The following is a 57,671-nucleotide window of genomic DNA, read 5'->3' on the forward strand; positions in this document are numbered from 1 at the left end:
GAAGACTTCAAGCGCTTCGGGGCACTCCGCGGTTTCCTCCATCGAGGCTTATTCGACGCCTGCCCACACGCGCGGCGGCACCGTCACATTCCTGTGGCCGATGGCAGGCATCGAATAACCCTTAACGGCTACGGCCGACCGCATTGCGCAGGAGTCGGCCACAAAGAGACGTTCACCTGTTTGTCTACCGAGACATCTGGACGTCCGGTCCCGGTAAAGAACGGCCACTGACTAGCCGCCCAGATCCGCCACTGCCATCGCCCTGCGTGTGACCAGCTCGCCGAGCGCAACATCGGCAAGCGCAATCCCAAGCGATTTGAAGACCGTTATATCGGCTTGCGAGCGCGTCTCGGCAACGCCATTGGCGATGACATCGCCGAGTTCCGAAACGGTGCTCCAGTCAGCCACGCCCGGCGCCGCCATCAGCAGATCGCCCGCCTCGACATCGGCTGCCTGCACCGCCGTTTCTGCGTTTGAGGCCTCGAAGCATACGCCAGCGTAACGCGCTTGCATTTGCGCACCCGCTTCCTGCACGCCCTCGATGCCGGCCATCAGAACGCGCTTGATGCCCGACTTCTCGACAAGCGTCCGGATGTGGGCTCGGCGAAAATGTGTCGCTGAGCACGGTGCGTATGCGTGCCTCATCCAGGCGGTCAAAGGCATCGACCTCGAAGTCGGGCAGGGCGAACTGGTCACGCTGATCGGCGCGAATGGCGCCGGCAAGACCACGACGATGAAGGCAATCACGCGCCTGAAAGCGTATTCGGCGGGCGATATCGAGTACATGGGCCAGTCGATCAAGGGGCTGCCCGCGCACGAGCTGCTCAAGCGCGGTCTCGCGATGGTGCCGGAAGGGCGCGGCATCTTTGCGCGCATGTCGATCGTCGAGAACATGCAGATGGGCGCGTATATGCGCAACGACAACGACCAGATCGAAAAGGACGTCGACCGTATGTTCGGCTTCTTCCCGCGCCTGAAAGAGCGTGCATCGCAGTATGCGGGCACGCTGTCGGGCGGCGAATCGCGGCTACGTGATGGACTCGGGTCTCGTCACGATGTCGGGTGACGCGAAGCAGATGCTTGATGATCCGAAGGTGCGCGTGGCGTATCTGGGCGAGTGAATCAGCGATACGAGCGAGCCGGTAAGTGCCGGGCATGTTTTTCGGTATCGCTGACGGTATCAATCCTGCGTGACCTTTAGGCGCTGCGTGGCCGACTGAGCCATAGCGTCTCCACAAGAAAGCGTTGCTAATGGAATTTAATCGCCACAACACGAGCGGTATACGTGATCAACCTAAACCGCATATAGATCAATAAAAATTTCTCGCTAGCGCAGTTTGTGACCACCCTTGGCGGAATTTGCGAACCCCAACACCCGCGGCTCCTCGCCCAAGCTCTCGTTAAGCGATTTGAATAAGCACCACGCATGCGCTTGCGAGCTAGCGCCTCTCTGTCACTCATTAAGCAAGTTCGGTCCATCCATATTTGAGGATTAAGCCAAAAAGCATTATTTCGCCGAAAGACTTAACGTTAGTCGCCATGAAACGGTTTTCAGGTGTTTCCGTTTGTAACTGAGTTGGCTGCCGTCCCGCCCGCCGGAGTAAGGTCGTTCAAATCATTAATCAGACGAATGCGCAATGGAGTTTCTGGACGTTGCGCAAGGTCGCAAAGCCTACGCGGCGCGTTGCCGCCGAATCCGGCCGAGTACGCCGCGCAGTACGCACTATCCATTCAGGTTTTAAATCCTTTGAAAAGAGTGTCATGAGCTATCCCATCAAGAATATCGTCATCGTGGGCGGCGGCACCGCGGGCTGGATGGCCGCCTCGTACCTCGTCCGGGCGCTCCAGCAGCAGGCGAACATTACGCTCGTCGAGTCTGAGGCGATCCCCCGGATCGGCGTGGGCGAGGCGACCATCCCGAGTTTGCAGAAGGTCTTCTTCGACTTCCTCGGGATACCGGAGCGGGAGTGGATGCCCCAGGTGAACGGCGCATTCAAGGCCGCCATCAAGTTCGTAAACTGGAGGAAGTCTCCCGACGGCTCGGGCGACGATTACTTCTACCATTTGTTCGGCAACGTGCCGAATTGCGACGGCGTGCCGCTTACCCACTACTGGCTGCGCAAGCACGAACAGGGCTTCCAGCAGCCGATGGCGTACGCTTGCTACCCGCAGACCGGGGCGCTCGACGGCAAGCTGGCACCGTGCCTGCCCGACGGCACCCGCCAGATGTCCCACGCGTGGCACTTCGATGCGCACCTGGTGGCCGATTTCTTGAAGCGCTGGGCCATCGAACGCGGGGTGACCCGCGTGGTCGACGAGGTCGTGCAGGTTCACCTGAACGACCGCGGCTTCATCTCCAGCCTCTCCACCAAGGAGGGGCGGACGCTGGAGGCGGATCTGTTCATCGACTGCTCCGGCATGCGGGGGCTCTTGATCAACCAGGCGCTGAAGGAGCCCTTCATTGACATGTCCCACTACCTGCTGTGCGACAGCGCGGTCGCCAGCGCCGTGCCCAACGACGACGCGCGCGAGGGAATCGAGCCGTACACCTCCGCGATCGCCATGAACTCGGGGTGGACCTGGAAGATTCCGATGCTGGGCCGGTTCGGCAGCGGCTACGTCTTCTCGAGCAAGTTCACCTCGCGCGACCAGGCCACCGCCGACTTCCTCGACCTCTGGGGCCTCTCGGACAAGCAGCCGCTCAACCAGATCAAGTTCCGGGTCGGGCGCAACGGGCGGGCGTGGGTCAACAACTGCATCGCTATCGGGCTGTCGTCGTGCTTTTTGGAGCCCCTGGAATAGACGGGAATCTACTTCATCTACGCGGCGCTTTACCAGCTCGTGAAGCACTTCCCCGATACCTCGTTCGACCCGCGGTTGACCGACGCGTTCAACGCCGAGATCGTCCACATGTTCGACGACTGCCGAGATTTCGTCCAGGCGCACTATTTCACCACGTCGCGCGAAGACACGCCGTTCTGGCTCGCGAACCGGCACGACCTGCGGCTCTCGGACGCCATCAAAGAGAAGGTTCAGCGCTACAAGGCGGGGCTGCCGCTGACCACCACGTCGTTCGACGATTCTACGTACTACGAGACGTTCGACTACGAGTTCAAGAACTTCTGGTTGAACGGAAACTACTACTGCATCTTCGCCGGCTTGGGCATGCTGCCCGACCGGTCGCTGCCGCTCTTGCGGCACCGACCGGAGTCGATCGATAAGGCCGAAGCGATGTTCGCCCGCATCCGGCGCGAGGCCGAGCGCCTGCGGACGAGCCTGCCGACGAACTACGACTACCTGCGGTCGCTGCGTGAGGGCGACGCGGGGCGGTCTCGCAGCCAGCGCGGGCCGACGCTCGCGGCGCCGGAAATCCTGTAGTGGAGCGCGCCTTGGACCGGGTATGCGCTTCCGCGGCCGCGCACGCTGCGGTGGCGGCCTGCGATCCGCTGCAGGCGCGGGCGCTCGTTCTGCAGCTGCCGGGCCTGAACCGTAAAAAGGACGTGCCCGGCATCGTTGGCCTGTTGCGCGAGCTCCTCCCGGCGCGCGGCGTGTCCTCCGGCTGGGGCTTCGTCGAAGCCGCCGCCGCGATGCGGGACATCGGATTCTTCCTGGGGTCGCTCAAGCGGCACGGACACGAACCCACGGACGTGGTGCCCGGGCTCGAGCCGGTGCTGCTCGACTTGGCGCGCGCAACCGACCTGCCGCCGCGCGAGACGCTCCTGCATGTGACGGTCTGGAACCCCGCGGCGGCCGACGCGCAGCGGAGCTACACCGGGCTCCGCGACGAAGCGCACCTGCTCGAGAGCGTGCGCATCTCGATGGCGGCCCTCGAGGCGGCCATCGCAGTGGCCGTCGAGCTGTCCGACGTGCCCCTGCGGTCGCCCGCGTTCGCGCAAGGGTGCGACGAGCTAGCGGCCTATCTTCAGAAAATGGTCGAATCGATCGTTTACGCTTACCGCTTCATCTCGGTGCAGGTCTTCTACGACGAGCTCCGCCCCTTCTACGAACCGATTCGAGTCGGCGGCCAGAGCTACCTCGGCCCCGGTGCCGTAGAAATGCCCCTCTTCGTGCTGGAGCACGTCCTGTGGGGCTCGCAATCGGATCACCAAGCTTATCGAGAATTCAAAGAGACGTACCTGCCCTACGTGCTTCCCGAGTTCAGGGCGGTCTACGCTCGGTTCGCTGGGGAGCCTGCGCTCGTCGACCGCGCGCTCGGCGAGGCGCAAGCGGTCGGCGCGCGGAGCGAGCCTGTCGGGGCCGGGCTGGCGGCCCTCGACCGGGTCTTCGAGGTCCTGCTGCGCTTCCGGGCGCCTCACCTCAAATTGGCGGAGCGGGCGTACGAAGCCGGACGAAGCGGCCCCACGATAGGCAGTGGGGGGTACGCGCCCAGCATGCTCGGCGATCTACTCACGCTTACGCGTGCCGCGCGGTCGCGCCTCCGGGCCGCGCTCGACGAGCCCCGACGTCTGACGCGTGCGGCCATGTGTTCCATCTCACAAGGAGAGCTTGCCCCCATGACTCAGAAGAGCCCCGCGAACGGGCACGATAGCAACCACTTCGACGTGATCATCCTCGGCTCGGGCATGTCCGGCACCCAGATGGGGGCCATCCTGGCCAAACAACAGTTTCGCGTGCTGATCATCGAGGAGTCGTCGCACCCGCGGTTCACGATCGGCGAATCGTCGATCCCCGAGACGTCTCTTATGAATCGCATCATCGCCGATCGCTACGGCATACCGGAGCTCGATCACATCACGTCGTTCTACGCGACCCAGCGTTACGTCGCGTCGAGCACGGGCATCAAGCGCAACTTCGGTTTCGTGTTCCACAAGCCCGGCCAGGAGCACGACCCGAAGGAGTTCACACAGTGCGTCATTCCCGAGCTGCCGTGGGGTCCGGAGAGCCATTATTACCGGCAAGACGTCGACGCCTACCTGTTGCAAGCTGCCATTAAGTACGGCTGCACGGTCCGCCAGAAGACGAACGTGACCGAATACCTCGCCGACAAAGACGGCGTCGCGGTGACCACCGCCCAAGGCGATCGGTTCACCGGCCGGTACATGATCGACTGCGGAGGACCCCGCGCGCCGCTCGCGACCAAGTTCAAGCTCCGCGAAGAGCCGTGTCGCTTCAAGACGCACTCGCGCAGCCTTTACACGCACATGCTCGGCGTCAAGCCGTTCGACGACATCTTCAAGGTCAAGGGGCAGCGCTGGCGCTGGCACGAGGGGACCTTGCACCACATGTTCGAGGGCGGCTGGCTCTGGGTGATTCCGTTCAATAACCACCCGCGGTCGACCAACAACCTGGTGAGCGTCGGCCTGCAGCTCGACCCGCGTGTCTACCCGAAAACGGACATCTCCGCGCAGCAGGAATTCGACGAGTTCCTCGCGCGGTTCCCGAGCATCGGGGAGCAGTTCCGGGACGCCGTGCCGGTGCGCGACTGGGTCAAGACCGACCGCCTGCAATTCTCGTCGAGCGCCTGCGTCGGTGACCGCTACTGCCTGATGCTGCACGCGAACGGCTTCATCGACCCGCTCTTCTCCCGGGGGCTCGAGAACACCGCGGTGACGATCCACGCGCTCGCGGCGCGCCTCATCAAGGCGCTGCGCGACGACGACTTCTCCCCCGAGCGCTTCGAGTACATCGAGCGCCTGCAGCAGAAGCTTTTGGATCACAACGACGACTTCGTCAGCTGCTGCTACACGGCGTTCTCGGATTTTCGCCTGTGGGACGCGTTCCACAGGCTGTGGGCGGTCGGCACGATCCTCGGGCAGTTCCGGCTCGTGCAAGCCCACGCGAGGTTCCGCGCGTCGCGTGACGAGGGCGACCTCGATCACCTCGACAACGACCCCCCGTACCTCGGGTACCTGTGCGCGGACATGGAGGGGTACTACCAGTTGTTCAACGACGCCAAAGCCGAGGTCGAGGCTGTGAGCGCCGGGCTCAAGCCGGCCGAGGAGGCCGCGGCGCGGATTCACGCCCTCATCGACGAACGAGACTTCGCCAGGCCGATGTTCGGCTTCGGGTACTGCATCACCGGGGCCAAGCCGCAGCTCAACAACTCGAAGTACAGCCTGCTGCCGGCGATGAAGCTGTTGCACTGGACGCAAACCAGCGCGCCGGCAGAGGTGAAAAAGTACTTCGACTATAACCCGATGTTCGCGCTGCTCAAGGCGTACGTCACGACGCGCATCGGCTTGGCGCTGAAGTAGTCGGCCGACACCAGCACGAAAACGATGAACGACATTCAATTGGATCAAGCGGATCTGGTGGGCACCGAGGAGCATCCCCCGGGGAAGGAACATCCCCAGGGGGCGTACGACGCGACCACGCGCCTGGCGGCGAGCTGGTACGTCGCAATGCGCTCGGACGACCTCAAGGACAAGCCGACGGAGTTGACGCTCTTCGGCCGTCCGTGCGTGGCGTGGCGCAGCGCGACGGGCCGGGCCGTGGTGATGGACCGCCACTGCTCGCACCTCGGCGCGAACCTGGCTGACGGGCGGGTCAAGGACGGGTGCATCCAGTGCCCGTTTCACCACTGGCGGTACGACGAGCAGGGCCAGTGCGTTAACATCCCCGGCCACAGCCCGGAGGTGCGCCGGCTGGAGCCTGTCCCGCGCGGGGCGCACCAGCCGACATTGGTCGCCGCCGAGCGATATGGCTACGTGTGGGTCTGGTATGGCTCCCCGCAGCCGCTGCACCCGCTGCCCGAAATCGCCGCGGCCGACGTCGACAACGGCGACTTTATGCACCTGCACTTCGCGTTCGAGACGACGACGGCGGTCTTGCGGATCGTCGAGAACTTCTACGACGCGCAGCACGCGAACCCCGTGCACGAGCTTCCGATCAAGGCCTTCGAGCTCAAGCTCTTCGACGATTGGCGCCAGTGGCCTGAGGTCGAGTCGCTGGCCCGGGCGGGCGCGTGGTTCGGTGCCGGGATCGACTTCACCGTGGACCGGTACTTCGGGCCCCTCGGCATGTTGTCGCGCGCGCTCGGCCTGAGTATGTCGCAGATGAACCTGCACTTCGATGGCTACCCCGGCGGGTGCGTCATGACCGTCGCCCTGGACGGAGACGTCAAATACAAGCTGCTCCAGTGTGTGACGCCGGTGAGCGACGGCAAAAACGTCATGCACATGCTCATTTCGATCAAGAAGGTGGGCGGTCCCCTGCGCCGCGCGAGAGACTTCGTGCTGTTCGGGTTGCAGACCAGACAGGCCGCGGGGTACGACGTCAAAATCTGGAACGGGATGAAGCCGGACGGCGGCGGCGCGTACAGCCGGTACGACAAGCTCGTGCTCAAGTACCGCGCGTTCTACCGAGGTTGGGTCGACCGCGTCGCCGAGGGGACCGCTCGATCGCGCAGCCGCGAGTGAGCGGCGATGCGTGAGCCGGCGGCCCTAGCCGAGCCGGTCTCGGCCGCGTCGTTCCGCCTGGCACTCGCGAACCTGGCGCGCGGCGTCACGGTCATCACGGCGTAGTGCGTCGGTCGCACTTTCCCGAGACATTTCATGACTATTTGGCTGCTGCAACTCGTGCTCGTGATCGGACTCTGCAACGTCTGCGGCCGCGCTGCCGAACGACTCGGCCAGTGTGCGGTCGTCGGCGAGATTGCGGCCGGCCTGCTGCTCGGGCCTTCGCTGTTCGGCAGCATCGCACCTGATTTCTACGATGTGCTGTTCGGCCCGCGTGCGCCGTCGGGGATGGCGCAACTCGGCGAGGTCGGTCTGGTGTTGCTGATGTTTCAGGTCGGTCTGCATATGGACTTCGGCGTCACGCTGCGCGGACGCCGGTGGCGCGTGCCGGTTGCGATTGCGGCGGGCGGCCTGTTCGTGCCGGCAGCGATCGGCATGATCGTGGCGGTCGTGTCGAAGGGGACGCTCGCCAGCGATGCGCCGTCGCTGCGGTACGTGCTGTTTTGCGGCGTTGCGCTCGCGGTATCGGCGGTGCCGGTCATGGCGCGCATTGTCGATGACCTGAGGCTCGGCGCGATGGCGGGCGCGAGGCATGCGATGTCTGCCGCGATGCTTACCGACGCGCTCGGCTGGATGCTGCTTGCGGTAATCGCATCGTTGTCGAGGGGGCCGGGCTGGGCATTCGCGCGCATGCTCGTCAGCATGCTCGTCTATCTGGCACTGAGCGCGCTGCTGGTGCGCTTCGTGGTTCGCCCGACGCTCGAGCGGCTCGCATCGACGGCGCATGCCGCGCGCGACCGGCTGGCAGTCATGTTCTGCTTCGTGATGGCGTCGGCTCTGGCGACCTCGATGATCGGGTTCCACAGTGCATTCGGCGCGCTTGCCGCGGCGCTGTTCGTGCGGCGTGTGCCGGGTGTCGCGAAGGATTGGCACGATAGCATCGAGGGCTTCGTCAAGCTGGTGCTGATGCCGGTGTTCTTTGCCCATGCGGGGCTGCACGCGTCGATAGGGACGATCGACGACTCGACTTCGTGGTTGTGGTTCGGCGTGTTTTTCGCGGGCGGGTTCGTCGGCAAGTTCGGGGGCAGCTATCTGGGTGCGCGCGCCACCGGGCTTGCGCCGCACGACGCGATGCTGGTGGGCTCGCTGATGAATACGCGCGGATTGATGGAGCTGATCGTGCTATCGATCGGTCTGCAGATGCAGATTCTTCCGGCGCGTGTTTACACGATTCTCGTCGTGTTCGCGCTGGTGACGACAGCGCTGACCGCGCCGCTCGTCAGATTTATGCTGCGCATGCAATCGCGCTCGACGCGGGCGATTTCGGTCGCCGGCAAGTGAGGCGGTGCCGGACGCGAGAACGTCCGGCGAGACGCGTGCGCGGGGGCCAAAGAGGGGGCGCGTGCGTTCTCGATCTTCGTCAGGCCGCTGCGGCAGCGGCGCTTCCGCCGAACGTCGCAAAAGTGGCTTCCTGTGCGTCGCAATCGACCGGCGAGACCGAGTTCGCCCTTTGTGCATCCGGGCTGAACATGAACCCGGAATGGCGAATCGCCGCGGAGTGTGCGGCACCCCCGACAGCCCGACTGTCCCGCCGGTCTCCTCTTCCGCCGCACGGTGCTAGCATGTCCGCTGTATCCGGTGGAAAGGACAAGGAGGCGGCCATGGATGGCTTCATGCGGCATCAAATGGAAGGCGTCTCGGTCGACATTCAGATCGTGCCCGCAAAGCCTCGTGGCTTCGCCGCTCGCTTCAGAGTCTCGGGCGACGTCGGCGACGAAGCCGATTGGCCGATCGTTCATGTCGCCCAGGGCCCCTTCGCTACCATGCAGCAGGCGGAAGAGGCCGCGAAATCAGCGGCGTTGCAGCATATCCTCGAGCGCGGCTCGCCCCCTCGTTGAGCCACCTGGAAAACGAGCGCTATGCGCCGCGGCGAGCACGGTTTGCCGGGCCAGGGACGTGTTTTTGCACATGAATCGTCCGGCCCGGTAAAATGCTCGGCTGATCCATTCACTCGCGGCGGCGAAAGCGCAAGGATTTCCCGAACATGACCGATTTTCGTTTTACCTCGCGGTTCGCCGCTGTGGTTTTGGCCGGCGGCCTCGTTGCCGGTTGCAGTACGTCGTCGCCCACCAAGGTCGACTACAAGAGCGATTCCAAATCGAAAGAAGTCTCGCTCGCCATTCCACCGAACTTCCTCGACGAAGCCGCTGATCAGCGTTCCCTGCCGCCGCAAAGCGGCGAAGCGTCGCTCTCCGGTCTGGCGCAGGTGCAAAAAGTGGCGCCGTCTGAAAATGCCGTCATGCCGCCGGTCAAAGGCATGCACATTCAGCGGGACGGCACGGAAAGCTGGCTCGTGATCGACAACCGTTCGCCCGACGAAGTCTGGCCGCGCATCCGTCGTTTCTGGCAGGAGCAAGGCTTCCTCCTCGTGGTCGATCAGCGCGACAAGCACGTGCTCGAAACCGACTGGAACGAAACGCGTCCGCAAATCAACCAAGGCCTCATTCGCAATACGTTGTCGAAGGCGATGGGCAATGCGTATGTCGCGGCCGAGCGCAACAAATACCGCACGCGCCTCGAAGCGGCGCCGAGCGGCGGCACCTATGTGTTCATCAGCCAGAAGGGCATGCGCGAAGCGCTCGAAGGGCCGAATAGCGACACGACCAAGTGGGAAGCGAAGCCTAACGACCCGGCCCTGGAGCTCGAGTATCTGAAGCGATTGATGGCGGGCCTTGCATTGGCCGACTCGCGCGGCGACACGGCGGGCCCGGTTGCGGCCGACATTGCGCCGGCTCCGGCCAGCGCTGCGACGGCGAAGAAGGGCAAGGCCGATGCCGACGCCGCTGCCGTGGCCGCGCGCAACGCGACCCTTTCGGCCCAGTCGCAAGCGGTACAAACCGCTTCGACCGATGCGCAATACACGTCGACGGAGCTCACGCTGGACGAGCCGTACGAACAGGCGTGGGCGCGCGTGGGACTCGCGCTCGATCGCTCGAACTTCACCGTCAACGACCGTGACCAGAGCGGTGGGCTCTACTACATCAGCTATGTCGATCCCAAGGACAAGTCCTCCGACGAGCAAGGCTTCTGGAGCCAGGTATTCCACGGCCGCAAGGAAAAGGTCGCCAAGCAATATCGGATCAACGTAAAGGCCGTGACCGAGAACCAAACGCGCGTGGCCGTCGTCGACGATAAAGGCGCGATTCAGAGTTCGGGGCCGGCCAAGGAAATCATGTCGCTGCTCGTCGATCAATTGCGCTGACCGCCGCGTTTCCACGCGCTGAGCATCAACACGAACCCGCCGCCCGGCGGGTTTCGTTTTTTGGGGCTTCCCCCGACGCCGTCGGTGTGTTCCGTTGTGATCGCCGGCGTCACGTGACGTTACGCCGTAACGTTTCGTCGCCGCAACGTTTCTCGCCGAATCGATTTTCGTTTTTCTTTCGAAATCAAAGGCCTGAATGCGGCTTTCGAGATGGCACGCAAACTGCTTTTTAAAGCCGGGTAGGGCAAAAATGCAGGGAGGAGAAGAGGGGTGACGCTTTACCAAAAACGAATCCGCTGTCGCTACTCAAGCCGCGTACCGCGTGGTTGCGTGGATCTTTGAGCGGCAATCGGATCTATCGAAGCAGCACCCCGCACAAACATGGCTCGCGTTGCCCGCGAGCTTCGGTGGCCCCGTCGCCTATCCTCGTAAGGCGACGGTTTTACCCGCGTTCCACGGAACGCGGGTATTTTTTCGTGCGCATGCAATGCGTTGTCAGATTCGTTAGGACAACGAATGAATCTGCGGAAGGTCAGTGACTGGCCTGCAGCACATCGAGGATCAGGATGATGGTCCAATCCGCATCGCCGTCGTGATGGTATTGACGCTCGGCAACCACGAACGGCTGCTGCTTACCGGCAGGGCCGAGAAATAAAACGTCGCCTTCCATCGGCAGGCACTCGACCGGCGGCAAAGCCAGAAACGCTTCTTGCGACCCACGCGGCATCAGCTTTTCGATTTTGCGCGATGCCGCTTCGGTCCATTCGATATCCAGTTGGATGTTGCTCATGCTGTCCTCTCCGCGCCCGTGCGCGCGGGTTGTAAAACGATCCGGTGCGCGACTTTAGCATACCGCTCGCACGGGATCGCCGGACCCAAAGAAAAGCCGAAGCCAGCGGGACCGGCTTCGGCTCGTCATGCGAGGGCGGCTCGCGCCGCACGTGTCATGCGGTTATTGGCTTGCGCCGCTGGCGGGCGCCGCTCCCGCTGCGCTTGCCGCCTTCTTCGTCATGTGCTTCTTCATTATTTTCTTGTGATGCGGCTTCTTCATCGGCGTCGCTTCATCCATCGGCATGGTGCTTTGCTGCTGCTCCAAAGCCTGGGCACGTTGCTCGACGTCGGCAGCCTTGGCCGGATCGGTGCTCATCGTGACGCCGCCCTCAGTTTGAGCGTATGCGGCGCCGGCCAGCACCGACAGGGAAATCAAGACAGTCAGGGACGCTTTCTTCATTATTGCCTCCGTGCGAAAAGTGGATGGATAGTGGTCCAAATGCTGCCCGTCTGGCTGGACATTGCAAATTCTAGCCAGCATATGCCTAAGTACGCGATTCGTGTGGAGCAAAAGCGACGATCCGTTACGTCTCGTTACATGTCGGGATCGAGCCCGTCAAAACCAGCCCAACGCACGATAGACGTAGAACTGGATCATACCGATCAGTTCATGCATCGCGAGGTTGGCGGAGACGAGGTTCGACCAACGCGGCAATACACCGCGTTCGGCGACCCGCAAGTCGCACGCCACCGGTTCGGGCGCGAGCGCGAAGCGGCGGAAGTCCATGAGCGCTCGCGGCATATGGTAGGCCGAGGTGACAAGCATCAACGAATCGTAACGTTCGCTGCGCAAAATACGCGCGACCTGCCTCGCGTTTTCATAGGTCGTGCGACTGGCGTTCTCGAGCACGAGGTCGGCGCTCGCGACATGTGCGCGTAGCAGATAGGGCGCATAGTTGTCGGCTTCGGCGGCCGAATGACGCTGCGGATTGCCGCCGCTCACGATCACCCGACATCGCTTTGCTTGCCGCTTGCATTGCCCATACAGCGAGGCTGCGGTCGCGATGCGTAGCAGTGCGGCGGGTTTCGGTACGAGGACGCCATGCTCGTCGTAGCGGGTGCCGGCTCCGAGCAATACGATCACCGGATTCTCGCCGAAATGCGGCGGCCCGTAGTGCGCCGCATCGCGCTGCACGGAGGCCAGCAAAGGGGCGGTGAGCCACCCGGCCGACAGAAGCCAGAACAGCGCCAGGGCGATGGCGGCGATCGCCTTGCGTCTGCGGGGCCACAGCACGAAAACTGCCAAAAAAAGCGCGAATAAAGTGAATATGATCAATTGAGATGCGGTAACGTATGGTTTCGGGGATCGCATCGCCCTTAGCCGGCGATGCATTCAAATGGACCACGGGCGGCCGCCTTTTTTTGCGCGGCAAATCGCCCGATTATAGGCAGTACCTTCGATACGACGGCGCGGGTACATCCTGCTGCCGCCCCGGCTCGGCGGTTCGGCTCTCACCGGTACCGGCTGCCGCACGGCATGCGCCGTCAGTACGACGGCAGCACTTTAAGAAAGAGTCGAGATGACCACGTATTCCAACGAAGCGGTGCTCGAAGCGCTTAGGCGAGTGCAATATCGTCAGGTTCCATGGGCCAGACGCCCCGGAGTGTTCGAATATCTGCGAGGGCTCGGCTTGATGGAAACGGCTCGCCAGCGCACGGTCGCACCGGGAGCAGGTTTTCATGCGCCTGTCGATATCGCGGTGCTCACCGACAAGGGCCGAGCCGAATTCAATCGCCTCGCGCGCGAAGAGCGGGCGCTGGCCTGGACCGACGCGCGCACGAGCGAATACTCCCCAAGCGAAGCCGTCGCACAGTCGAACTGAAGCAGTAACGTCGCGGCGGCGATGTCTGCGGTGGCGAGTTCGCCAGGGCGCTCAAAAAAAACCCGTATCGCGAGGATACGGGTACCGGATATTTCTGCTGCCACGCTGTGCTCATGGCATTCACTCCGACTAGCCGAATGGTCGGTGGTTCCCTTGGTTTCGATTTGAATTGCGTGAATGGCGCGATCTGCGCGAATCAGTGAGGCGGGGGAGTGCGCGGGCGGGTGGCATTTTCGTTCCAACGCGCATTGTTTTCGATGTCGCCGCGCAGGTTTCCGCGCGGCGCCGACGCGCCGGAGGGTGCGTTGGACGGTGGGCCCCGCCAGCCGGCCGCCATTTTGGGTGCGCTCGTGCGTGCCGGGGCGGGCGGAGGGTGCGCGCAAGCGAAGCCCCCATATGCAAGCGCGACGCTGCATAAGAGCAAACCCGCTGCGAAATTCGCTGCCTTCATTCGATGAGCTCTCCCGGCACGGGCATGCCGGCGGCTGTCCGCATGGGCACACAATAGGCTCACGAGCGAAAGCCCGCTGTAAATATTAGTAAATGGATGTTTCGCAAGCCGGCGTCCCGAAATGAGCGCCGCACATTGTCGTTGTCGCGGGAAGGAAGTCGACTGCAGGCATCGCATTGATGCCGGCGCACGGAAGGGCGCCAAACGAGGCGCACATTATCGGTGTGGGCGCCGCAGTGCGATCCGGGTCATTCGCGCGAGCATCGTCTCGATACTCGCGCATCGGTGCGGCCGTCGGCGGCGCGGAATCAGGCCATCTTGACCGGTGCGCGCCACGATTCGGGATTGGTCCAGAACGCGCCGCGCAGGCGGTCCTGGCTGCGCGGGGCCGGCGGCTTGACCGCGGTGGCGCCGATCCGGCCGCGCAGCGAAATCTGGCGGCCGCAGGTGCCCAGACGGTTGACGATTTCGACGAGGGTGCCATCGGCCTGCCACTCATCGAAACGGCGTCTGCAGGTGGGAGGCGACGGATAGCGACCCGGCAGCTTCGACCAGCCCTCGCCTGTCGACAACACCCACAGCACGGCGTTCACGACAGCACGCGCCTCGACGCGCGGGCGTCCGCGTCGCTCGCTCCGTGCAGGTTCCGCACAGAACAGCGCTTCGACCAGCGCCCATTCGTTATCTCTTAAATCGTCGAACACCATATGTCCTCACCTCAGCGAAACTGACTCCGGTGCGCTGCCCCGTGCCGCGCACTCTTGAGACACTCGGATCGAGTGTCGAGCGAGCCGGTTGGCACCGCGAACGGATCATCGAATCGCGCGGCGCCGACCGCAGCGCCGAGCAATGCAGGAAGCGTGCCATTGGGTGGCCAAATGCCTGCAAGCCCCGCCGCGACAGGCCTGAGGGGCCGTTAGTCAGGGGCGTATGAGACGCCAAAATGCCCGTGCCGGAAATAAGGGCAATCACCAATCTAGTGCAACTGCGCGCGCCGCATGTGCGCCCGCGCATGCTTATTGCGGCGCGATAAATGCACGCGACATCGGTTTCGAGGCAGGGACGTAACTGCCGTGCGGCGGGCGCATTGCGCAGATTTCTGAATTTTGCGTGTGCAGCAAGAGAAGGTGGCTGGGCGCGGTCGTGCGGGAGTCCGGCGGTGGTTCACTATTTGGCAGGCATTGCGCTTTTCGCCACGACGCGCGCATTTCGATTCGCTATTTACGCCCTCGGCCTTTTTGCGTAAGATGGCGTTCAGTCACGCGGCGCCTTCTCCGGAAAACCGCTGCTTCGTCCGGCTGGGCTTGGCTCGATCGCTGTTTCGAATCGCCACCCCCCGGTCCGTGCTCCCATCAATATGACCGATCAGAATCGGGCGAGCGCGTCTTCAGTTCCATATCGTCTGTTTGATCCGGTTCGTTGACCACAGGGTCTGACCTAGCTGCATGAATACCCAAGAGGCGAAGATCGTCCTCGAGACTGCTTTGATTTGCGCGCAAGAACCGCTCAAGGTGGGTGACCTGCGCAAGCTGTTCGCTGATGGTGTATCGGCGGATACAGTCCGTGCGTTGCTTGAGGATTTGAGAAACCAATGGTCGGGGCGGGGCGTTGAGCTTGTCTCCCTCGCTACGGGCTGGCGCTTTCAAAGCAAGCCCGCCATGCGGACCTTTCTGGATCGTCTGAATCCGGAGAAGCCGCCAAAGTATTCGCGCGCCGTGCTGGAAACGCTTGCGATCATCGCGTACCGCCAGCCGGTTACGCGTGGCGATATCGAAGAGATTCGCGGGGTCACCGTCAACACGCAGGTGATCAAGCAACTCGAAGACCGCAGCTGGATCGAGGTGATCGGGCATCGCGATGTGCCGGGGCGGCCTGCGCTGTATGCCACTACGAAGCAATTTCTCGACGATCTCGGACTGAAGGCACTCGACGAGTTGCCGCCGCTCGAGGATCCGTCCGCGCAGAGCGCCGCAGACCTGCTCGCGCAGCATTCCATCGAGTTTCCCGAGGATGCCGCGTTGGCCGAAGGCGCGGCACCCGAAGGCGCGGCACCCGAAGGCGCGGCACCCGAAGGCGGCGAGCCGGCGCATGACGCGGCGGTCGCAGCCGTGGCCGAGGCGCCGCCCGATGGCCTGGATCGGCAAGAACATGAAGATGACGATGCGCGCACGTCGCAGGACGAGCGGGCAAACGTTGCACCGACCGTCGAAGACGGCGCGAGCGATGCTGCCAACGGCGAGCGCGCTGGCGAGCAAGGCCGGTACGAGGCTACGTCGAGCGAAAGCGACATCGAGCACGAAGGGCATGAGCGGACCGTTGCGGCTGACACCGCAGAGGCTCATGCGGTCAATGCGGTGCGCGATTACCCGCCGCATCGCAGCGCATCCGCCGACGACGCGGACGCATTCACCGATGACGAACCCGCGTCGCGCAGCGCCTGACGTAACCGAACGCATATAGCGCCCGCAAGGGGCGCGCGATTGACACTTGAGGTTGTTTTGACAAATACCCACGACACCGATTTGTCCGCATCCGGGCATGCCGCACAGGCTGCGGGCCGCGACGAGGCGCCTGCCGCACCGGCAACGGGCGAGTCCGAGCAGGGCGCCCATAGTGCTGAGGCGGGCGACCAGGACCGTCCGCGCCGCGGCTTGCGGCGCGGTCCACGCAGCTTGATCGCACGGCGGCGAGCCGCGGCGAAGACCAAGGGCGAGGCAGGGGCGCAAGCCCAGCCGGGCGCCGAAGGCGCCGAGGGCGAGGCTGCCTCGACGCCCCCTTCCGCTGAAGAGAGTGCCCCTGCCGGGGCGCGTGCGCCGCGCAAAGGTACCCCGAAGGGCGGTCGCAAACAGTCCGCCGGTCGCCGGGAAGAGTCCGGTGGCGCAGCGAAGGACGCCCAAGGCAAGCGCCCCGAATCCGTTCCGGGCGGCCAGGACGATTTGTTCTCCTACGTGACTTCGCCTGCGTTCGATGCGGACAACGGGGCATCGACCGGCGTGCGCGCCCCGATGCTGCGGCGCGGCCGTCCGGAGCCGCAAAAGCGCGTACTGGCGCCCGACGACGACGCGCCGAAGCTGCATAAGGTGCTGGCCGAAGCCGGGATGGGCTCGCGTCGCGAAATGGAAGAACTGATCGTGGCCGGTCGCGTATCGGTCAACGGCGAGCCCGCACACATCGGGCAGCGCATCATGCCGACCGATCAGGTCCGCATCAACGGCAAGCCTGTCAAGCGTCGCGTGCAGACCAAGCCGCCCCGTGTGCTGCTTTATCACAAGCCGACGGGCGAGATCGTCAGTCATGCAGACCCGGAAGGCCGGCCTTCGGTCTTCGATAAGCTGCCTCCGATGAAAACGGCGAAGTGGCTGGCCGTCGGCCGGCTCGACTTCAATACTGAAGGCCTGTTGATGTTGACCACGTCGGGCGACCTGGCGAACCGGTTCATGCATCCGCGCTACAGCGTAGAGCGTGAGTATGCGGTTCGCGTCGTCGGCGAGCTCGCGGAAGGCGCGCGGCAAAAGCTGCTGCATGGTGTCGAACTCGAAGACGGTCCTGCCAATTTCCTGCGTATCCGCGATGGCGGCGGCGAGGGCACCAACCACTGGTACCACGTCGCGCTGGCCGAAGGCCGCAATCGCGAAGTGCGGCGCATGTTCGAGGCGGTCGGGCTCATGGTGAGCCGGCTCATTCGTACACGTCATGGCCCGATTTCCCTGCCGCGCGGTTTGCGACGCGGCCGTTGGGAAGAGCTCGAAGAGAATCAGGTGCGCAGCCTGATGGCGGCGGTCGGCCTCAAGGCGCCAGTCGAAGAGAAGGGCGCGCGGCGTCAGGGTCAGGAGCGGCGCCAGCCGGATCCGATGCAGACGTCGATGGGCTTCATCAACCGCGAGCCGGTGTTGACGGCGCATGGCCGCTTCGATCAGCCGGGGCGTGGCCCTGGCCGTCGCGGCCCCGGCGGCTTCGGTGGCGGCGGTGCCGGCATGGGCGGCTACGGCGAGAATTCGGGAGGCGGTTTCGGCAATCGCGCCGGCGGAAGTCGCGGTGGCGGCGGCCAGAAGGCGCGGCCGCAGCGTGACGTCGACGGCAACCGCGCGCCCTCCGGCGCTGCGGGCAAGCGTCCGTTCGGTGGCAATGCAAATAGCAACCGCACCCCGGGCGGCAATCGCGCCGGCGGCGGCAACCGCGCCGGTGGCAGCGGCGGCGGTGGAGCTGGCGGCGCCGGCGGGGGCGGTCAGCGGCCGGCCCCGCGCGGTCGTTCGCGCGGGCGCTGACAGGCGGCGCACCCGGTCGCCTTTGTATGCGGGACCACGGGTGCGCGCGGCTGCGCAGTCGCCTTGGTCGGATCGGCTGTGCGAAAGCCTCCTGGAGGGCTTTCGCACGCTCGCTGCTTGGCAACCCGCCGTGAAAAATGCTAAACTCACAAAGTCGCTGGGCGTGCGGCTGTTGTTTGTGCGGCTCAGGTGCGAGCACCGGTAAGAGGATGATGGGCGTTTCGCCCATTTTTTTTTGGCGGTCACGGTTCGGCATCTCGGCAAGCAGCACATTTTCGCGCACCGGCATGGCGCGGCGCGCAGCCCCTTGGGTGCATGCGCGTACGCGCGAATACCTTAGAGGGCACTGTGCAACTGACGGAACTGATAGAAACCACGGTCTCTGGCATGGGCTATGAGCTCGTGGACCTCGAGCGCACCGGGCGCGGCATGCTGTGTGTCTATATCGACCAACCCGCCGGCATCGCGATCGAGGATTGCGAAAAAGTCACGCGTCAGCTCCAGCACGTTCTGACGGTTGAGAACATCGACTACGAACGGCTCGAAGTATCGTCGCCGGGGCTCGATCGTCCGCTCAAGAAGTTGGCGGATTTCTTGCGCTTCGCGGGCAGCGAGGCCGTCGTGACATTGAAAAAGCCGTTGAACGGGCGCAAGACGTACCGGGGCATCCTGCATGCGCCTGACGGCGAAACGATCGGTTTGGAATTTGAAGGGAAGGAGGGCGCCGCGATGCTCGATTTCACGCTCGCGGACATGGACCGCGCACGCCTTGTCCCGAAGGTTGACTTTAGGAGCCGCAAACAATGAGTCGCGAAGTACTGATGCTGGTCGATGCACTGGCGCGCGAAAAGAATGTCAATAAAGATGTGGTATTCGCTGCGCTCGAAGCCGCTCTTGCTTCGGCCACCAAGAAGCTCTTCGAAGAAGACGTAGACATCCGCGTGCATATCGATCGCGAATCGGGCGAGCATGAAACGTATCGCCGTTGGCGCGTGGTGCCCGACGAGGCCGGCTTGCAAGAGCCCGATCAGGAAATCCTGCTGTTCGAAGCGCGCGAAGAAAAGCCCGAGATCGAAATCGACGACTACATCGAAGAACCGATCCCTTCGATCGAATTCGGTCGTATCGGCGCGCAGGCGGCCAAGCAGGTCATTTTGCAGAAGGTGCGCGACGCCGAGCGCGAGCAGATCCTCAACGATTTCCTCGAGCGCGGCGAAAAGATCATGACCGGCACGGTCAAGCGTCTGGATAAAGGCAACTTCATCGTCGAATCGGGCCGTGTCGAAGCGCTGCTGCGCCGCGATCAACTGATCCCGAAGGAAAACCTGCGCGTCGGCGACCGTGTGCGCGCCTACATCGCCAAGGTGGACCGCACGGCGCGCGGCCCGCAGATCGAACTCTCGCGCACGGCGCCCGAGTTTCTGATGAAGCTGTTCGAAATGGAAGTGCCCGAGATCGAGCAGGGCCTGCTCGAAATCAAGGCGGCCGCTCGCGATCCCGGCGTGCGCGCGAAGATCGGCGTCGTGGCCTACGACAAGCGTATCGATCCGATCGGCACCTGCGTCGGCATCCGCGGTTCGCGCGTGCAGGCGGTTCGCAACGAGCTTGGTGGCGAGAACGTCGACATCGTGCTATGGTCCGAGGATCCCGCCCAGTTCGTGATCGGCGCGCTCGCGCCGGCTGCGGTTCAGTCGATCGTCGTCGATGAAGAGAAGCATTCGATGGACGTCGTCGTGGACGAAAACGAGCTGGCGGTCGCCATCGGCCGCAGCGGCCAGAACGTGCGTCTCGCCAGCGAGTTGACCGGCTGGCAAATCAACATCATGACGCCCGATGAATCGGCGCAGAAGCAGAACCAGGAGCGTGGGGTTCTGCGCGACCTGTTCATGGCGCGGCTCGATGTCGACGAGGAAGTCGCCGACATTCTCATCGACGAAGGCTTCACGAGCCTCGAAGAGATCGCCTACGTGCCGCTCAACGAGATGCTCGAAATCGAAGCGTTCGATGAGGATACCGTCCACGAGCTGCGCAACCGCGCGCGCGATGCGTTGCTGACGATGGCGATCGCCAACGAGGAAAAGGTCGAGGGAGTCGCGCTCGATCTGAAGAGTCTCGAAGGGATGGACGCCGATCTGCTCTCGAAGCTGGCCGAGCACCAGATCCAGACGCGCGACGAGCTGGCTGAACTGGCCGTCGACGAATTGGTTGAAATGACCGGAATGCAAGAGGATGCCGCGAAGGCGTTGATCATGAAAGCACGTGAACATTGGTTCCAGTGAGTGAATGACCATGGCGCACTGAATAGACAGCGATCTTGCGATCGCATGACCCGATGCTAACCGCAAGGAATCCGTCCTTGCACTAAGAGGAATGAATGGCGAGTAACAACGTAGCCCAATTTGCCGCGGAACTCAAAATGCCAGCCGGGGTGCTGCTCGAACAGCTCCAGGCGGCGGGTGTCCAGAAAGCGAGTGAGGACGATGCTTTGTCCGAATCGGACAAGGCGCGTCTGCTCGACCACTTGCGCAAGTCGCACGGTTCGGCCGATACGGACAAACGCAAGATCACGCTGACTCGGCGGCACACGTCGGAGATCAAGCAATCCGACGCGACGGGCAAGGCTCGCACCATTCAGGTCGAAGTTCGCAAGAAACGTGTATTCGTGAAGCGCGACGAGGCAGGCGAAGTCGCTGGCGCCGAGGCTGCAGGCGAAGCGGTAGCCACCGTCGACGAGAGCGCCGAGTTGCAGCGTCGCGAGGAGGAAGCGCGGCGCGAAGCCGAGCTGCTCGAGAAGCAGGCGCAGGAACTGCGCGAGCGCCAGGAGCGGCTCGAGCGCGAGGAAGCCGAGCGTCAGGCGCGCGAGCGCGCTGCCGAGGCCGAGCGTCTGCGCGCCGAGGAAGAGGCAGCGAAGAAGCATGCCGAAACCGCGGCTCGCGTGGAGGCCGAGCGTACGGCAGTCGAAGATGAGCGTGCTGCCGCCGAGCGCGCCGCTCAACGCGAAGCGGCCAAGAAGGCCGAAGATGCCGCGCGTGAAGCGGCCGACAAGGCGCGCGCCGAGCAGGAAGAGATTCGCAAGCGTCGCGAAGCGGCCGAGGCCGAAGCGCGCGCCATTCGCGAGATGATGAATACGCCGCGTAAGGCGCAGGTGAAAGCGCCCGAGCCGGCGCCGGCCGCGAAGCCGGCGGAAGCCGCCAAGGCGGCTGAAGCGAAGGGCACGCTGCATAAGCCGGTGCGCCCGCCTGGCGAGACGCCGCGTCCCGCCGCCGCGCGCAAGCCGGCAGCAGGTGCGGCGGCGCCGGCTACGGCTCAGCCGTCGTCGGCTGCGCCCGGCGCGGATAAGAAGAAGACAGGCGGCAAGGGCGGCTGGCAAGACGACGCCGCGAAGCGCCGCGGGATCAAGACGCGCGGCGATTCGAGCGGCGGTGTCGATCGCGGCTGGCGCGGCGGCCCGAAGGGGCGCGGCAAGCATCAGGATTCGGCTACGTCGTTCCAGGCGCCCATCGAGCCGATCGTGCGCGAAGTCCATGTGCCCGAAACGATTACGGTGGCCGACCTCGCCCATAAGATGTCGGTGAAGGCGTCGGAAGTCATCAAGGTGATGATGAAGCTCGGCCAGATGGTGACGATCAACCAGATGCTCGACCAGGAAACGGCGATGATCATCGTCGAGGAACTCGGCCATCGTGCGGTTGCCGCCAAGCTCGACGATCCGGAAGCTTTGCTCGTCGAAGGCGAAGCGAGCGACGCCGAGCAATTGCCGCGTCCGCCTGTCGTCACGGTCATGGGTCACGTCGATCACGGCAAGACCTCGCTGCTCGACTACATCCGTCGCGCGAAGGTTGCGGCCGGCGAAGCGGGCGGCATTACGCAGCACATCGGCGCTTATCACGTCGAGACGCCGCGTGGCGTCATCACGTTCCTCGATACGCCGGGTCACGAGGCCTTTACGGCCATGCGTGCGCGCGGCGCGAAAGCGACCGACATCGTTATTCTCGTGGTCGCCGCGGACGACGGCGTGATGCCGCAAACGAAGGAAGCCATCGCTCACGCGAAGGCGGGCGGCGTGCCCATCGTCGTGGCGATCAACAAGATCGACAAGCCCGAGGCGAACCCCGAGCGCGTCAAGCAGGAACTCGTCGCTGAAGGCGTCGTGCCCGAGGAGTACGGCGGCGATTCGCCGTTCGTGCCGGTTTCGGCGAAGACAGGCACCGGCATCGACGATCTGCTCGAAAACGTGCTGCTGCAAGCCGAAGTGCTCGAGTTGAAGGCGCCCGTGGCAGCACCGGCGAAGGGTCTCGTCATCGAAGCGAAGCTCGACAAGGGCAAGGGGCCTGTGGCCACGATCCTCGTCCAGTCGGGCACGCTCTCGCGAGGCGACGTCGTGCTGGCGGGCAGTGCTTACGGTCGCGTCCGGGCCATGCTCGACGAAACCGGCAAGGCCACGAAGGAAGCGGGCCCCTCGATCCCGGTCGAAATCCAAGGTCTGTCCGAGGTGCCGGGTGCCGGCGAGGAAGTCATGGTGCTGCCCGACGAACGCAAGGCGCGCGAAATCGCGCTGTTCCGTCAGGGCAAGTTCCGCGACGTCAAACTTGCGAAGCAGCAGGCAGCCAAGCTCGAAAGCATGCTCGAACAGATGGGCGAAGGCGAAGTGCAGTCGCTGCCGCTTATCGTCAAGGCCGACGTGCAGGGTTCGCAAGAAGCGCTCGTGCAGGCTTTGCAGAAGCTGTCTACCGACGAAGTGCGCGTGCAGATCGTGCATGGCGCCGTCGGCGGCATCAGCGAGTCCGACGTCAACCTGGCTACCGCGTCGAAGGCCGTTATCATCGGCTTCAACACGCGCGCCGATGCGCAAGCGCGCAAGCTGGCGGAGTCGAACGGTATCGATATCCGCTACTACAACATCATCTACGACGCAGTGGATGAGGTGAAGGCGGCAATGTCGGGCATGCTCGCGCCGGAAAAGCGCGAGGTCGTCACGGGCATGGTCGAAGTGCGCCAGGTCTTCAAGGTGCCGAAGGTCGGCGCGGTGGCCGGTTGTATGGTCACGGACGGTGTCGTCAAGCGTTCGTCGTCGGTGCGTGTGCTGCGCAACAACGTCGTCATCTTCACGGGCGAACTCGATTCGCTCAAGCGCTTCAAGGACGACGTGAAGGAAGTGAAGCAAGGCTTCGAATGCGGTATGTCGGTCAAGAACTTCAACGATATCGTCGAAGGCGATCAGTTCGAGGTGTTCGAAGTCACGGAAGTCGCGCGCACGCTCTGATACGCCAGCGCGCGGCTCGGGGCGGAGCAGGCGGCAAGCCTCCTCCGCCCCGTTTGTTTTATCGCGCAGCACGGGCGCGAATGTCGGTACCCCTGGCATTTGCGCGCGATGTGCGCCGGGCCGCAGATGGCGCGCCCTAACCGCCAGGCGGGTTCATCATGTCGAAAAAACGCACGTCCCCCAATCGCAACGTCCAGATCGCCGATCAGATTCAACGCGATTTGTCCGAACTCATCATGCGCGAGGTGAAAGACCCGCGCATCGGGCTCGTCACGATCCAAAGCGTCGAACTCACGCCTGATTACGCACACGCGAAGGTCTACTTCACGACGCTGACGGGCGATGCGCAGGCCACGCAGGTCGCGCTCAATCATGCGGCCGGTCATCTGCACAACCTGTTGTTCAAACGTCTGCACATTCATACCGTGCCGACGCTGCATTTTCACTACGACAAATCGATCGAGCAAGCCGTCGAGATGTCGCGCCTCATCGACGAAGCGAACGCCACACGCGCCAAAGGCGATTGATCCGATGCGACCCGGGCCGCGACGCTGCGTCCCGCCGTTGCGCACTTGAAACAACCTCATGAAACAACCTCAACGTCCGCGCTTGCCGCGTCGTGCGCTCGACGGCGTCCTATTGCTCGACAAAGGTCTCGGACTATCGAGTAACGACGCTCTCGTTCGTGCAAAGCGTCTTTTCCTCGCACAGAAGGCGGGACATACGGGGACGCTCGATCCTCTCGCGTCGGGTCTGCTGCCGCTCTGTTTCGGCGAAGCGACCAAGTTTTCGCAGGACTTGCTGGAAGCCGACAAGACCTACGAAGCCACGATGCGGCTGGGCATTCGCACGAGTACGGGCGATGCCGAGGGGGAGGTGTTGCAGACGAGCCCCGTCGAGGTCGGGATCGCCGAGATTGACGCGGCGCTCGCGCGTTTTCGCGGCCGGATTTCGCAGGTGCCGCCGATGCATTCGGCGCTCAAGCGCGATGGCAAGCCGCTATACGAATACGCACGTGCGGGGCAGGTCGTCGAGCGCGCGGCCCGCGAGGTGACGATTCATGCGCTGGAATTGCTTGGCGCCACGTTGCCGGACGTCACGTTTCGTGTCACCTGCAGTAAGGGAACCTATGTGCGGACGCTGGCCGAGGACATCGGTGCGGCGCTCGGTTGCGGTGCGCATCTTGTGGCATTGCGGCGTACCGGCGTTGGGACCCTGACGCTCGATCACGCCGTCACGCTCGAGGCGCTGGAAAGCATGGAGGCCGGCGCGCGCGATGCGTGTTTGCGACCTGTCGACGCACTGCTGACGACCTTTCCGGTCGTGCGGCTCGATGCGGAAGCGGCCAAGCGCTTCCTCCATGGTCAACGGCTTCGCCTGGCCGATTTGACGCCGATCGTTGTCGAGCGCAGTGTCGACGGAAGCGATCGCGCGGATACACGCGTGCGCGTTTATCGCGACGAGGACGGCGTACTGCTCGGTGTGGCGCGAGCAGCCGATGGCGTACTTGCCCCGGAGCGACTCGTCGTGACTGCGCCGAAGCCGGCCTGACGCAAACATAGACCGAGACGCTTCGCCCCGAACGCGCTTCGATACCCCGAAGCGGGCGCTCAATGCTCGAAGTAGGTCAAGCCGAGCGCCCCCTTTACCTCCGAGAGCGTCTGCGCGGCCACTTCCCGTGCGCGCATCGTGCCGCGACGGAGAACGGCCAACACTTCAGCCCGGTCATTCTGCAATTCGCGACGTCGCGTACGAATCGGCTCGATCAACGTCTGCAGCCGTTCGTTCAGCACGCGCTTGACCACGCTGTCGCCGAGCCCGCCCCGACGATAGTGGGCTTTGAGTTCGCTCACCTTCTGCGTGTCCGGCTCGAAAGCGTCCAGGAACGCGAACACGACATTGCCTTCGACCTGTCCGGGGTCGCTCACGCGCAGGTGGTTCGGGTCGGTGTACATATCGTTGACGGCCTTCGTAATCTCGTCGGGACTCGCGCTCAGTGTGATCGCATTGCCCAACGATTTGCTCATCTTCGCCCTGCCGTCGATCCCGGGCAGCCGCGCGACCGGCGACAGCACCGCTGCACACTCGACGAGCACTTGCCGGTCCACGGTGTGGTTGAATCGACGCACGAGCTCGTTGGTTTGCTCGATCATCGGCAGTTGATCGTCGCCGACAGGCACGTGCGTCGCCTTGAACGCCGTGATATCGGCCGCTTGGCTGACCGGGTAGGTCAGGAAGCCGGCGGGGATGTCCCGCTCGAACCCGCGTAGCCGGATTTCTTCCTTGATCGTCGGATTGCGCTCGAGTCGCGCGACCGTGACGAGGTTGAGCAGATACTGAGACAGCTCCGCGAGCTCCGGCACTTGGGATTGGATGAACACGGTCGACTTGGCGGGGTCGATGCCCACGGCGAGATAATCCAGTGCGACTTCGACGACGTTCTCGGTGACTTTCCGGTGCCGGCCGACGTTGTCAGTGAGGGCTTGCGTGTCGGCTAGCAGCAGGAATTGCCGCGCCTCGTGCTGGAGTTGCACGCGAGCGCGCAATGAACCGATGTAGTGGCCAAGGTGTAGTGCGCCGGTCGTGCGGTCGCCAGTGAGCACGATGGGTAGGTTTGCCTGGTGGGCTTCTGTCATGGTCTGGTCTTCGATGTCTTTGACACCACCAGCCATCAGCGCGCAGATACGAAAATGCCGCCAGGACTGGCGGCATTACGTTCAATGGATGAGGGGAAACGGGCCGCCGGGTTCAGGCGTGCCACCAACGGTGCGTATCGAGCGAGGTCGGTTTCATTTCCATTCGTAAAGTATAGCGCATTCGGACATGCGCGCTAGTGCGCGGCCGAAGCTGCGGCACTCGAGTCCCCGCCGCCGCTGCGCTCGGGCTTCGTGATCCAGATCAAGCCGATCAGGACGAGGAAGATGACGGCCGACACGTAGAAGAGGTCGTTCACGCCAAGCTGCGCCGCCTGCTGCGTGACGAGCCGATCGAACAAGCCATAGCCCTGCGACTTGTCGAGGCCCAGCGCCCCAAGTTGTGTCATCGATTGCGTGAACGTCGGATCGTAGGCGCTGGCGCGCTCGGTCAGCTGCGCGTGATGGAAGCTCGTGCGGTGATCCCATGCTGTCGTGAAGATCGACGTCCCGATCCCGCCGCACATGATCCGCACGAAGTTCGACAGCCCCGAAGCGGCTGCGATCCGATTGCCGGGCAGCCCTGAAAGCGTGATCGAGACCAGCGGAATGAAGAAGCCGGCCATCGCGATACCTTGCACGAGCGTGGGCAGCGTGAGCGACCACGTATCGACGCCCGTCGTATAGCGCGAGCGCATCCAAAAGCACAGTGCGAAGACGACGAACGCGGCCGTGGCGATCTTGCGAGGGTCCGTGCGCGGCAGGAACTTGCCCGTGACGGGCGACAGCAGAATCGCGAACACGCCGACGGGCGCCATGACGAGCCCGGCGTCGGTGGCCGTATAGCCGATATCGGTTTGCAGCCACAGCGGCAGCAACACGAGGTTGCCGAAATAAAGGCCGTAGCCGACCGAGAGCGCGACCGTGCCGCCCGTGAAATTGCGCTTCCTGAACAGCGACAAATCGACGACGGGGTGATCGGCCGTCAATTCCCAAACGACGAAGAACGCGAAGCCGATCAGCGCCGTCAGCGCGAGTGCGACGATCGTCGCCGACGAAAACCAGTCGAGGTCCTTGCCCTTATCGAGCATGACCTGCAAAGAGCCGACCCAGACGACAAGCAGGCCGAGGCCGACCAAATCGATCGGCGCCTTCTTGATGACCGAATCGCGCGAGCGGAAGATGGCCCAGGTGGCGAGCGCCGCGACGATACCCACCGGAATGTTGACGTAGAAGATCCAGGGCCACGAGATATTGTCGGAGATCCAGCCGCCCAGAATCGGCCCGGCGACGGGAGCGATGAGCGTCGTCATCGACCACATCGACAGCGCAAGCGGCGCCTTGGCACGCGGATAACTGGCGAGCAGCAGCGTCTGCGAAAGTGGAATCATCGGCCCCGCGACGGCGCCCTGAATCACGCGCGAAACGAGCAGAAACGGCAGCGTGGGCGAGAGTCCGCACATCCACGACGACACGACGAACAGCACGATCGAAGCGAGGAACAAGCGCACCTGCCCCAGGCGTTCGGTCAACCAGCCCGTGAGCGGCACCGAGATCGCATTGGCGACGGCGAACGAGGTGATGACCCAGGTGCCCTGATCGGAGGACACGCCGAGGTCGCCCGAAATCGTCGGAATCGACACGTTCGCGATCGACGTATCGAGCACGTTCATGAACACGGCAAGCGACACGGCAATCGTGCCGATGACGAGTTGGGCGCCGCTGAGCGGCGGGTGGGGGGCTTGGGGCTGAGCCATTGGGCAGGTGACCTCGGAACCTTCGTTGTGTCGTCGACGGGCGATGCGCGGGCTTACATCAGCTTCGAGCCGCTGCTCGCGAGCTTCGCGGCGCGGCCGGCGTGCGCGTGTGCCTGCGCGCCGGCTGCCGCCGCGGGTTGCTTCTGTTGCGCGAGGCCCGCGCTCGAGCCGGCATTCTCGGCGATGATGCGGGCGATCTCGGCATCGGCCTGCTCACCGTACTTATCGAAGACGTTCGTTTGATAGACCGTGTTCTGCGCATTGCTGAGCTGGTTGCCGGACTCGTTCTTGATATCCACGTCGGCCTGCATCGACAGGCCGATGCGCAGCGGGTGGGCGCGCAGCTCTTGCTGATCGAGTTCGACGCGCACGGGCAGGCGTTGCACGACCTTGATCCAGTTGCCCGTTGCGTTTTGCGCGGGCAGGAGAGAGAAGGCCGAGCCGGTGCCGGCCGAGAAGCCGACGACCTTGCCGTGATAGACGACCGACGAACCGTAGACGTCCGCGGTCAACTCCACGGGTTGGCCGATCCGCATATGCTTGAGCTGGCCTTCCTTGAAGTTGGCATCGACCCACACCGATTCGAGCGGCACGATCGCCATGAGCGGGTTGCCGGGGGCGACGCGCTGGCCGACCTGCACCGAACGCTTCGCGACGTAGCCGGTCACGGGCGCGGGCAGCGTGTTGCGTGCAAAGTTCAGATACGCGTCGCGCACCTTGGCGGCGGCGGCCAGCACGTTCGGGTGCGTTGCGATCGTCGTGTTCGACGTCAGCGCGCGGTTCGACGCCAGTTGTTGTTCGGCGGCGTCGAGTGCGGCCAGCGCGGCCTTCACCGTATCGCGGGCATGCGAAATTTCCTCTTGCGAGACCGCGCCCGATTGCGCGATGGTCAGGCGCCGGCGCAGGTCGTCTTGCGCGCGCGACAGATCGGCCTGGCGCTCCGCGATCTGCGCCTGGTACTGGTCGTTGTTGACGAACAGGCCGCGCACCTGGCGCACCGTCTGCGCGAGGTTGGCTTCAGCCTGTTGCAAGGCAACGCGCGCGTCGGCGCCGTCGAGCACGACGAGCGGTTGGCCGGCCTTGACCGTTTGCGTGTCGTCGGCGTTGACTGCGATGACGGTGCCCGTCACTTGAGGCGTGATCTGCACGACGTTGCCGTTGACGTAGGCATCGTCGGTATCCTCATGAAAGCGCGCGTCGAGGAAGTAATACAGGCCATACGCGACCGCTGCGACGAGAATCACGCCGACGAGCAGCGTCATCAGGCGCTTTCGCTTGCTGTTATTGTTCTGCGACTGCACGCTCGCGGCGGTTTGTTGAGTGTCGCTCATGGAAATGCTCTCCGTTTCTCGAGTCTCGATCGTTCGAAGCTCTATCGTTGAATCGTGCGTTGACGTGTTTCGTTGTGTGGCGCCGTTCAGCCTGCCGGGGCCGCGGCAGGAGCGGGCGCCGGCGCGGGCAGGGCGACTGCGCCGTTCGACGCCGGCGTGGCGACGCCGGCTGTTTGAGCGTCGAAGCCGCCGCCGAGCGCGCGAATGAGCGCGAACTGCAGGTCGCGGCGCTTCATCCTCAGGTTCGTCAGCGTCTGCTCGGCCGCAAGGCGATTGCTATCGGCCGTCAACACCTGCAATTGCGGCGAGAGCCCGGCCTTATAGCGAATGACGGCGAGCCGATACGCTTCGGCCGAGGCATCGAGTGCACGTTGCGCATCGTTCATCTCCGTATCGATGGAGCGGATCGACGACACTTGCGTCGCGACGTCCGACATTGCGTTGACGAGCGCTTGGTTGTAGTTCGCGACGTCCAGTTCGAAGTCGGCGTAGCGTCCCTTCAACTGGGCTCGCAAGGCGCCGGCATCGAAGATGGGCAGATGAATCGCCGGACCGGCCTGGACCGTGCGGCTACCCGCCGTCAGAAAGCGGCTCCAGCCGAACGCGTCGAAGCCGATGGCGGCCGCGAGGTTGATGTCGGGAAAGAACTCGGCTTTTGCTTCCTTCACGTTCGCGAGCGCGGCCTCGATCTGCCAGCGTGCGGCGACGATGTCGGGGCGGCGCGAGACGAGATCGGCCGGCAGATTCGACGGCAACGTCACGGCGCCGCCGGGGCCGAGGACGGGATCGGCGATCGCGAGCCCGCGGTCGGGGCCTTTGCCGAGCAGCGCGGCCAGTTGATAGCGGACTGACTTGATTTGCCCGTCGAGATCGGAGACCGTCGCTTGGCTCGTCGCGACGTTGCCGAGCGCGGTTTGCTTTTCGACGTTCGTGTCGAGCCCGGCGCTCACGCGATCGTTCGCGATCGAACCGACTTCCTGCCGGTTGCGAATTTCGCGTTGCGCGATGTCGCGCATTGCGTAGAGCTGCGCCAGCTGGTTGTAGGTGCGCGCGACCGACGAAGCGAGCGTGATGCGAGCCTCCTGCATATCGGCTTCAGCCGCTTTTTCCTGCGAGACGGAAGCCTTCACGCGCTCGCGATTCTTGCCCCACAGGTCGAGATCCCACGAAGCGCTGGCAAGCGCGGTATGTTCGGTGAACCAGTTGCCGCCGAATGGAGGCGGGTAGAGCCCGTTGCCCGAGAGCAGTTCGCGCGTGGCCGAGTAGCTGCCCGTGACCTTGGGCAGCAACGCAGAGCGCGAGGTTTCGATGTACGACTGCGCCTTGGCGATGCGCGCTTGCGCCTGCGCGATCGAGGGGCTGCCCGCGAGCGCTTCGTTGATGAGCCGCGGCAACTGGGGATCGCCGAAGTCGCTCGCCCAGTCGAGCGACGGCCATTGGCCGCCTTCGTTCGGCAGACTTTGGGTCGTCTCAAGCGAGGCAGCGGGCGTAATCGCTTTGTCGCTATGGATGCCGGCGTAGTTCGCGCATCCCGCCAATGCCAGCGCGGCGAGCGCGGCGGCTGCGATCGTGCCGCGGCGCACGCGCGCTGACGCGGGGGAGGGATTCATCGCACGGCCTTTCAGTAATGAAGTAATCATGGACTTTGCAACTTATTTGGAGCGATTGAAGGTCGAAACTCGTTGCCGTGTCAGCCAAAGACTGCCGACGATCATGCCGCCGCGCTAATCCGCCGGGCCATCGCATGTGTTGGCGAGAATTCGCCGCAACATGCTTTTCAGAAACCCGACTTCCTCGGGCGTAAAACCGGCGAGCGCCTTATCGACCACGCCGCCGAAGATCTCGGGCATGCGCGCTGCAAGTCTTTGTCCTTCGGGCGTGACCGCCAGATGAACGGCGCGTCGATCTTCCGAACTGCGTACGCGCGAAAGAAGATTACGCTTTTCCAGCCGATCGATCAGCCGGGTGACCGCGCTCGCGTCAATCCCGTAGTCGCGGGCCAACTCGGCTGCCAACGAGCACCGGCCGCTCGCGATCATGAACAACATGCTCGCCTGGGTGCTCGTAATGCCCAACTCGCCCAGCGTGCGCTGCGTGACCAGGTTCGACAGGCTCGACTTCACCCGCGTGAGCAGGTAGCCGACGCTCTCGTCGATTTGGTAGCCGCATGCCTCGGGCGGGAGCGGCGAGGTCGGTTCCGTCATGGCGATTTCCGTGCGATTGCAATAGTTGACTAGGCATGATTGTACGCGCGAGAAAGATGACCCGGCAAGCATTAAAGCGGCCGAAACCGTCGTATTTAAGCAACCCCTTAAGGGGCGCGATCATTATGGGGCTTGGTGGGGAACGCTGCTTGCAACCGCGCAAGGGCGGCGCCGGAGAGTCATACCGGCGGCATCCGGTCGGATTTCTCGCCAGTTATCTGGCCGGGCGCCGCAGGCAGTCATGGGCGCGTGCTATACTTCCCAGTTACCCAAAATGTACGCGCGTCAGTCTTTCGGTCAGCTTCCCGCCGCCTCACGGCAGCGCGGCGTCGGCGCCTGGTTTCCGTTTCGCGTACGCAACCGCCTTTTATTCCTATGACTCGCGCTCTCCGCAACATTGCCATCATTGCCCACGTCGACCACGGCAAGACCACGCTCGTCGACCAACTGCTTCGTCAGTCGGGCACGTTCCGAGAAAATCAGCAGATCGCGGAACGCGTGATGGACTCGAACGATATCGAAAAAGAGCGCGGCATCACGATCCTGGCGAAGAACTGCGCGGTGGAATACGAGGGCACGCACATCAACATCGTCGACACCCCGGGCCACGCCGATTTCGGCGGTGAAGTGGAGCGCGTGCTGTCGATGGTCGATTCGGTGCTGCTGCTCGTCGACGCCGTGGAAGGCCCGATGCCGCAAACGCGTTTCGTCACGAAGAAGGCGCTTGCGTTGGGTCTGAAGCCGATCGTCGTCGTCAACAAGATCGACCGGCCGGGTGCGCGTATCGACTGGGTCATCAACCAGACGTTCGACCTGTTCGACAAGCTCGGCGCCACGGAAGAGCAACTCGACTTCCCGATCGTCTATGCATCGGGGCTCAATGGTTATGCTTCGCTCGATCCGGCGGCCCGCGACGGCGATATGCGCCCGCTGTTCGAGGCGATTCTCGAACACGTGCCCGTGCGCGCGGCCGATCCCGAAGCGCCGCTGCAACTGCAGATCACTTCGCTCGATTATTCGACCTACGTCGGGCGGATCGGCGTGGGCCGGATTGCGCGTGGCCGCATCAAGCCGGGTCAGAGCGTCGCGTTGCGCTTCGGCCCGGAAGGCGAGGTGCTCAACCGCAAGATCAATCAGGTGCTGTCGTTCCAGGGGCTCGATCGCGTCCAGGTGAGCGAAGCGCAAGCGGGCGACATCGTGCTGATCAACGGCATCGAGGATATCGGCATCGGTGCGACGATCTGCGCGCCCGACACGCCTGAAGCACTGCCGATGATCACGGTCGACGAGCCGACGCTTACGATGAACTTCCTCGTGAATTCTTCGCCGCTCGCCGGCAAGGAAGGCAAGTTCGTCACGAGCCGTCAGATTCGCGATCGCCTGACGCGCGAGCTCAATCACAACGTCGCGCTGCGTGTGCGCGACACCGGCGACGAAACGGTGTTCGAAGTGTCGGGTCGCGGCGAGTTGCACCTGACGATTCTGATCGAGAACATGCGCCGCGAAGGCTACGAGTTGGCCGTGTCGCGGCCTCGCGTCGTGCTGCACGAAATCGATGGCGTCAAGCATGAGCCGTACGAGTTGCTGACCGTCGATCTCGAAGACGGACACCAGGGCGGCGTGATGGAAGAGCTCGGCCGCCGCAAGGGCGAACTGCTCGACATGGCATCGGACGGCCGCGGCCGCACGCGTCTCGAATACAAGATTCCGGCGCGCGGGCTGATCGGCTTCCAGGGCGAATTCATGACGCTCACGCGCGGCACGGGCCTGATGAGCCACGTGTTCGACGAATACGCGCCCGTCAAGGAGGGCACGCTCGGCGAGCGCCGTAACGGCGTATTGATTTCGCAAGACGACGGCGCCGCCGTGGCCTATGCGCTGTGGAAGCTGCAAGACCGCGGCCGCATGTTCGTGAAGCCGGGCGACGCGCTGTACGAAGGCATGATTATCGGCATTCACAGCCGCGACAACGACCTCGTCGTGAACCCGATCAAGGGCAAGCAGCTGACCAACGTGCGCGCATCGGGCACCGATGAAGCCGTGCGTCTCGTGCCGCCGATCCAGATGTCGCTCGAATACGCGGTGGAATTTATCGACGACGACGAACTCGTCGAAGTCACGCCGCAATCGATCCGGTTGCGCAAGCGCCATTTGAAAGAGCACGAGCGCCGTCGCGCAAGCCGCGAAGCATCGGTCGATTAAGTCGGTCCGAGCATCGATCGAGTCGCTCGCCAGCGCGCCGGATGGCGCGCGAGCATCTGAAGAGCCGCCTGTTTTGGCGGCTTTTTGCTTTCTGGACGGGCGATTGCATTGCGTTTAAGCAATCCGATTATTCGATCTGTGTTATGCTGCGCGATGCTAGTTTTAGGTCCTTCCAAGCAAGACTTGATTCGCGCAATCCGCTAAACGGTCAGGCCGTGTCGCGGAAGGTTGAGTAACCCGCTATTTCTCGAGAAGCTCGAAGAAAGGTGAGCGTAAACATGATGAAGCAATTCCAGCTGAACTCGTACCTGTTCGGCGGCAATGCTCCGTACGTTGAAGAACTGTACGAGCAATACCTAGACAACCCGGCGTCAGTCCCCGATAACTGGCGCGAGTATTTTGACGCGTTGCAAAACGTGCCTGCCTCGGACGGCAGCGCCGCGAGCGACGTGGCTCACGGGCCTATTGTCGAGTCGTTCGCCCAACGGGCGAAGGCCAACGCTTTCATCCCGCGCGAAGCCGGTGAGAACCTCGGCACTGCGCGCAAGCAAGTCTACGTTCAGTCCCTGATCAGCGCTTATCGATTTCTCGGCTCGCAATGGGCCAATCTCGATCCTCTGAAGCGCCGCGAGCGTCCCGCCATTCCCGAACTCGAGCCTGCGTTCTACGACTTCACCGAAGCCGACATGGACCAGACGTTCAGCGCGAGCAACCTGTATTTCGGGTTCGAGCAAGCGTCGCTGCGCGATATCGTCAAGGGTCTGCGCGACACCTATTGCGGCACGATCGGCGCCGAATTCATGTACATCAGCGATCCCGAGCAAAAGCGCTGGTGGCAAGAGAAACTCGAATCGATCCGCGCCACGCCGAATTTCACGCCCGACAAGAAGAAGCACATCCTCAATCGCCTGACGGCAGCCGAAGGGCTCGAGCGTTATCTTCACACGAAGTACGTCGGCCAAAAGCGCTTCTCGCTCGAAGGTGGTGAAAGCTTCATCGCCTCGATGGACGAAGTCGTTCGTCACGCAGGCGCGAAGGGCGTGCAGGAAATCGTCATCGGCATGGCCCACCGCGGCCGTCTGAACGTGCTCGTGAACACGCTCGGCAAGATGCCGTCGGATCTGTTCGCCGAATTCGAAGGCAAGCACGTCGACGATCTGCCGGCCGGCGACGTCAAGTACCACAAGGGCTTCTCGTCGGATGTCGCCACCGATGGCGGCCCGGTCCATTTGTCGCTTGCATTCAACCCGTCGCACCTGGAAATCGTGAACCCCGTCGTCGAAGGTTCGGCCAAGGCGCGGATGGATCGCCGCGGCGACGACAACGGCTTGCAAGTGCTGCCCGTGCAGATCCACGGCGATGCGGCGTTCGCAGGCCAGGGTGTCGTGATGGAAACGCTGAATCTCGCGCAAACGCGCGGCTACGGCACGCACGGCACGCTGCACATCGTCATCAACAACCAGATCGGTTTCACGACCTCCGATCCGCGCGACGCGCGCTCGACGCTGTACTGCTCGGACGTCGTCAAGATGATCGAAGCGCCGGTGCTGCACGTGAACGGCGACGATCCCGAAGCCGTCGTGCTGGCCACGCAGATCGCGATCGATTTCCGGATGCAGTTCAAGAAGGATGTCGTGCTCGACATCGTCTGCTTCCGCAAGCTCGGCCACAACGAGCAGGACACGCCGGCCGTCACCCAGCCGCTGATGTACAAGAAGATCGCCCAGCATCCGGGCACGCGCGCGCTGTACGCAGAAAAGCTCGTGCAGCAGGGCGTCATCTCGGCTGAGGATGGCGAGAACTACGTCAAGGCCTTCCGTCAGGCGATGGACGAAGGCCATCACACGATCGACCCGGTGCTCTCGAACTACAAGAGCAAGTACGCCGTCGATTGGGTGCCGTTCCTGAACCGCAAGTGGACCGACGCGGCCGATACGGCCGTCCCGCTGGCCGAACTGAAGCGTCTGGCCGAGCGCGTCACGACGATTCCGGCGAATTTCAAGGTGCATCCGCTCGTCGAGCGCGTCATCAACGATCGCCGCGCAATGGGTCGTGGCGAGTCGCCGCTCGATTGGGGCATGGGCGAGCATCTCGCGTTCGCGTCGCTCGTCGCTTCGGGCTACGCCGTGCGTCTGACGGGCCAGGACTCGGGCCGCGGCACGTTCACGCACCGCCATGCGGTGCTGCATGACCAAAACCGCGAACGCTGGAACGACGGCACGTACATTCCGCTGCAAAACGTGGCTGACGGCCAGGCCAAATTCACGGTGATCGACTCGGTGCTGTCGGAAGAGGCCGTGCTCGGCTTCGAATACGGCTACTCGACGGCAGAGCCCAATACGCTCGTCGCCTGGGAAGCGCAGTTCGGCGATTTCGTTAACGGCGCGCAAGTCGTCATCGACCAATTCATCTCGTCGGGCGAAGTGAAGTGGGGCCGCGTGTCCGGTCTCACGATGCTGCTGCCGCACGGCTATGAGGGCCAGGGGCCGGAGCACTCGTCGGCGCGTATCGAACGCTTCCTGCAGTTGTGCGCCGAGCACAACATGCAAGTCGTGCAACCGACGACGCCCGCGCAGATCTTCCACCTGCTGCGCCGCCAGATGATCCGCCTGTTCCGCAAGCCGCTGATCGTCTTCACGCCGAAGTCGCTGCTGCGCCACAAGGAAGCGGTGTCGGATCTGTCGGAACTCGCGAACGGCTCGTTCCAGCCGGTGCTCGGCGAAGCCGACGGCACGATCGATGCGAAGAAGGTCAAGCGCGTCGTCGTGTGCTCGGGCCGCGTCTACTACGACCTGCTCGCCCATCGCCGCGAAGCGAAGGCGAACGACGTTGCGATCTTCCGTATCGAGCAGCTCTATCCGTTCGCACACAAGCAGTTCGAAGCGGAGCTGAAGAAGTACGACAACGCGACGGAAGTGGTGTGGGTGCAGGACGAGCCGCAGAACCAAGGGCCGTGGTTCTACATCGAGCACCACCTGAGGGAAGGCATGAAGGAAGGACAGAAGCTGGCGTACAGCGGCCGTCCCGCTTCGGCCTCGCCCGCGGTGGGCTACTACGCCAAGCACTACGAGCAACAGAAGGCGTTGATCGAAGGCGCGTTCGGCCGGCTCAAGAGCGCACAGATCGCCAAATAACCAGACGACAGCGAACCGGGAAAGCGCGTAGGCGCTTTCCCGCGTCGTCTTGAAGCGCGAGGCGCGCGAGAGAGCGATGCGAGGGCGGTTCGCCTCCCACACCAGATAAAGAGTTCAGGAAAGTACAAATGGCTATTGTTGAGGTCAAGGTTCCGCAGTTTTCGGAGTCGGTTTCGGAAGGCACGATGCTGCAGTGGAAGAAGAAGCCCGGCGAAGCGGTGACGCGCGACGAGATCCTCGTCGAAATCGAAACGGACAAGGTCGTGCTCGAAGTGCCGGCCCCCGATTCGGGCGTGCTCGCCGAAGTCGTCGTCAATGACGGCGACATCGTCGCATCCGAGCAACTGCTCGCGAAGATCGACACCGAAGGCAAGGCCGGCGCAGCCGCTGCGCCCGCTGCCGCCGCTGCGCCTGCCGCAGCTGCCGCGCCTGCCGCAGCGGCCCCCGTCGCTGCGACGGCGACGGCCGGCGGCGTGGCTTCGCCGGCAGCCGGCAAGCTGATGGCCGAGAAGAGCCTCGGGGCCGACCAGGTGCCAGGTACGGGCCGCGATGGCCGCATCACGAAGGGTGACGTGCTCGCCGCCGGCGCACCTGCCGCACGGGCTCCGGCCGCCGCACCGGCCCCGGCCGCGAAGCCGGCCAAGCCGTCGCTGCCGGACGTGAAGGCGCCCGCTTCGGCAGACGCCTGGCTGCAGAATCGCCCCGAGCAGCGCGTGCCGATGTCGCGCTTGCGCGCGCGTATCGCCGAGCGTCTGCTCGAGTCGCAGCAAACCAACGCCATCCTCACGACGTTCAACGAAGTGAACATGGCGCCCGTCATGGACCTGCGCAACAAGTACAAGGACAAGTTCGAGAAGGAACATGGCGTGAAGCTCGGCTTCATGTCGTTCTTCGTGAAGGCGGCCGTGCATGCGCTGAAGAAGTTCCCGCTCGTGAACGCGTCGATCGACGGTAACGACATCGTCTACCACGGCTACTTCGACATCGGCATCGCTGTCGGCTCGCCGCGCGGTCTCGTCGTGCCGATCCTGCGCAATGCGGATCAACTGTCGCTCGCCGAAATCGAAAAGAAGATCGCCGAGTTCGGCCAAAAGGCGAAGGACGGCAAGCTGTCGATCGAAGAGATGACGGGCGGCACGTTCTCGATCTCGAACGGCGGCGTGTTCGGCTCGATGCTGTCGACGCCGATCATCAACCCGCCGCAGTCGGCGATCCTCGGCGTGCATGCGACCAAAGAGCGTGCCGTCGTCGAAAACGGCCAGATCGTGATTCGCCCGATGAACTACCTCGCGCTGTCGTACGATCACCGTATCATCGACGGCCGCGAAGCCGTGCTCTCGCTCGTGGCGATGAAGGACGCGCTCGAGGATCCGGCCCGCCTGTTGCTCGACCTGTAATGCTCGCGCTCGCCGTTCCTGGCGAGCGCATTCAATCGCACCGAAGCACCGAACACATTCGCGGCGGCGCGCGCTCAGCAACGCGCCCCGCTGCGTCAGCAAAAGGATTGTCATGTCCCAACAATTTGACGTCGTCGTGATCGGCGCGGGTCCGGGTGGCTATATCGCCGCAATCCGCGCCGCGCAGCTCGGCAAGACGGTCGCCTGTATCGAAAAATGGAAGAATCCGGCCGGCACCCTCAAGCTCGGCGGTACGTGCCTGAACGTCGGTTGCATTCCGTCGAAGGCGTTGCTCGCTTCGTCGGAAGAATTCGAAAACGCCTCGCACCACCTCGATGTGCATGGCATCAGCGCGAGCGACGTGAAGATCGATGTCACGAAGATGATGGCGCGCAAGGATGGCATCGTCGAGAAGATGACGGGCGGCATCGAGTATCTGTTCAAGAAGAACAAGATCACGTGGCTCAAAGGTCATGGCAAATTCGTCGGCAATGTCGACGGCGGCGTGCAGATCGAAGTCAGCGGCGAAGGCCAGAGTGAAGTCGTGACGGCCAAGAACGTCATCATCGCGACGGGCTCGAAGGCGCGCCACCTGCCGAACGTTCCGGTCGACAACAAGATCGTCGCCGACAACGAAGGCGCACTTGCATTCGAAGCGGTGCCGAAGAAGCTGGCCGTGATCGGTGCCGGCGTGATCGGGCTCGAGCTCGGTTCGGTGTGGCGCCGTCTGGGCGCCGACGTGACGGTGCTCGAAGCGTTGCCGCAATTTCTCGGCGCAGCCGACGAAGCGCTCGCCAAGGAAGCGGCGAAGGTGTTCAAGAAGCAGGGCCTCGACATTCATCTCGGCGTGAAGATCGGCGAAGTGAAAACGTCGGGCAACGGCGTGACGATCGCCTACACGGACAAGGATGGCAACGCGCAGACGCTCGAAGCCGATCGCCTGATCGTGTCGGTGGGCCGCGTGCCGAACACCGATAACCTCGGCCTCGAAGCGATTGGCCTGAAGGCGAACGAGCGCGGCTTCATCGACGTCGACGACCATTGCCGCACGAGCGTGCCCAACGTCTACGCGATCGGCGACGTCGTGCGCGGGCCGATGCTGGCGCATAAGGCTGAAGACGAAGGCGTCCTGGTGGCCGAAATCATCGACGGCCAGAAGCCGCATATCGACTACAACTGCATTCCGTGGGTCATCTACACCGAGCCTGAAATCGCATGGGTCGGCAAGACGGAACAGCAGCTCAAGGCGGAAGGCCGCGAGATCAAGAAGGGCCAATTCCCGTTCTCGATCAACGGCCGCGCGCTCGGTATCGCGAAGTCCGACGGCTTCGTCAAGATGATCGCCGATGCCAAGACGGACGAATTGCTTGGCGTGCATATCATCTCGGCCAACGCTTCGGATCTGATTGCGGAAGCGGTCGTGGCGATGGAGTTCAAGGCTGCGTCGGAAGACATCGGCCGCATCTGCCATCCGCACCCGTCGTTGTCGGAAGTGATGCGCGAAGCGGCGCTCGACGTCGACAAGCGCGCGCTCAATAAGTAACGGCTCGCCCGGTGTACCAGCCGGGGCCGGGATACTGCGGCGAAGGCGGGTGGGGCGGATCCCTCCCGCCTTCGTCTTTTTTATTTGCACGATGAACGTCATCGAATATTACGAGCACGAGCTCGAGACGCGGGCATACGCGGCGGATCCGGCCCAACTGGCGGCCGTCGAGCGCTTGCAGCGATGCTACGAAGAGTGGACGACTTACAAGGCGCGTCGTTCGAACGCGCTGCGCAAGCTGATCATTCACCCGGAATTGCCTCGCGGCGTCTACATGTGGGGCGGAGTAGGGCGCGGCAAGAGCTTTCTGATGGATAGCTTCTATGCGATCGTGCCCGTGCAGCGCAAGACGCGCATTCACTTCCACGAATTCATGCGCGAAGTGCATCGCGTGCTTGAAGAACTGAAAGGGCAGGCCGATCCACTCGACGAGCTCGCACGGCGTACGGCGAAGCGGTACCGCCTGATCTGCTTCGACGAGTTCCATGTCTCGGATATCGCCGATGCGATGATTCTGTATCGGCTGCTCGACCGACTGTTCCTGAACGGCGTGCAGTTCGTCATGACGTCGAACTACGACCCGGACACGCTCTACCCCGATGGGTTGCATCGCGATCGCGTCCTGCCGGCGATCGAGCTCATCAAGTCCAGGCTCGATGTGCTCAACGTCGACGCCGGCGTCGACTATCGCCAACGCACGCTCGCGCAGGTCAGCGTCTACCATACGCCGCTCGGCGCGCAGGCGGACCGTGCGTTGCGCACGGCTTATGCCCAGCTGGCCGCCGTGCCCGACGAAAGCCCGATCCTGCATATCGAGAAACGCGAGATCAAGGCGCTGCGCCGTGCCGACGGCGTCGTTTGGTTCGATTTCGCCACGCTATGCGGCGGGCCGCGTTCGCAGAACGACTATCTCGAACTCGCGACACGCTTTCATACGGTCATCCTCTCTGACGTACCGCAAATGTCGCCGCGTATGGCCTCGGAGGCGCGCCGCTTCACCTGGCTCGTCGATGTGTTCTACGATCACAAAGTCAAGCTGTTGATGTCCGCAGCCGTGAAGGCCGACGATCTCTACGTCGAAGGGCCGATGGCGAACGAATTCAGCCGCACCGTTTCGCGACTGGTCGAGATGCAATCGAAGGAGTATCTCGAGACGCCAAGAAGGATCGTGGACACGTCGCTGACCTAGCCGATCGCATACCGCACCGCGCCACTGAGCCGACTGTTCGGTGAGCGCCTGTTCGGCCAGGCAATGCATTTTCGGAGTATTCCGATAGTCATTGCGCGTGCCGGGGCATATCGTGCATTTCCTTGTTCTCAGAAGGAGGCGCCTATGACCCCATACAGCGACATCACGGATGAGCAATGGCGCAGCATCGAGCCGCTCTTTCCGGAGTTCCATTCTCGTGGGCGGGTGCGCGGCCGCCCGTTGACCGATACGCGCGCCGTACTCAACGGCGTGCTTTGGGTGATTTACAGCAATGCGGCTTGGGCGTCGCTTCCCAAGCGCTATCCCGCTTATCAAACCTGCCATCGGCGGTTCAAGGCGTGGCACTCGGCAGGTCTGTTTCAACAAGTACTCACGCGGCTATACGGCGATGCCGGCGTGGAACTGGGCGAGACGATCAAAGGCCGTATGCGCGCGAAAAATCCGGCCAGGCAGGCGCGTATGCCGGCGACACCTTTTGTCACTGTCAACGTGCCAAAGCTCGCTTATATTGCATCGCTACGCCGCGCAGCGTGAGCGGCCCCGGCATCGCCTTCGTCCGGGCCGCGGCGCAGCGTTGCATCGCAGTGCAGTCGGGGCAAACAGCGGGGCGGGACCGATCGCGCGGCGATGTGCTTCAGTTTTGCGCTTGCGCCGCTGCGTCCTGGCGAATCCAGGTTTGCGAGCGGCCCAGCAGTGAAAAGCCGATGTAGCCACGCACGACGAGTTTCCGGCCGCCGTCTTCCAAATGCATATTGCACTTGTAGACCTTGCCGTTTTCGGGGTCGAGGATATTGCCGCCGTCCCACTTGTCGCCGTCCTGCTTCATGCTCGTGATGATCGTCATGCCGAGAATGCGCTGGTCCTTGCGTTCATCGGTGCAGGCCGTGCAGCGCTTGTCCGGTTTGTCGGCAGGGTTGAGCCCCTTGATCACCTTGCCGTTCAGCGTGCCATCGTCGTTCTGCGAGATTTGCACGAGCGCCTTGGGCTGGTGAGTGCTGTCGTCGATCGTTTGCCATACGCCTACAGGTGTGCTGTTGCCCTGAGCAAAGGCGGCAGCGGCGCCGACGAGCAGGGCGCCCGCTACGGCGGCACGTTTGACGACGTTCCAGGCTGTCGCTTTGGCGTGATGCGAGAAGTGCAAGTGCGTCATGTTTCCTCCTGTTTATCAACTGACTGTCGTTTCAACTGCGCGGCGGCGAATCGAAATCAAATCGGCTCGCGTCGCGTCTTCTTCGAATCCGCCCAGAATACGCGCGAAAGACGCCGCTCGTTTGATAGTGGTACCTCTAATCAGAACGGAGCAAAAGGCATGTTTCGGCTCCGGGGTGCGCGTCCAGTCGACTCCATCAGAACAACTGGTAAGAGAACGTCGCATTCAGTCGGGGGCCGCGCGACGGGCTTTCGATCGGCGCATCGCCCACAGCTTTGGCGATGGACAGATCGAGGTTGTAATGCTTGCTGTCGCTGATGCGAAACCCCAGCGCGACCGAAGAGAGTTTGGCCGGCGCTGCCGGGCCTGTGTGAAGATACACGCGTGCCATGTCGAATAAGACGTAGGGCGTAAAGCTCTGCAAATAGCGCGCCCCGACGGCGATCGCACGGTTGATCTCGAACGATGCGCCGAAGCCCGAGTCGCCCGAGGCTTCGCCCGGCTCATAGCCGAGCCCAAAACGTTGCGCGCCGAAGGCGATCTGTTCGGACGTCGGCAGCGAATCCGGACTGTACTGGCCGGTGAGGGCCACCGCGGTGCCGATCTTGAACGGCCACTCATTCGTTTGCGAGAAGCTTGCACCCGTGCGGACGAACGTTAGGGAGACGGGATTGGTTTCAATCACGCCCGGTACGTTGGTCTCCCCGGTCTTCGATGCGCCGAGCAAATCGAACGCCTTCGCGATATTCAGACTGGCGCGGCGCGTTTGCCCCGAACGCGAAGCGACATAGTCGAGCTGGGCCTGCACCACGCGAATCTGCGAGCGCAGTGAAAGCGTCGCGCCTGTCAGCGTATTCAGATAACTGTTCTCGTCATGCGACGCATACGCGGACATTGTGCCGACAAGGCTGCGGGCATTGCTCAGATAGAGCGGATAGGCCGCCGAAACGCCCAGCTTGTCGTTGACTACCGTGCGCGTCACATAGGACGGAAGCCCCGGATTGTCGACGGGGTTGCCGTGATAGTGGGATGCATTGATCTTTGCAACGAGTCCTTCGCTACCGATCGGCAACGCGCCGTTCAACGCGTAGTAGGTCTGATTGTCGCGACCCTTCGGCACGAGTGCCGACACGCTGAGATCTTCGCCGAGCGAGGCCAGTCCGTTTTCGGTGACCGTGACGAGTCCCTGTATGCCGGGATGATGGAAGTCGATGCCCGTGGCCACGTTCAAGGGCTTGCGATCGACCTTCAAGGCGAGCGCAGTGGCACCGTCGGTCGTTTGCGGCGGTTCGACGGTCGCGGAGATCTTGATGCCGGGCAACAATCCCAACGCATTGACGTAACGTTCGAAAGTGGCGCGTCTCAGCGGGCGCTCGTTGCGGATGTGATCGGCGATCGCGCGGATCCTGCGCTCGGCACCGCCCGCGTTGCCGGCGATCTTCACGCTTGCCACGTAGCCCTCTACGACGGTGACGTGGACGACGCCGTCTTCGAAGGTCTGCGCCGGAATGAACGCGAACGAAAGCGCGTAACCGCGTGCCTGATAGAGGCGCGTCACTGCATTGGCGGCTTCGACGAGCGCGCCGATCGTGACATCTTTGCCGACGAGCGGCGAAAAGTGCTGCGCGACATCGGAGAACGCGATGGCCTTGACGCCGTCGATTTGCACCTTGCCCGGCGTCAGGTGCGTGGCGAGGAGTTGCTGCAACTGCGCTGCGTTCGGCCGGATCTGCACGCTCACGCCTGGTGCGCGCTCAGGCGTTCGAATCTGAGGCAGCGCTTCGAGCGGGTTGCCGCTTGCGGCCGGCCGGGTTTGCGCCAGCGCCGGACTGACCGTTGAAGCAGCGGCGATGGCGAGGCAGAACCATTGGTTGGCACTCCTGATCATTATGTTGTCCTCGTTGGCTTGATCTTATGAGCAGGCTTTATTGCGCTTGCCGGCTTCGAATATCTGCATCATTTGCATCGTCTGTCCGGCGCTCGACCTTCGCAGGCGCCGGTGCGCGAGCCGTCGGTGCGGCCCGCGCGAATTCGCCGTGGCTCAAGGCAACTTGCCTGCGAGCGGTAGTCCGGGTAGTCCGGGCAGTCCGCCTCCGAGCAGTGAGCTCAGCCCGCTTGTGGCCGAACCTGTTCCCGTCGTCGTTCCGCCCGCCGCCCCCAGCGCACCCGTGAGCGAGGAGAGGGGGCTGGCGGCGCCCCCGCTTCCGAGCAGGCCCGTCAGCGATGAGAGGGGGCCGCTGCCCGCGCCGCTGCCGCTCGATGGCGTGCCGGGCTGAACGGCCGTCGTCGAACTGCCTACCAGGCTGGTGATGAGCCCGGGGATCGGCGCGGCGCCGTTGGGGCCGTTGGGGTTCACGAGACCACCTGCGTTTGTGACCGTGTTGCCTACGCTCGAGACGAGATGTCCGACATCGGCCGCAAGTGGGTTGGACGAAGCGCCGGCAAGCTGAGCGCCGCCGCTTTGTACGGCGCCGCCGACCTGGCCGAGCAGACCCGAGACCGGTTGGCCGATGCCGCTCGTCGTCCCCACGTTTTGCGTCTGTTGTCCCAGCGTGACGACGAGCGGCGTGATGGTTGAGCTCAGCGGCTGCGTCACTTGCTGGACGGCCGAGGAGGAGAGGGCATTGCCAAGCACTTGGCCGCCCGCGCTGATGCCGTTGGCGGCCGTATCGAGCGCGCCCGCAGCGGGTGTCGTCACGGGGGCGAGCGGCGACAGCGGGCCGGTGCCGAGCGCGTTGACCGTCGATGCAACGCCCGCGACGACGCCGCTCGTCGCCGCGACCGTGCTGCCCATCCCGGCTTCCGTCGTGCCGACCGGATTCGAAGTCGAGCCGATCTGACCGAGGCCGCTGCTGACCGCGTTCGCCGCCGCGTCGAGCACGGTGCCCGTCGCGGCGACCGTGCCGCCGACGCTCTGCGAAACGGCGGGGCTCACGCCGGGAATCGTGGTTGACGATACGGTGCCGCCGAGGTCGCTCGCCGTCGAGCCCAGCGTGGTCAGTGCGCCCGAGGTGGCGGCGGCGGTCGGCGTAGGTGTCGGGTCCGGCTGAGGTTGCGGTGTGACCGTGCCGCCGGCCGCGGCTGCCGGCGGCACGGTGAGCTCACCTCCGCCGCAGGCCGACAGCAGATAAGCGACGGCGAAAGCCGTTAGCGGTGCGCGCAGCGTCGTTGCGTTGGTGCGTGCGGCGGCGACGATCAACCGGGTTTGTTTCTTCGACATGATTGTGCTCCTCGTGATGGGGTGGTTCATTTCTTCGGGAGCGAACCCGTGAGTCCGCTCGTGAGTGAAGAAAGGCCGGACAGCGGATTCGAGCTGCCGGTTGTGCTGCCGCTGCCGGTACCGCCGGTCAATGCGCCCGTGATCGTGGTGACGAGGCCTGCGACGGGGGCGGCCGGGTTGCTGCCGGTAGTGGTCGCGTTGGCCGGTGGACTGACGGCCCCGGTAATGGTGGAGACCAGCCCGGCAACTGGCGCCAGCGGATTGCCGCTGGCGCTGCCGACAGTGGGCGATCCGAGCGTCCCGGTGAGCGTCGATACGAGCCCGGCAACGGGCGCCAGCGGATTTGCCGTCGTGCCGCCCGCACTCGATGAACCGAGCGAGCCCGTGAGGGTCGTCGAGCCGACCGTGCCGGTGACGCTCGATGAGCCGAGGGTTCCGCTCACGCTCGATGAGCCGGGCGCGCCCGTCAGCGTCGAGGTCAAACCGGTGATCGGCGCAAGCGGGTTGCTCGTCGCACCGCTGCCGCCGGCGGTGCCGGAGAGGCTCGATAGCGCACCGGTCAGCGGGGCGAGTGGGCTTGCGCTCGCATTGCCTCCCGTGACGAGTCCGCCGACGGAAGTCGTTGCAGCGCCGGTCGCCGTCAACACGCCGCCGAGGCCGCTCGTGACCGGGTTGCCGCCCGTCGAGGCAAGCGTGCTGCCGGCCTTGTTCAGGCCGCCGCTGACGGTGCCAAGCACGCTGGCCAGTTGCGGGCCGATGCCGCTCGAGGTGCCGACGGTCTGCGTCGTCGAACTGAGCACGGACGTGATCGGCGTAATCGCGGTGCTGAGGGGTTGCGTGACTTGTTGCACTGCGCCGCTCGCGAGTGACGCGCCGAGCGTTGAGCCTGCGCTGGAAAGGGCGCCGCCGACCGTGCCGAGGGCGCCGCCGAGTGGTGCGGTGACAGAGGCGAGCGGCGACAGGGGGCCGCCGGCGCCAAGGCTCGTCACGAGATTGCCCGCGCTCGTGACGGCGTTGCCGAGTTGGCTGACGGCGGGCCCGGCGCTGACCACTGTCGTCCCGACCGGGTTGCTGGTTGCGGCTAGCTGCCCGAGCCCTTGCGATACGCCGTTGCCGAGCGTCGACACCGCGGCGCCGACGTTCTGCAAAACGCCGCCGGCCGCCTGCGCGGTTTGCGGGTTCGTGCCGGGCAGCGTTTGCTGTCCGGCCGTCGTCCCGCCATTGGAGACGGCAGCGCCGAGCGCGCTGATGACGCCGCCGGTGCTGCCGATCACCTGGCCCATCGCGTTTGCCGTCGGGCTGGTCGTGGTGCCGCCGCCCGACGAAGTCGTCGTGCCGCCTCCAGTCGTACCACCCCCGGCCGAGGTTGTCGTGCCGCCGCTGGTTGCGCCGCCCCCGCCAGATGTCGTGGTGCCGCCCGATCCCGAACCGCCCGTCGACGAAGACCCGCCTCCCGCCGCACCGCCGCTGCCTGAGGCCAGCGTGCCGCTGCCGCCGCCGCTGCCGGCACCCGAGCCGAGGCCCTGGCTCAGGGTGCCCGAGCCGCCGCAAGCCGTCAGCGAAAGCATCGTGGCGACTGCCGCTGCGATCCACGTGCCGCGCAATACCCCGTCTCTTTTCATTGTGTTCATTGCGGTTCCTCGCATTAGGTTTATCGAAATAGTTGCGGGCGCAAGCTCTGCAATGGCTGTGCCAGTTCATTGGAGAACCGTTTCGGGCGGGACGGGAAAATGGAGGACGCGTCGCACCCATAAGGCTTTTGGCGCGATACGCGAATGCACGAGGCGTTGGAAAGCGCCGCGAAATATCGACGCAAATCGGCGATTGAAACGAAACGTAACGTAACGAGCGCGGTCTTTCGTTACCGCGTCGCCGTAACACGTGCAATCCGCGCAGGCTCGAAATTTTTAGTGGAATTGATCTAAACTATCGTAACCCCTAAGGCAGCAATGCTCACAAAGCGCCGTTAGTAAGGGTAGAGTCGCCGTGTGCTGCTATTGCTCGTTCACTCGCAACGGCCATAACAATAGCAATGCCGAAAAGACTGGAGGCACCTATCGAATCGTTCTCTGCAGGTCATCAGCAGAATCGCACTGCCGGAACCGTGACGCGGGCGAACGGCACGCCAAGGAAGTAACGATAAGAGGTACGACGGGTCGGGCAATCATGATTGCTGCCGGCCTTTCGTTGCCTGCCGGCGAGCAAGACCCGCACGACATTGATCGACTATACGAGGCCTAATCATGAAGAAGCTCGTCAAGCGTTTCCTGATCGAAGATCGCGGTGTTACCGCCATCGAGTATGCACTCATCGCGGGACTTATCGCCGCGGCTATCGCCACGATGGTGGGCAACATAGGCACAAATATCAACGCGGTGTTCACCACAGTTGCAAACGCCATCAAGAGCACTTAGCCAATTTGTAACATTTGTTTGTAAGGTCGATTTACTTCTCGTTTTAAAGCACGTCGTGTGCTGATCGTTGCGTCGATCGGCACGGTTTAACTCGGTCTTTTTAAAGATATTCGTTGATACGCATGCCGCTCGGAAGCGCTTTATTTATCGCTTGGGCCGTGGTTGTGGCTTGGTCCGATTGCCGTACTCGCCGTGTGTCGAACCGGCTCGTCATCGCTGGCCTCGTGGGGGCGTTCATCAGCGCCGCCTCTCGTGTGTCGTCGTTTGCTGTGACGCCGGAGCAGGCCGCGCTCGCGTTGCTGGTCGGCTGCGTCGCGTTGATGCCGTTCTTTTTGGCAGGCGTGATGGGCGCCGCCGATGTGAAAGTGTTCGCGGTCCTGGGCGCATGGTGTGGTCTATCTGCGTTGCGCGGCATCTGGCTCGCGGCGAGCATCGCGGCAGCCGTGCATGCGCTTGTTCTGATCGCCGCAGTCCGGAGTCGGTCGGGCGACGCATCGGCATGGTCGCCATGGCGTAACAGACGGCCCGCGTTTGCGGTCGGCGCGCACCGCGGCGCACCCTATGCCAGCGTTGCTGGTGGGCGCAGGTTCGCTGTATTGGCTGGGCAGCTTGGCGCAAGGGATCGCGAAATGAGACGCTTGCCGCGCGCGGCGTTGCCATTGCACGAGTTCGGCAGCGCGGCTGTTGAATTTGCGCTCGTGTTTCCGTTGTTGTTTACCGTGTTGTACGGCATCGTCACTTACAGCGTCTTGCTGGTCGCAGAGCAAAGCCTCACGTTGGCGGCGGAAGAGGGCGCGCGTGCGGCGCTCCATTATGAGAGCGCCACGAGCGTGGTCGAGGCGTTGGCCGCGCGCAGCAGCAATGCCTGTAGCGTCGCCACCCAGGCGACGGCATGGCTCGGGGCCTACGCGCAGTGCTCGACTCAAACGCAAAGCTGCAGCTACAACAGCGCCATGGACTGTGTGCAGGTGACGCTCACCTACAACTACGCCGGCCACCCGATCGTGCCGACCTTGCCGCTGTTGAGTCTCGCGTTGCCGAAAACGTTGTCCAGTGTCGCGACGGTGCAGCTCGATCCGGAAAATGTGCTGTGATGCAGCGCACCCGAGGCGCCTGCGTGCGCAATAAGTGGCCGGCATTTGCCTGAAGCAGTCTTGTTTGGCCCGCGAGGAAACTGGCATGACGCACCTGAACCTGATGAAGATCGCAGCCGTCGTGTTGATCGCGGCGGCGCTGCTGCTGGGCATCTATGCTTGGGCGCTGAGCCGGCACGCGGCTATGCCGGCGCCTGTCGTCAAGGCTGCGCTTCCCGAAACGACTTTTCCTGTGGTGGTTGCAACGCGTCTGCTACCGGCCGGTGCGCCGATCCCCGGGGACGCGTTGCGCGTCGTCATGCTGCCCGTGCGTCCGAGCGGCGCGTTCGGCGAGGCAGCGCTCGTGGCACAGCGCGTGCCGCTGGCGGACATCGGCGCGAACGTTCCGGTGCTCGAAGCGCAATTGTCGTCGGGCTTTGCCGAGCAGGTCGCGCCGGGCGAGCGCGCCGTGGCCGTGCATGTCGACGAAGGCAGCGCCGTTGGCAACCGCGTTCGCCCGGGCAATTTCGTCGACGTCTTTTTCACGCTCAAGCGTGACGCCGCGAGCGGCGGCCCCCATGCGGAGATCGCCCATTCGCAAACGCGGCTGTTGCTCTCCCGTGTGCGGGTGCTCGCTTTCGGCAGCACGGCATCGGGCGCAGGCAATCCGACTCAGTTCGGCGTCGGAGTTCATACCGCGGTGCTGGCGGTGCCGACGGCCGATGTCGATCGGCTGGAGTTGGCCGACAGCGCGGGGCACGTGTTGCTTGCACTGCGCAATCCGCGTGATCCCGATGTGCTCGACGCGACGCAGGCCGGCGCGTCGAGCGGCGTGGTGCGCACGGGCATTCGTGTCGCCGGTGGCGAAGACGCGCAGCCTTCCGTGCAGGCGGCCGCGGGTATCACGCTCAGCACGCTGTCCGGCGCGGCGCCGCCGGAGCGTCCGGCGGTGCGAATGCATCTACCGGGTGCCTATGCGAACCCGGGCATCGAAGTCATACGTGGAGGGCACGCGCAAACGATCGCGAACCGTTGATGGACGAGGTGTTGCACGCGGCGTCTGCAGCGGGCGCGCGGCGTGGCTGAAGCGACAAGAGACAACAATGCGCGATACGCGGTGTGCGCCGCGGTAAGCGAAGCCGGTATCGAACATCAAAAGAGGCCTGATACGAGGGCCATTCACGACATGGCGAAGAATGCGGCGACATCAATGCGGAAGTGGAGCGCGACTGCGTGCGTATGGGCGAGCATCGTGTGGATCGTATCGGGCGCTCTGACGAATGCCGCCTATGCGGAACATGAAAAGGCCCGTGCGCCGCACACGGCGATTGCTTCGCCCGTGGTGTTGGCCGTCGGCGAGCAGCGCCAGGTCGCGCCGGGGCGATCGCTGGTGCGCGTCGCCGTGGGCGACCCGAATGTCGCTGACGTGTTGGTGGTCCGCGACGGTGACGGGCGCGGCGGCGTGCTCGTCGTCGGCAAAGCGCCCGGTACGACCGATCTGATGTTGTGGGACGCCGGACACACCGGGCCGCAAACGCTCATGCTCACGGTCAAGCCTGCTGCCGCTGCCGCGCTGACCGACAGCACGACGCCGCATGTCGACACCTACGATGGCGATGCGGTCGTGTCGGGCCGCACGCCGACGATGCAGACGCACCAACGCGGCATCGATCTCGCGACGCTCGCAACCCACAATCGCGCGCACGCGAAGCCGCAACGCGGCGATCGGCACGGCTCTGGTGCGGTCCAAAGCGAGGGCGGCGATGCGGCCACCGTTGTGGACGAATCGACCGTCGCCACGCGAAGCGTCGTGCAGGTCGATGTGCGCGTCGTCGAATTCAGCCGCACGGTGCTCAAAGAAGCGGGCTTGAATCTGTTCAAGCACAGCAATGGATTCTCGTTCGGTTCGTTCGCACCATCGGGTTTGAACTCGGTCACGGGCGGGGGGACGGGAAGCTTTCAGGCGTCGGGCAACGTACCCATCGCGTCCGCATTCAACCTCGTCCTGAATTCCGCGGGCAGAGGGATCTTCGCGGACCTGAGCCTGATGGAGAGCAACAACCTCGCTCGCGTGTTGGCAGAGCCCACGTTGCTCGCGCTCTCAGGGCAAAGCGCGAGCTTTCTCGCGGGTGGCGAGATTCCCGTGCCCGTGCCTGAGGCGCTTGGGACGACCTCGATCCAGTACAAGCCTTACGGCGTGGGACTCACATTGACGCCGACCGTACTCAGCGCGCAGCGCATCGCATTGAAGGTCGCGCCCGAGGCCAGTCAGCTCGATTTTCAGAACGCCGTGACGATCAACGGCGTTTCGGTGCCGGCGATTACGACGCGGCGCGCCGATACGACCGTTGAACTCGGTGACGGCGAGAGCTTCGTCATCGGTGGACTCATCGATCGCGAAACGCTCTCGAACGTCAGCAAAGTGCCGCTGCTTGGCGACCTTCCCATCCTCGGCGCTTTCTTCAAGCAATTGAACTACCAGCAGAACGACAAGGAACTCGTGATCGTCGTGACCCCGCACCTTGTGTCGCCGCTGGCCAAGGATGCACGGCTGCCGGTTTCGCCTGGCGAGCAAGCGGAGCAACGCGACGGGCCCGTGTGGCGATCGTATCTGGGCGGCGCGCTGTCGAGCGATGCCGGGCCCGGATTCTCGCAATGAGCGTAGCGCAGGTGCGGCATCAACGGATCGACTGACGGGGGCAGCTGCATGAATGCAAGAGCGCCATCCTTGAGTGAACGAGAGCGAGCGATCGCCGATTACTTCGTGTTCGCGTCGTGCGACGAGGCTCATGTGCGCTGGCTGGCGCATGCGCTGACTGCAACCGGCGTGGTCGAACCGGCGGCGCACGAGCCGGTGGCGCTGAGCCAGCGCATTGCGGCGCTGCGACCGTCGCTCGTTTTCGTCGATTTTTCGGGCGGCGCGATCGATACGGCAACGCGCGCCGTGCAGGCCGCGCGTGCGCTGTTGCCGCAAATATCGATCGTCGCTGTGGGCAATCTCGCCGAGCCCGCAGGTGCAATCGCCGCGCTGCGCGCCGGCGTGCGCGACTTCATCGACCTCGCGGCCGGCGCGCAGGAGGCGGCCAGAATCACGCGGGGAGTGCTCGAAAACATGACGCAGGTCCCTGCGCGTCACGGCCGAATCACCGTGCTGCTCGGCGCGCGCGTCGGTGTCGGAGTGTCGACGTTGGCCGCGCATTTGAGCGTGCTTTTGCAAAAGCGCGGCGTGGGGGACGGACGGCAGGCAGCGCTCGTCGACCTGGGTCTGCCCGCTGGCGACGGCATGCTCTATCTCGACACGCGCAGCGAGTTCGATTTCGTCGAAGCGGTGCGCAACCTGCACCGCTTCGACGAAACGTTCGTGCATACCGCGCTCGCCCGGCATGCAAGCGGGCTCGCCTTGACGACGCTACCGCCCGATCTGTCGGCGTTGCGTACGGTTTCACATGCATCGGCGGTCGCTTTGCTGACGCGCCTGCGTGCATTCTTCGACCAGCAGATCGTCGACTTGGGCGGATTCTCCAATCATGAATTCATCGCTCAAATCGCACAGGCTGCCGATGAAATCTGGCTCGTCTGCGATCCGGCCATCGCCTCCATCGTGTCGGCCGTCGACTTGCTGCGAGAACTGGCCGCCGCTCAGCTCGATGCGGGGCGCATCGGTGTCGTCGTGAACAAGTACGACGCGCGCCTCGGATTGACGGCCGAGCAGATCGCTGCGCGGCTCGGATTGCCGCTCGTCGCGACGTTACCGGCGCGACGCGTCGCGCTGATGCAGGCCGCCAATCTTGGCAGGCTGCTCGTCGACACAGCCGGGCGTGATCCATACGTGCGGTCGCTCGACACGCTCCTCGAGCGTATCGGGCCGCCAGAGGCGAGCGGAGCGTCCGTTCGCCCCGATTCGGGCAACGTGGCCCGTCACCTCGCGCGATTCAAGCGATTCATTCACCTTCCACCGAAGCGGTCATAGACGATGGCAAACGACATCGAATTTGCCGACGACGCCTCCTCGTTCGCGCACACGCAGCAGTTCCAAGACATCAAGAACGCCGCCCACGAGCACTTGCTGACGCGGATCGAAGAACTCGGCGCCGAATTCGGCCGATGGTCGCGGGTGGCGATCAATCAGTTCGTCGATCTCGAGATGGACAGCTTCGTGCGACTGCGCCGCATTCCGATCAACGAAAGCGAAGTGCGGTTGATCGCCGAAGCGCTGACGAAAGAGCTGGCCGGATTCGGCCCGATCGAAGATTTGCTGGGCGACCCCGCGGTCGAAGACATCCTTGTGAACGGCTACCGGGACGTCTACGTGTCGCGACACGGCATGTTGACGAAGATGCCCGTGCGGTTCGCGGACAACGCGCATTTGCTGCGAATCGTGCGACGCATCCTTGCGCCCATCGGGCGCCGGCTCGACGAATCGAACCCGATGGTCGACGCGCGCCTGCCGGACGGCGGACGGGTCAACGTCGTCATCGAACCGTTGTCGATCGATGGCCCTGTCGTGTCGATTCGAAAATTCCGCAAAGACCCGCTGCGTCCGGCCGATTTGCTGTCGAACGGCACGTACGACGCCGAAATCGGCGCGTTGCTCGAAGCAGCCGTCGCGGCGCGCTGCAATGTCCTCGTCTCCGGCGGCACGAGTTCCGGCAAGACGTCCTTGTTGAATGCGCTCGCCTTTCATATCCCCGAGCCCGAGCGCGTCGTGACCATCGAAGACACGGCCGAATTGTCGCTGAACCATCCGCATGTCGTGCGACTGGAAAGTCGCCCCGGTGGCTTCGACGGTTCCGGGCTCGTCACGATCCGCGACCTGCTGCGCAACACATTGCGGATGCGGCCCGACCGGATCATCGTTGGTGAAGTCCGCGGCGGCGAAGTGCTTGAAATGCTGCAGGCCATGAACACGGGCCATGACGGTTCGATGGGGACCGTCCATGCGAGTTCGCCGCGCGAGTGTCTCTATCGATTGGAAATGCTGGCGGGATTCGCGGGATTTCAAGGAACGGAATCGAGCTTGCGACGGCAGATTGCAAACGCGATCGACTTCATCGTGCAAATCGGCCGGCTGTCGAACGGCCGGCGTCGCATCTTGTCGGTCACCGAAGTGACGGGGCTGTCCGACACGATCATCGCGACGCAGGAACTCTATCGTTACGAGCCGATCCTCGATGCCGATGGTGAAGAAGTCGACAATTGGACTTCGCTCGGCATTCACCCTCATTCGCCGAAGCTCGCCCGTTTCAGGAACATGCTCGGCGCGGGATTCGACGACGGCTACGCGCAAGGAGGCTTCCGTGTCTAGCGGCGTCGCCTGGCTCGCTGCCCTCGCGCTATTGTGTGTTGCTACCGCCTTGCTGTGCTGGCAGCGCGGCGTGCGCGCGCAGCGTCAACTCGGCAGCGGGCGCTTCATCGATAGCCGCATTGCCGCTGCACACGGCCATGCCAACGGTGTGGGCAGTGCAGCAGGCGCAGCCAGCGCGACGAAGGCGGGACCGGCTCCCGCTTTCGCTGCCGGCGTGCGAACGGGGCCGAGGGCCGGGGGCGTATCGAATCCGGCGCCGACGCGGCGCGGGGGCGCGTCGTCAATGCCCGAGCAAGCCGGCCGCCCTTCGGCGGAGCGGCTTAGCGGCTTGCCGCCGGCAATAGCAAACCTGGCTGTGCGGGCGGGGCTCGCGGGTGCAGGAACGTCGCTGCTGATTGCGCTTGCGGCGGTCGCGCTCGGCGTGCTCTGGGTCGCCATGCATGCCGGGGCCACAGCCGCCGCGGCGGCCACGATCGCAGCGGGCGCCGCGGCGGCGCTGTTTGTCACGGCGCGTTCGCAACGACGCCGGCTGGCGATCGTTGTGCAGCTGCCGGCGTTTCTCGATGGCATCGTGCGCCTCGTCACGCTCGGCAACAGTGTGCCCGCCGCGTTCCAAGCCGCATTGCAGACGGCTGAAATGCCGTTGCGCGAATGCCTCGATCACGTCTCGCGCATGATGCGTGCGGGCGTCGAGATCGATCGCGCACTCGCGCATGTCGCGCTCGTCTATCGCACGCGCGAGTTCGAGTTTGTCGGTGCGGTGCTGCGCTTGTCGGTCAAGTACGGCGGCCGTGCCGATGTGATGCTCGAGCGCATGGCCGCCTTCATGCGCGATCTGGAGCAAGCCGAGCGCGAGCTCGCCGCGATGTCCGCCGAGACACGCCTATCCGCATGGGTGCTCGTGGCGCTGCCGCTGTTGATCGGCGGCTTTCTGGTCGCGACGAACCCCGCGTACTTCAGTGCGATGTGGAGCGATGTCGAGGGGCGGCGCTTCGTTTATCTGGCGTTCGTGTTGCAGGCTGCGGGCGGTTACGTGCTCTATCGCATGACGCGCTTGAGGGCATGACGATGCGCAGCGATCGACTTGTGGCGCTTGCCCTCGCACTCGGGATGCTCGGATGCCTGCTGTTGGGCTATGTGGCGCTCGCGCGTGTCGCGCAGGCAAGACGGGGCGCACGCACGCTCGCCAACGCCCTCGAACGCAGAAGTGCGGCGCGTGTCACCGCTTCGGAGCAGGCGAGCGGCGCGTCTTCCGCCGCCGTTGCCTTGCCGCTGCAGAATCCGCGAGCGACGCCCGGCGCGACGGCGGGGCAGCGCGACGGAAAGCCGGTTGACCCGGCCTCGGTCGCGCCACGTTCGACGTTCGCGCGCTATCTGGCGGCGTGGCAGTCTCGCTTCGGCCATGCGGGCAGTCGCTGGCTCGATACATCGCTTGGCAGGCAGATTGTGGCAAGCGAAGACAGGCGCCTGCTCGAACAATGCGGCTTCGTCGATGCCGATGCGCGCGGCTTCTTTTTGCTCGCCCGGCTCGCGTGCGCGCTGGTTGCGCCGCTGCTCGCGAGTTGGCTTGGCGATGCGCTGGTCCCCGGCTCGTACCGCGTCGCGGTGATCGTCGCGAGCTTCGTGACCGGCTTCATGCTACCGAAGCTCGTGCTTGGGCGTCGTGCGGCGATACGACGCCGCGCCGTCACCGACGAAATGCCCGTGCTGGTCGATCTGCTGCGTCTACTGCAGGGTGTCGGCCTCTCGCTCGATCAAAGCCTGCGGATCATCGTCAACGATTTTCGCTCGATGCTGCCCGTTCTTTCGGGCGAACTGGACTTGGCGCAGCGCCAGTTCGCAGCCGGCCGCACGCGCGAGCAATCGCTGCAGCGTCTTGGCACGAGCTTCGAGAACGAGGACTTGCGCGCGATCGTTCGCCTGATGATTCAGGTCGACCGGCACGGGGGCGCCGTGCAGGAACCGCTGAAGCAGTTCGGCGATCGCTTGCGCGAGGCGCGCCGCGCGACGTTGCGTGAAAGGATCGGACATATCACGGTGAAGATGACCGGTGTGATGATCGTCACGCTATTGCCTGCGCTGTTGATCGTGACGGCAGGCCCGGGCCTCCTCGCGATCATCCGATCGTTGGCGGCGGTGCATCGGTGAATCCTGGTGAGGCTGTGGCGAACCCAGGGCCGATGCGTTGAATGGATGCAATGGACCCCACACTGAAGAGATAGCGATGGAGCGCTCCGATTTGACAGGCTTTTCCTTTCGCTCGATGTGCGCGATAGCGCTCGCGCTGACTTGCGGCGCATGTGCCTTCAAGCAATCGGGCTATGGCGCCGGCGTACAGGCGGAGCGCGCGGCGGCGCAAATCGCTGCCGAAAAGCAACCAGCGCCCGATACGCCCGGCATGTATCTCGCACTGATCGACCGCATGCAACGACAGGGGTTGTACTACGCCTCGCTCGCTCATATCGACGCGTACGAGAAGCAGTATGGTGTGACGCCTGATTCGACGCTGCTGCGCGCCGATGCCCTGCGCGAAACGGGACAGCCGACCGCAAGCGCGCAAGCCTACCGTACGTTGCTGTCGACCGCGCTTGCTGCACGCGGCTATCGTGGCCTGGGTCTGCTCGCGGGCGCGGCGGGCGATTTTCGTGAGGCATCGCGCGAACTGACGCAGGCGGTCGCCCTTGCGCCGACCGATGCAGCGACGCTTTCGGATCTCGGCTACGCGCTGCTGCGCGAGGGCGATGTACCCGATGCGCGCGTGCCGTTGATGCAGGCTGCCGAACTCGACTCGCGCAGCGGGCGCATCAAATCGAATATCGCGCTGCTGCTGTTTGCGCAAGGTCATGCGAAAGAGGCGCGAGCGTGGATGGACGATCAACACTGTTCGGCAGCCGCGCGCACGGCCATTCGCGACGATGCCGTCAAAGTCGCCGCCGCCGCGCGTGCCTATAGCGCTGGCGGCGCGGGCAGGCGGGCACGTGATTGATTGCTTAGGACTACAGATGAATGGGGTACGGCAAATGCATGCACGCACGGAAATGAAACCTCATCGAACGAATAGCATCGCGCCGCGCCCGGCGATCATTGTGATGATGCTTGCATTGAGCATTGCGATACCTGCGAGGGATCTGTACGCGCAAGATGTCGCGATGACGAACGCGCAAGCGGCGTCGCAAGGCGATGCGTCACACAATCGCACGGCCGACATCGGCCAGGCCACGCATGACTGGCTCGATCTGCAACGATCGAATGCCGCCGCGGCGCCGGCATTGCCGACTCCCGGCGCGCAGGCGAGCCTGGCCTACGAGCGGTACATGGACTCGTTCCGCACGAAGATCCCCGCAACGTTCGGTTCGGCGTTATCGGGCGCGAACAATGCCGGTCCGATCGGTCATTCGAACATGGGCGCGGCACAGCCCAGCGGTGCGAACTAGGACGTCGCCGATCGTGCCGTCAGGACCCAGGCCATTGCGAGGCGCCAAGAGCCGGCTGCATGGCGCGCGATCGCGGCGAGCAATGCAGCGCGGGGCAATCGCTCCGATCGTTGCGTTGTTCATGACGATCGTGGTTGCGGCGCTTGGCGCGCTCGATGTCGGTAACGTCTTTTTCGTACGCCGTTCGCTACAGCGCACGGTCGACCTGGCAGCGTTGGCGGCGGTGCAAACGATCGACGACACCTGTACGCAGCCCACGGCCGCCGCCCGCGCCAACGCCGCCGCGAACGGATTCGATCCCGATGCGGCGGGGCAAGCGCTGGCCGTCGTTTGCGGGCGCTGGGACCCGAA

44 protein-coding genes and 3 pseudogenes (1 of these 47 running past the window's edge) are annotated in these 57,671 nt (G+C 63.9%); 33 read left to right on the top strand and 14 right to left on the bottom strand.

The annotated features are described in order from the left end of the window. Nucleotides 1-231 precede the first annotated feature (231 nt). Nucleotides 232-552 carry a hypothetical protein gene (locus tag C0Z19_RS14185; protein WP_102610484.1) on the bottom strand — a complete coding sequence of 107 codons (321 nt, stop codon included), beginning with the start codon at nucleotides 550-552 and terminating at the stop codon, nucleotides 232-234. A 40-nt stretch (nucleotides 553-592) separates the two neighbouring features. Between C0Z19_RS14185 and C0Z19_RS14190 the strand changes: the two are divergent. The 8 genes and pseudogenes from C0Z19_RS14190 to bamC all read left to right on the top strand — a co-directional run bounded on the left by C0Z19_RS14190 (nucleotide 593) and on the right by bamC (nucleotide 10,680). Further along, nucleotides 593-1,121, top strand: a pseudogene (locus C0Z19_RS14190) (ABC transporter ATP-binding protein). Nucleotides 1,122-1,761: 640 nt separating this feature from the next. Next, a pseudogene (gene prnA, locus C0Z19_RS14195) lies at nucleotides 1,762-3,378 on the top strand (tryptophan 7-halogenase PrnA). Continuing rightward, a pseudogene (prnB, locus tag C0Z19_RS14200) lies at nucleotides 3,378-4,457 on the top strand (monodechloroaminopyrrolnitrin synthase PrnB); the annotation flags it as partial. The pseudogenes prnA and prnB, both read left to right, overlap by 1 nt. A gap of 57 nt (nucleotides 4,458-4,514) precedes the next feature. After that, on the top strand, nucleotides 4,515-6,215 hold the full coding sequence (prnC, locus tag C0Z19_RS14205; protein ID WP_102610623.1) for a monodechloroaminopyrrolnitrin halogenase PrnC: 1,701 nt from the start codon (nucleotides 4,515-4,517) through the stop codon (nucleotides 6,213-6,215). A gap of 24 nt (nucleotides 6,216-6,239) precedes the next feature. Then, the gene (gene prnD, locus C0Z19_RS14210) at nucleotides 6,240-7,379 is read left to right on the top strand and encodes an aminopyrrolnitrin oxygenase PrnD (protein ID WP_102610485.1); all 1,140 of its coding nucleotides are present in this window, start codon (nucleotides 6,240-6,242) and stop codon (nucleotides 7,377-7,379) included. A gap of 135 nt (nucleotides 7,380-7,514) precedes the next feature. Then, nucleotides 7,515-8,759, top strand: coding sequence for a cation:proton antiporter (locus C0Z19_RS14215; RefSeq protein ID WP_102610486.1), 1,245 nt, complete (start codon nucleotides 7,515-7,517; stop codon nucleotides 8,757-8,759). 281 nt (nucleotides 8,760-9,040) lie between these two features. Continuing rightward, nucleotides 9,041-9,316: a hypothetical protein gene (locus C0Z19_RS14220; protein WP_233196139.1), complete on the top strand. Its 276-nt coding sequence runs from the start codon at nucleotides 9,041-9,043 to the stop codon at nucleotides 9,314-9,316. Nucleotides 9,317-9,462: 146 nt separating this feature from the next. Then, a complete protein-coding gene (gene bamC / locus C0Z19_RS14225; RefSeq protein ID WP_102610488.1) occupies nucleotides 9,463-10,680 on the top strand; it encodes an NlpB/DapX family lipoprotein in 1,218 nt (405 codons plus the stop codon). A gap of 532 nt (nucleotides 10,681-11,212) precedes the next feature. Here bamC and C0Z19_RS14230 read toward each other — a convergent pair. The 3 genes from C0Z19_RS14230 to C0Z19_RS14240 all read right to left on the bottom strand — a co-directional run bounded on the left by C0Z19_RS14230 (nucleotide 11,213) and on the right by C0Z19_RS14240 (nucleotide 12,787). Next, the gene (locus tag C0Z19_RS14230; protein ID WP_102610489.1) at nucleotides 11,213-11,470 is read right to left on the bottom strand and encodes a DNA-binding protein; all 258 of its coding nucleotides are present in this window, start codon (nucleotides 11,468-11,470) and stop codon (nucleotides 11,213-11,215) included. 162 nt (nucleotides 11,471-11,632) lie between these two features. After that, nucleotides 11,633-11,911, bottom strand: coding sequence for a hypothetical protein (locus C0Z19_RS14235; RefSeq protein ID WP_102610490.1), 279 nt, complete (start codon nucleotides 11,909-11,911; stop codon nucleotides 11,633-11,635). A gap of 156 nt (nucleotides 11,912-12,067) precedes the next feature. Beyond that, entirely contained in the window at nucleotides 12,068-12,787 is a 720-nt protein-coding gene (locus C0Z19_RS14240) for a YdcF family protein (protein WP_175084044.1), read from the bottom strand. A gap of 244 nt (nucleotides 12,788-13,031) precedes the next feature. Between C0Z19_RS14240 and C0Z19_RS14245 the strand changes: the two genes are divergently transcribed. Next, entirely contained in the window at nucleotides 13,032-13,334 is a 303-nt protein-coding gene (locus C0Z19_RS14245; RefSeq protein ID WP_102610492.1) for a hypothetical protein, read from the top strand. Between the two features lie 759 nt (nucleotides 13,335-14,093). On the opposite strand, the gene C0Z19_RS14255 is transcribed toward C0Z19_RS14245, so the two are convergent. After that, nucleotides 14,094-14,492: a transposase gene (locus C0Z19_RS14255; protein ID WP_102610494.1), complete on the bottom strand. Its 399-nt coding sequence runs from the start codon at nucleotides 14,490-14,492 to the stop codon at nucleotides 14,094-14,096. A gap of 738 nt (nucleotides 14,493-15,230) precedes the next feature. Between C0Z19_RS14255 and scpB the strand changes: the two genes are divergently transcribed. The 7 genes from scpB (at nucleotide 15,231) to truB (ending at nucleotide 24,864) form a co-directional block, all read left to right on the top strand. After that, nucleotides 15,231-16,226 carry an SMC-Scp complex subunit ScpB gene (scpB, locus tag C0Z19_RS14260; RefSeq protein WP_102610495.1) on the top strand — a complete coding sequence of 332 codons (996 nt, stop codon included), beginning with the start codon at nucleotides 15,231-15,233 and terminating at the stop codon, nucleotides 16,224-16,226. Nucleotides 16,227-16,283: 57 nt separating this feature from the next. After that, on the top strand, nucleotides 16,284-18,050 hold the full coding sequence (gene rluB, locus C0Z19_RS14265) for a 23S rRNA pseudouridine(2605) synthase RluB (RefSeq protein ID WP_102610496.1): 1,767 nt from the start codon (nucleotides 16,284-16,286) through the stop codon (nucleotides 18,048-18,050). A gap of 348 nt (nucleotides 18,051-18,398) precedes the next feature. Continuing rightward, the gene (gene rimP, locus C0Z19_RS14270; RefSeq protein ID WP_102610497.1) at nucleotides 18,399-18,857 is read left to right on the top strand and encodes a ribosome maturation factor RimP; all 459 of its coding nucleotides are present in this window, start codon (nucleotides 18,399-18,401) and stop codon (nucleotides 18,855-18,857) included. Beyond that, entirely contained in the window at nucleotides 18,854-20,329 is a 1,476-nt protein-coding gene (nusA, locus tag C0Z19_RS14275) for a transcription termination factor NusA (RefSeq protein ID WP_102610498.1), read from the top strand. The genes rimP and nusA overlap by 4 nt, the downstream gene beginning before the upstream one ends. Nucleotides 20,330-20,424: 95 nt before the next feature. Beyond that, nucleotides 20,425-23,313 carry a translation initiation factor IF-2 gene (gene infB / locus C0Z19_RS14280; RefSeq protein WP_102610499.1) on the top strand — a complete coding sequence of 963 codons (2,889 nt, stop codon included), beginning with the start codon at nucleotides 20,425-20,427 and terminating at the stop codon, nucleotides 23,311-23,313. A 158-nt stretch (nucleotides 23,314-23,471) separates the two neighbouring features. Next, nucleotides 23,472-23,840, top strand: a complete 369-nt coding sequence (rbfA, locus tag C0Z19_RS14285; protein WP_102610500.1) for a 30S ribosome-binding factor RbfA — start codon at nucleotides 23,472-23,474, stop codon at nucleotides 23,838-23,840. A 58-nt stretch (nucleotides 23,841-23,898) separates the two neighbouring features. Then, nucleotides 23,899-24,864 (top strand): tRNA pseudouridine(55) synthase TruB, encoded by a 966-nt coding sequence (gene truB, locus C0Z19_RS14290; protein WP_102610501.1) that lies wholly within the window; start codon nucleotides 23,899-23,901, stop codon nucleotides 24,862-24,864. A 59-nt stretch (nucleotides 24,865-24,923) separates the two neighbouring features. On the opposite strand, the gene trpS is transcribed toward truB, so the two are convergent. The 5 genes from trpS to C0Z19_RS14315 form a co-directional block, all read right to left on the bottom strand. Beyond that, nucleotides 24,924-25,949, bottom strand: a complete 1,026-nt coding sequence (gene trpS, locus C0Z19_RS14295) for a tryptophan--tRNA ligase (protein ID WP_102610624.1) — start codon at nucleotides 25,947-25,949, stop codon at nucleotides 24,924-24,926. A 194-nt stretch (nucleotides 25,950-26,143) separates the two neighbouring features. Then, complete coding sequence (locus C0Z19_RS14300; protein ID WP_102610502.1) at nucleotides 26,144-27,703, bottom strand: DHA2 family efflux MFS transporter permease subunit; 1,560 nt, start codon at nucleotides 27,701-27,703, stop codon at nucleotides 26,144-26,146. A gap of 53 nt (nucleotides 27,704-27,756) precedes the next feature. Next, nucleotides 27,757-29,034, bottom strand: coding sequence for an HlyD family secretion protein (locus tag C0Z19_RS14305; RefSeq protein ID WP_102610503.1), 1,278 nt, complete (start codon nucleotides 29,032-29,034; stop codon nucleotides 27,757-27,759). Nucleotides 29,035-29,120: 86 nt separating this feature from the next. Then, on the bottom strand, nucleotides 29,121-30,644 hold the full coding sequence (locus C0Z19_RS14310) for an efflux transporter outer membrane subunit (protein ID WP_102610625.1): 1,524 nt from the start codon (nucleotides 30,642-30,644) through the stop codon (nucleotides 29,121-29,123). 114 nt (nucleotides 30,645-30,758) lie between these two features. Beyond that, a complete protein-coding gene (locus C0Z19_RS14315; RefSeq protein WP_102610504.1) occupies nucleotides 30,759-31,238 on the bottom strand; it encodes a MarR family winged helix-turn-helix transcriptional regulator in 480 nt (159 codons plus the stop codon). 375 nt (nucleotides 31,239-31,613) lie between these two features. Between C0Z19_RS14315 and typA the strand changes: the two genes are divergently transcribed. From typA to C0Z19_RS14350, 6 genes are all read left to right on the top strand, one after another. Continuing rightward, nucleotides 31,614-33,440, top strand: a complete 1,827-nt coding sequence (gene typA, locus C0Z19_RS14320) for a translational GTPase TypA (protein WP_102610505.1) — start codon at nucleotides 31,614-31,616, stop codon at nucleotides 33,438-33,440. A gap of 278 nt (nucleotides 33,441-33,718) precedes the next feature. Continuing rightward, entirely contained in the window at nucleotides 33,719-36,574 is a 2,856-nt protein-coding gene (locus tag C0Z19_RS14330) for a 2-oxoglutarate dehydrogenase E1 component (protein ID WP_102610507.1), read from the top strand. Nucleotides 36,575-36,702: 128 nt separating this feature from the next. Continuing rightward, nucleotides 36,703-37,971, top strand: a complete 1,269-nt coding sequence (odhB, locus tag C0Z19_RS14335) for a 2-oxoglutarate dehydrogenase complex dihydrolipoyllysine-residue succinyltransferase (protein WP_102610508.1) — start codon at nucleotides 36,703-36,705, stop codon at nucleotides 37,969-37,971. 112 nt (nucleotides 37,972-38,083) lie between these two features. Next, nucleotides 38,084-39,514, top strand: coding sequence for a dihydrolipoyl dehydrogenase (lpdA, locus tag C0Z19_RS14340; protein WP_102610509.1), 1,431 nt, complete (start codon nucleotides 38,084-38,086; stop codon nucleotides 39,512-39,514). A 91-nt stretch (nucleotides 39,515-39,605) separates the two neighbouring features. Then, nucleotides 39,606-40,703, top strand: a complete 1,098-nt coding sequence (gene zapE / locus C0Z19_RS14345; RefSeq protein ID WP_102610510.1) for a cell division protein ZapE — start codon at nucleotides 39,606-39,608, stop codon at nucleotides 40,701-40,703. Nucleotides 40,704-40,847: 144 nt separating this feature from the next. Then, the gene (locus tag C0Z19_RS14350; protein ID WP_158242984.1) at nucleotides 40,848-41,258 is read left to right on the top strand and encodes a transposase; all 411 of its coding nucleotides are present in this window, start codon (nucleotides 40,848-40,850) and stop codon (nucleotides 41,256-41,258) included. A 100-nt stretch (nucleotides 41,259-41,358) separates the two neighbouring features. Here C0Z19_RS14350 and C0Z19_RS14355 read toward each other — a convergent pair whose 3' ends face one another. From C0Z19_RS14355 to C0Z19_RS14370, 4 genes are all read right to left on the bottom strand, one after another. Further along, nucleotides 41,359-41,874, bottom strand: a complete 516-nt coding sequence (locus tag C0Z19_RS14355; protein WP_102610512.1) for a DUF2147 domain-containing protein — start codon at nucleotides 41,872-41,874, stop codon at nucleotides 41,359-41,361. Nucleotides 41,875-42,070: 196 nt separating this feature from the next. Beyond that, nucleotides 42,071-43,762, bottom strand: coding sequence for a ShlB/FhaC/HecB family hemolysin secretion/activation protein (locus C0Z19_RS14360; RefSeq protein WP_102610513.1), 1,692 nt, complete (start codon nucleotides 43,760-43,762; stop codon nucleotides 42,071-42,073). A gap of 153 nt (nucleotides 43,763-43,915) precedes the next feature. Further along, nucleotides 43,916-45,094 carry a collagen-like triple helix repeat-containing protein gene (locus C0Z19_RS14365; protein WP_102610514.1) on the bottom strand — a complete coding sequence of 393 codons (1,179 nt, stop codon included), beginning with the start codon at nucleotides 45,092-45,094 and terminating at the stop codon, nucleotides 43,916-43,918. A gap of 26 nt (nucleotides 45,095-45,120) precedes the next feature. Further along, nucleotides 45,121-46,725, bottom strand: a complete 1,605-nt coding sequence (locus C0Z19_RS14370; protein ID WP_102610515.1) for a collagen-like triple helix repeat-containing protein — start codon at nucleotides 46,723-46,725, stop codon at nucleotides 45,121-45,123. Nucleotides 46,726-47,337: 612 nt separating this feature from the next. Here C0Z19_RS14370 and C0Z19_RS14375 point away from each other — a divergent pair. From C0Z19_RS14375 to C0Z19_RS14430, 11 genes are all read left to right on the top strand, one after another. Then, nucleotides 47,338-47,508: a Flp family type IVb pilin gene (locus tag C0Z19_RS14375; RefSeq protein WP_102610516.1), complete on the top strand. Its 171-nt coding sequence runs from the start codon at nucleotides 47,338-47,340 to the stop codon at nucleotides 47,506-47,508. 164 nt (nucleotides 47,509-47,672) lie between these two features. After that, a complete protein-coding gene (locus tag C0Z19_RS28705; RefSeq protein ID WP_233196140.1) occupies nucleotides 47,673-48,602 on the top strand; it encodes a prepilin peptidase in 930 nt (309 codons plus the stop codon). Nucleotides 48,603-48,687: 85 nt separating this feature from the next. Continuing rightward, nucleotides 48,688-49,617 (top strand): Flp pilus assembly protein CpaB, encoded by a 930-nt coding sequence (cpaB, locus tag C0Z19_RS14390; protein ID WP_102610517.1) that lies wholly within the window; start codon nucleotides 48,688-48,690, stop codon nucleotides 49,615-49,617. A 174-nt stretch (nucleotides 49,618-49,791) separates the two neighbouring features. Beyond that, nucleotides 49,792-51,240, top strand: coding sequence for a type II and III secretion system protein family protein (locus C0Z19_RS14395; RefSeq protein WP_102610627.1), 1,449 nt, complete (start codon nucleotides 49,792-49,794; stop codon nucleotides 51,238-51,240). 48 nt (nucleotides 51,241-51,288) lie between these two features. Continuing rightward, nucleotides 51,289-52,551 carry a fimbrial protein gene (locus tag C0Z19_RS14400; RefSeq protein ID WP_102610518.1) on the top strand — a complete coding sequence of 421 codons (1,263 nt, stop codon included), beginning with the start codon at nucleotides 51,289-51,291 and terminating at the stop codon, nucleotides 52,549-52,551. A gap of 3 nt (nucleotides 52,552-52,554) precedes the next feature. Next, complete coding sequence (locus C0Z19_RS14405; protein ID WP_102610519.1) at nucleotides 52,555-53,886, top strand: TadA family conjugal transfer-associated ATPase; 1,332 nt, start codon at nucleotides 52,555-52,557, stop codon at nucleotides 53,884-53,886. Beyond that, complete coding sequence (locus C0Z19_RS14410) at nucleotides 53,879-54,952, top strand: type II secretion system F family protein (RefSeq protein ID WP_102610520.1); 1,074 nt, start codon at nucleotides 53,879-53,881, stop codon at nucleotides 54,950-54,952. The genes C0Z19_RS14405 and C0Z19_RS14410 overlap by 8 nt, the downstream gene beginning before the upstream one ends. A 2-nt stretch (nucleotides 54,953-54,954) precedes the next feature. Next, nucleotides 54,955-56,034: a type II secretion system F family protein gene (locus C0Z19_RS14415; RefSeq protein ID WP_102610628.1), complete on the top strand. Its 1,080-nt coding sequence runs from the start codon at nucleotides 54,955-54,957 to the stop codon at nucleotides 56,032-56,034. Nucleotides 56,035-56,110: 76 nt separating this feature from the next. After that, complete coding sequence (locus C0Z19_RS14420; protein ID WP_175084046.1) at nucleotides 56,111-56,872, top strand: tetratricopeptide repeat protein; 762 nt, start codon at nucleotides 56,111-56,113, stop codon at nucleotides 56,870-56,872. Nucleotides 56,873-56,975: 103 nt separating this feature from the next. Continuing rightward, on the top strand, nucleotides 56,976-57,320 hold the full coding sequence (locus tag C0Z19_RS14425) for a DUF3613 domain-containing protein (protein WP_102610629.1): 345 nt from the start codon (nucleotides 56,976-56,978) through the stop codon (nucleotides 57,318-57,320). 82 nt (nucleotides 57,321-57,402) lie between these two features. After that, nucleotides 57,403-57,671, top strand: the 5' portion of a protein-coding gene (locus C0Z19_RS14430) for a TadG family pilus assembly protein (protein ID WP_269844853.1). Its footprint extends 1,429 nt past the window's final position; 269 of the gene's 1,698 nt are visible here — the first part of the coding sequence; it begins with the start codon at nucleotides 57,403-57,405; its stop codon lies off the right edge, out of view.

Origin of the sequence: Trinickia soli, assembly GCF_002879855.1 — a bacterium.
Lineage (GTDB): Bacteria > Pseudomonadota > Gammaproteobacteria > Burkholderiales > Burkholderiaceae > Trinickia > Trinickia soli.

Excerpts from the sequence above, each read along its gene's own strand:
- C0Z19_RS14400 (WP_102610518.1), top strand. The coding sequence starts at position 51,289 with ATGAATGCAAGAGCGCCATCCTTGAGTGAACGAGAGCGAGCGATCGCC.
- C0Z19_RS14360 (WP_102610513.1), bottom strand. The coding sequence starts at position 43,762 with ATGATCAGGAGTGCCAACCAATGGTTCTGCCTCGCCATCGCCGCTGCT.
- C0Z19_RS14185 (WP_102610484.1), bottom strand. The coding sequence starts at position 552 with ATGGCCGGCATCGAGGGCGTGCAGGAAGCGGGTGCGCAAATGCAAGCG.
- C0Z19_RS14425 (WP_102610629.1), top strand. The coding sequence starts at position 56,976 with ATGATGCTTGCATTGAGCATTGCGATACCTGCGAGGGATCTGTACGCG.
- infB (WP_102610499.1), top strand. The coding sequence starts at position 20,425 with ATGGCGAGTAACAACGTAGCCCAATTTGCCGCGGAACTCAAAATGCCA.
- C0Z19_RS14370 (WP_102610515.1), bottom strand. The coding sequence starts at position 46,725 with ATGAACACAATGAAAAGAGACGGGGTATTGCGCGGCACGTGGATCGCA.
- C0Z19_RS14230 (WP_102610489.1), bottom strand. The coding sequence starts at position 11,470 with ATGAGCAACATCCAACTGGATATCGAATGGACCGAAGCGGCATCGCGC.
- C0Z19_RS14300 (WP_102610502.1), bottom strand. The coding sequence starts at position 27,703 with ATGGCTCAGCCCCAAGCCCCCCACCCGCCGCTCAGCGGCGCCCAACTC.
- prnC (WP_102610623.1), top strand. The coding sequence starts at position 4,515 with ATGACTCAGAAGAGCCCCGCGAACGGGCACGATAGCAACCACTTCGAC.
- C0Z19_RS14220 (WP_233196139.1), top strand. The coding sequence starts at position 9,041 with ATGTCCGCTGTATCCGGTGGAAAGGACAAGGAGGCGGCCATGGATGGC.
- C0Z19_RS14415 (WP_102610628.1), top strand. The coding sequence starts at position 54,955 with ATGCGCAGCGATCGACTTGTGGCGCTTGCCCTCGCACTCGGGATGCTC.
- C0Z19_RS14420 (WP_175084046.1), top strand. The coding sequence starts at position 56,111 with ATGGAGCGCTCCGATTTGACAGGCTTTTCCTTTCGCTCGATGTGCGCG.
- prnD (WP_102610485.1), top strand. The coding sequence starts at position 6,240 with ATGAACGACATTCAATTGGATCAAGCGGATCTGGTGGGCACCGAGGAG.
- nusA (WP_102610498.1), top strand. The coding sequence starts at position 18,854 with ATGAGTCGCGAAGTACTGATGCTGGTCGATGCACTGGCGCGCGAAAAG.
- C0Z19_RS14215 (WP_102610486.1), top strand. The coding sequence starts at position 7,515 with ATGACTATTTGGCTGCTGCAACTCGTGCTCGTGATCGGACTCTGCAAC.
- C0Z19_RS14255 (WP_102610494.1), bottom strand. The coding sequence starts at position 14,492 with ATGGTGTTCGACGATTTAAGAGATAACGAATGGGCGCTGGTCGAAGCG.
- odhB (WP_102610508.1), top strand. The coding sequence starts at position 36,703 with ATGGCTATTGTTGAGGTCAAGGTTCCGCAGTTTTCGGAGTCGGTTTCG.
- trpS (WP_102610624.1), bottom strand. The coding sequence starts at position 25,949 with ATGACAGAAGCCCACCAGGCAAACCTACCCATCGTGCTCACTGGCGAC.
- C0Z19_RS14365 (WP_102610514.1), bottom strand. The coding sequence starts at position 45,094 with ATGTCGAAGAAACAAACCCGGTTGATCGTCGCCGCCGCACGCACCAAC.
- C0Z19_RS14245 (WP_102610492.1), top strand. The coding sequence starts at position 13,032 with ATGACCACGTATTCCAACGAAGCGGTGCTCGAAGCGCTTAGGCGAGTG.
- lpdA (WP_102610509.1), top strand. The coding sequence starts at position 38,084 with ATGTCCCAACAATTTGACGTCGTCGTGATCGGCGCGGGTCCGGGTGGC.
- truB (WP_102610501.1), top strand. The coding sequence starts at position 23,899 with ATGAAACAACCTCAACGTCCGCGCTTGCCGCGTCGTGCGCTCGACGGC.
- C0Z19_RS14375 (WP_102610516.1), top strand. The coding sequence starts at position 47,338 with ATGAAGAAGCTCGTCAAGCGTTTCCTGATCGAAGATCGCGGTGTTACC.
- typA (WP_102610505.1), top strand. The coding sequence starts at position 31,614 with ATGACTCGCGCTCTCCGCAACATTGCCATCATTGCCCACGTCGACCAC.
- C0Z19_RS14310 (WP_102610625.1), bottom strand. The coding sequence starts at position 30,644 with ATGAATCCCTCCCCCGCGTCAGCGCGCGTGCGCCGCGGCACGATCGCA.
- C0Z19_RS14355 (WP_102610512.1), bottom strand. The coding sequence starts at position 41,874 with ATGACGCACTTGCACTTCTCGCATCACGCCAAAGCGACAGCCTGGAAC.
- bamC (WP_102610488.1), top strand. The coding sequence starts at position 9,463 with ATGACCGATTTTCGTTTTACCTCGCGGTTCGCCGCTGTGGTTTTGGCC.
- C0Z19_RS14350 (WP_158242984.1), top strand. The coding sequence starts at position 40,848 with ATGACCCCATACAGCGACATCACGGATGAGCAATGGCGCAGCATCGAG.
- C0Z19_RS14235 (WP_102610490.1), bottom strand. The coding sequence starts at position 11,911 with ATGAAGAAAGCGTCCCTGACTGTCTTGATTTCCCTGTCGGTGCTGGCC.
- C0Z19_RS14395 (WP_102610627.1), top strand. The coding sequence starts at position 49,792 with ATGCGGAAGTGGAGCGCGACTGCGTGCGTATGGGCGAGCATCGTGTGG.
- scpB (WP_102610495.1), top strand. The coding sequence starts at position 15,231 with ATGAATACCCAAGAGGCGAAGATCGTCCTCGAGACTGCTTTGATTTGC.
- C0Z19_RS14305 (WP_102610503.1), bottom strand. The coding sequence starts at position 29,034 with ATGAGCGACACTCAACAAACCGCCGCGAGCGTGCAGTCGCAGAACAAT.
- zapE (WP_102610510.1), top strand. The coding sequence starts at position 39,606 with ATGAACGTCATCGAATATTACGAGCACGAGCTCGAGACGCGGGCATAC.
- C0Z19_RS14330 (WP_102610507.1), top strand. The coding sequence starts at position 33,719 with ATGATGAAGCAATTCCAGCTGAACTCGTACCTGTTCGGCGGCAATGCT.
- C0Z19_RS14315 (WP_102610504.1), bottom strand. The coding sequence starts at position 31,238 with ATGACGGAACCGACCTCGCCGCTCCCGCCCGAGGCATGCGGCTACCAA.
- rbfA (WP_102610500.1), top strand. The coding sequence starts at position 23,472 with ATGTCGAAAAAACGCACGTCCCCCAATCGCAACGTCCAGATCGCCGAT.
- C0Z19_RS14405 (WP_102610519.1), top strand. The coding sequence starts at position 52,555 with ATGGCAAACGACATCGAATTTGCCGACGACGCCTCCTCGTTCGCGCAC.
- cpaB (WP_102610517.1), top strand. The coding sequence starts at position 48,688 with ATGACGCACCTGAACCTGATGAAGATCGCAGCCGTCGTGTTGATCGCG.